Origin of the sequence: Cohnella zeiphila, assembly GCF_014212055.1 — a bacterium.
In the GTDB taxonomy this organism is placed as follows: Bacteria; Bacillota; Bacilli; order Paenibacillales; family Paenibacillaceae; genus Cohnella; species Cohnella zeiphila.
This window is the reverse complement of record NZ_JACJVO010000038.1, coordinates 1-57,454: the sequence shown is the minus strand read 5'-3', so window position 1 is coordinate 57,454 and position 57,454 is coordinate 1. Positions and strand designations below refer to the sequence as shown.

Genomic DNA, 57,454 nt, shown 5'->3' with positions numbered 1-57,454 from the left:
CCTCGATCGCGGGACCTAGATGGTCGCGGATGAACGTCAACTGCTCTTCCGCCGTCATGATCATGCCCGGATATTCTTTCGGCTCGTAGCCCGGCTCGTTCTGGACGGTGATCCGCGGAATCCGGAAGCCTTCCGCCTCGTAAGCTTTCAGAAACGCTACGAAATAGTTCGCGTAAGCCGGATAGCACTCCGGACGCAGCGTTCCCGCGATCATTCGCCCCGACGTCTTCATCCAGCCCGGCGGGCTCCACGGCGACGCCATCAGCTGCAGATCCGGACGCAGCGCCTTCGCTTCCCGAAGCAGAGGGAGAATGTAAGCCCGGTCGTGATCGATCGAGAACCGCCGCAGCTCGAAATCTTCCTCATCCTCCGGAGCGTCGTCGTAGCTGTATTCCTTGGTCGTATAGTCGGAGGAGCCGATCGGCTGGCGAAGCAGCGTCAGCCCGATGCCTTCCTCCCGGTCGAACAGCTTCTTCATGACCGTCTCGCGCGAAGGTTCGTCCAGAAGCGCTCCGACCAGCCACGCCGACGCATCGGTGAACGACGCCCCGAAGCCTTCCATCCGCTGGCGGCGCGCTTCCTCGTCGATCCGAATCCGCCTTCCGCCGAACGCCGGATCGTCTCCGGAAGCCGCCGATGCGCCCTGATCTTGCGGATCCAGCAACTTCCGTCCGTCGACCGTCGTCAGCCAAGTTTCGATAGTACCCATATGCACTTCGCTCCTTTCACTGGATAGAAAAAAGCGAGAGACGATGGAACCTTGGCGGGACGATCCGCTGCTCGCGTTCGTCCCGCCGGCCGTTCCGCATCTCTCGCGTCGGCTAATCGATTACCGTTACTTAATGCCCTTTTCGTCGAAATAAGCGTTGGCTTGTTCTTTGACGTAATCCAGAATCTTGTCGACGCCGGCCGCTTTCAGTTTGCTGCGGTACGTTTCCAGCGCTTTCTCCGGATCGGGGACGAGGCCCATCATCAGCGGCTGCCCGTATTGCTTGAACACTTGGTTGACGGCCGCCACTTGCGATTTGACCGGCTCGTAGTCCATCGTGATCGGATCGAAGATGTTCGGCTTGCTCTCGGCGGCGAACTCTTTGTTCAGAGCGTCCATGCCGTCCCAGCCGCCCTTCGTCTGCAGCATGTTCGGCTGGTAACGCCAGCCCCAGCTCGTAATATCGTAAGGCTTCCAGTCCTTGCTCACCGTCATGCCGGCCGGAGGCGTATCCATCGTCTTGCCGTCCGCTTCGAGCGAATAGTGCGTGCCCTCGATGCCGTACGTCATCAAACGGAAGTAGGTCGGGTCGTTGCGCAGCTTGTCGAGCACCATGAGCGACCGCTCCGGATTCTGCGAGCTCTTCGGGATCGCCATCGCGTTCGCCATCGGCAGCGTCGGAATCGCGTAGTTATGGAACCGCGTGAACGGGAAGTAGGCGAGCTTGTAGTCCGGATTCGTCTTCGAGACGTCGGTGATGAATCCGCCCGCGCCCGGAGCGTTCCGCCAGTAGATCGCGCCCGTTCCGGCCTTGATCAGATCGCCGGCTTCCGTCTGCTGCGACAGCGTGTTGGACGCCCAGAAGCCTTTGTCCGCCCACGTCTTCATCCGCTTCACGAATTCTTCGAATTGCGGCGTGAACGGATATTCGACGATGTCGCGCGGGTTGTCGTAGGAAGAGGATGCGATGACGCTGCCTTCTCCGCCGTAGACCTTGAAGTCGTAATAATCCGTAAAGAGCGTATAGACTTCGTTCCAGGCTTTGCCGCCGATCGGAGTGACGCCCTTCTTGTTCTTCTTGACGCCGTCCATGTAGGCTTCCAGGGAATCCAGGTCCTTGATCTCGGGCAGGTTCAGCTCCTCGCGCCAGTCTTCGCGATAAACGAGACCGTTCGGCGTATACTCCGGATTCGTGTTCGGCACGGCGTAGATCTTGCCGCCGACGGTAGCCGTATCCCAGTCTTCCTGCGGAACTTCCTTCCACGTCTGCGGCGCGTAGGTCGGCAGCAGGCCGGTCAGGTCCATGAACGCGCCTTGTTTCGCATATTTATAGTAGTTGGCCCAGCTGGACGCGAACACCATATCGATCTTCTCGCCGGATGCGAGCAGCAGGTTGTATTTGCTCTGCCAGTCGTTCCACGAAGTGAAGTTCAATTTGACCGTCGCGTTCAGGTCTTTCTCCAGCATCTTGTTCCATTCGTCCATTACTTTCGGGGTGTCCGCATGCGCGTCTCCGAGCACGTACCAGTTCAACTGTACTTTCTTCGACGTATCCGGCTTCGCCGCCGTATCGGCAGCCGAAGCGCCGGCCGAAGCTCCGCTGGCCGCCGGCGAGCCCGCTGCCGGCGTACTGGCCGAAGCGCTTGCCGAAGCGCTCGCCCCGCCGTTATTCGAATTGCCTCCGCACGCAGCCAGCAGAGCGGCCGACAACGTCAGCGGAACGGCGGCCGAAGTCCACTTCAAACGTTTGTGTAACATGTGCATCCCCCTAAGAATGAGAATAAATATATGTTAGCCGGAGGTCCGGTTCTAACCTTTGACCGCGCCGATCGTCAACCCTTTGACGAAATAGCGCTGCAAGAACGGATAGAGCAGAATGATCGGGCCGGTGACGACGACCGCCGCCGCCATCTTGAGCGTTTCCGTCGGCGGCTGGAAGTTCGGCGACAGGTTGCCCGCGATGCTCGTTTTGAGAACCGAGGCGCTCGCAAGAATTTTATAGAGCAGGAATTGCAGCGGCACCTTGCTGTCGGTCGTGATGAACAGGTTGGCGGTAAACCAATCGTTCCAATAGCCGAGCGCCATGAACAGGCCGATCGTCGCCAGTCCCGGCGTGGAGAGCGGCAGGATGAGCCGGAAGTAAATCCGGAAATCGCCGGCGCCGTCGATCTTGGCGGATTCGACAATCGAATCTGGAATCGATTTCATGAAGTTTTTCATCAGAATGATGTTCCAGGCGCTGAGCAAGCCCGGCACGACGAGCGACGTGTACGTGTCCTTCATGTCCAGGTAGTTGACGATCAGGATATACCACGGAATGAGGCCGCCGCTGAACAAAGTGGTGAAGTAAATGTAGAACGCGAGCCCGTTGCGGTATTTGAACTCCTTACGGGACAGAACGTAGCCCGCCATCGAGGTCAGGAACAAGCCGACCGCCGTGCCGGCCACCGTCACCAGGATCGAAACCTTGTACGCCTGGTAGATTTGAGCCGGATTCGTGAACATCGCGCGGTAGGCATCCAGCGAGAAATGCTTGGGAATCAGCTGGAAGCCCGAGGCGATAATGTCCGTCTCCGAGCTGAGCGAGCCCGTGATGATAACCAGGAACGGAACCAGGCACAGGATCGACAGAATCGACAGGAATACGTAGCCGATCGCATTGAACGCGATCGTGGATTTTTCCATCTTCATCTTGGCCGGTCCCCCTAGAATAAAGCGTAATCTTCGCGCGTCTTGCGAATGATGTAGTTGACGCAGAGCACAAGCAGCATCCCGAACAGCGACTGGTACAATCCGGCCGCCGTGCCCATGCCGATGTCGAAGTTGACGGCGAGAGAGCGGTAGACGTAAGTATCGATGATGTCCGTGGAGTTGAACAGCGAACCGTTCTGGCCGACGATCTGGTAGAACAGGTCGAACTGTCCTTTGAGAATGCCGCCCAGGCTGAGCAGAATGAGCAGGATGAACGTCGGCACCAGCATCGGGATCGTAATGCTCCGCACCCGCTGGAAGATGTTCGCGCCGTCGATCTTCGCGGCCTCGTAATATTCCTCGCTGAAGCCCATGATCGCCGCCAGATAAATGACCGTCCCGTAGCCGAGCCCCTTCCAGACGTGGAAGAACACGATGATGTACTTCCAAGGCGCGGTATGCATGTAGAAGTCGTAATGGGGAAGGCCGAGCTGCGCCATCAGCGACGGAACGAGACCGTTCTGCGAGCTGAACAGATTGAGCACGAAAGCGCCCACAAGAACGAACGAGATGAAGAACGGCAGGAACATGACCGACTGCGACGTCTTCTTGAACCATCGGCCCGGCAATTCCGCCAGGAAGATCGCGCAGACCAGCTGCAAGAAATTGCTGAGAAGGATGAACACGATGTTATAGAGAATCGTGTTGCGGGTCAGCGTGACCAGCTCGCCGGAGCTGACCAGGAATTTGAAGTTGTCGAAGCCGACGAACGGACTGCCGAACAGCCCTCCGTCGAAGCTGTAGTTCGTAAAAGCGTAATAGACGCCGACCATCGGAATGTAGCTGAACAAAGCGAAAAACAGCAGTGCGGGAGCGATCATCAAGAACAGAACCCGGTTTCTCGCCACTTCTCTGAAAAAACCGATCATGGCTGCACCTCCGTACCCCATACAGGAAAATAAAGAACAAGTCGATTCGTTCTTTGGCTGTGAAACGCATCACTCCCGGCACAATAATGAAATCGATTTCCAAAAGAAAAGAATTTCACATTTCATTTCCGAATCGACAATCCCTTTCAAACATTGCAATCTCGTGCACATGTCCGAATCGAATCGCTGAAACTTTATTGAAATCGATTTCAGTTTGAATTATAATGGGCTCAACAAGTTCCTGTCAAACAAAAATTTGAATGCAGAGTTGAGGATGACCATGGATATTAAGATCGTCGATGTTGCAAGCAAAGCGAACGTCTCTCCGGCGACCGTATCCCGCGTTCTGAACGGCCACTCCTACGTCAAATCGTCGACAAGAGAAAAGGTGATGCGGGCCATCGAAAGCCTAGGCTACCATCCGAACGCGGTCGCCAAAAATTTGCGTTCCCAACGTTCGATGACGATCGGCGTCATCGTGCCGGATATTAACGCCTCCTACTTCGCGGAGATCATCAAAGGCATCGAGAACATGGCCTATTCCCGCAAATACCGGGTGATCATCTGCGACGCGGAGAATCAACAGGACAAGGAGATGGAGTATCTCGGCTTGCTGATGAGCCGGACGGTGGACGGGATGATTCTCGTCACGCCTTCCACGGCGGATGAGGAGATCGTCCGATTGACCGACAAAGGCTACGAGGTCGCCGTCATCGGCCGAGCTGTCGAACATCCGAAGGTGCCGTGCATTTTCACGGACAACGTGAAGTTCTCGAAGGAAGTCGTGGATTATCTCGTCTCCCTTGGCCACCGGGATATCGTCTTCCTGAGCGGCTACGCCAACGCGGTCGACAGCTTCGAACGGTTGGAAGGTTATTTGAAAGGGTTGAAGGAGCACCACATTCCGTTCCGTCCCGAACTGGTCGAGAACGGCAACTTCAACGAACGCGGCGGATACGAGGCGATGAAGCGGCTGCTGGACAAGGGACTCGGGTTCACGGCGGTCTATGCCGCGAACGACGAGATGGCGCTCGGGGTTTACAAGGCGTGCGACGAGGCCGGCCTTCGCATCCCGGAGCAGCTCTCCGTCGTCGGCGTCGACAACAACCGGATCAGCAAATATATCACGCCGGCCCTGACGACCGTCAATCAGCCCAAATACGCGATGGGCGCCGTCATCGCCGAGAAGCTCATCGACCAGATGAACGCCGACGAATTCAGCGAGAAACGGGTGTTCAAAGTCGATTCCGAACTCATCGTCCGGCAATCCTCCGGTTCCTTGTAAAACAACCCCGCAAAGTGGCGCTGGGCTCCGAAGCTTACTCAGGTACTTTGCGGGGGCCCCGGGAACTTATAAATTCTTATATGTTGTAAGAATAACGTCTTACGGCGTCCTTGTACGAGGAGCTAAGCTTATAGATGCTCTATCGTTGAAATTTCAAGGGGAAAATCTCCTTCTAATTTCCTCAAATATCATAAATTTGCACAATGAAAGGGAAAACCTCCCGTTCATCATGCTCATTGGCTCCTTTTGAGGAGTTGCGGCATGAAATAACGGGAGGTTTTCCTGTTCATCCGCTTCTTGCCGAGGTTTCCACTTCTATTTAGGGGGAGAAATTCCTGCTCGTTCTCTCGATTGAACTCCATCCATCCGATCCGATTCTCACACATCGGCGGAAGGAGAAAGGCGAATCCGAATCCGCCGTTCGAACGGCGTCACCAGATTGATCAGCAGCGTCCGGCAGTTCGCCGGATAGTTCGCTTCCCGCACCGTCTTCGCCGTGTGCTCCAGGGCGCCTCCTTCGATCTCCATCCAGTCGCCGTCCGCTTCCAGACGCACCGTTCCGCCCTTCCAGAGCCACGTTCCGGCCTCGGCCGGATCGAGATCCCCTCCGCTCAGGACGCCGTCCGCGGCCAGCACGAGCGAGAGTTGCGTTACCGTCTCTTCCGGCTCCGAGGCGCGAATCGCCACTTCCCACCCGTCCTCCGTTTCCCGGACCTCCGCTTCTACGCGATGACGCTGCAAGTGCGTCTGCGGCCGGCGATGGTGGGGCAGCAAGTACCAGGGACTGACCGGTTCGCCGGCCGTCGGCGGGAGATGAGAGGACGGCACCGGGCCGAAATATCCTTTTTGCTGTTCCCCGGCGAGAAGATAACCGTTCTCCGTCGGAGTCAGGCGGTTCATCGGCACGAAGCCGGGCTCGAAGTAAGAAGCGGCTTGAACGCCAAGCAGCCGCACGGCGCCATGCCGGAGAGCGAAGAAGGACGGCGTCTCGGCGCTGACGGTCGCGCTGGTCCTTCCGTGGCGGATTCTCGCAACGGGCGCCCCGAAGTCGGGATGCAGCCGGCTGTAGACGATGCGGCCCTGATGGCCCGCGCCGCCCATCTCCGCCAGATAGCGCTCGCGCGGGAAATCGCCGTTGATCAGCACCCGGTACTCCGTCGGCAGCGCCGCAGGTTCAACTGCCCGATGCTGCAGGCGCTCGTCCAGCAGCAGCCGGACGGCGGCGTTCGCCGGCGCGCTGCCGGGATGCTTCATGAACCCGAGCGCCAGCTCCGCCGCCGCCTGGAACTGAGGGTCGGCATCCTCATGGGCCAGCATGGCGTAAGGCAAATAGTAGGAGGATAGATCGTGCCTTTGCCCGAAATCCTGCCGTCCGGAATAATCCGTCACGACGTCCCCGTCGGGATGGATCAGGTAGGTCATCATGCGCAGATTGGCGCGCACCGGCTCCAGCAGCTCCGGCCGCCCCAGCAGCCGGGCCGCATGAGCGAGCATCATGTCGCTGACCGCGTTATAGATGCCGTTGCTGCGTTCAGTCCATTCGCCGTCCGGCGTGATGTCCATGCCTTCCGCCAGCCATTGCTCCGCCCGCTCCGCCGCTTCGCGCGCTCCGAACAGCTGACGGAGAAAACCGAGGGCGGCGCACAGCACCCAGCGATGGTTCGGCGTATGACAGCCTCCGGACACGAGCGCCGGAATCGTCCGTCTCAGGAACAGCCGAACGTCCCGGGCCGCTTGCGCCGTCTCTTCCCCGCCATCCCGTTCTAGCAGCTGGCAGACCTGGGCGTAGCCCACGACGACGAACGCGGTGTCCGGCGGCGAATGGAAGTTCGTAAACCCGGGCGAGATCGTCCCGTCCGGGTGCTGCGCCCGCAGCATGTAGCCTGCCGCCAGCTCCAGCCGGCCGATCAGTTCGCGGTCGCGGTAATACCGCGAGGCCGGATTGCACAGCGCCGCCGCCCAGACCGCCATCGTCACCGGCGTGCCGGTGGAATGGTTCGGCGAGGCGAGCCCGTTGTCCGGGCTGATCACGCCGCCGTAATAGCGGCTTTCGCGGTCCAGAACCTGCCGTTCCAGCCCCTTCTGAACCCATTCGTCGTTTATTGCAAAAACCGGATGCATGTTCACGTCGTCTCCTCCCGATTCGTAAGTGTTGCCCGATTCATCCCTTCACCGCGCCGAGCATGACTCCGTTGACGAAATAACGCTGCAGCCACGGATAGACCAGCAAAATCGGAACGGTAGCGAACATGACGCTGGCCGCCTTCAAGCTTTCCGGAGCCGCACGGGTGACGCCCGGCCCTTCGTTCGCGGTCAAGTCCGTAATCATGTTGTTCTGCACCAGCTGATACAGCTTGAGCTGCAGCGGATACAATTCCGACTTCGTAATGTAAAGCAGCGTGTCCTGGAACCCGTTCCATCGTCCCACCGCATAGAACAGACTGAGCGTCGTCAGCACCGGAAGAGAAAGCGGCAGCACGACGCGGACCAGGATGCCAAGCGGGGTCGCTCCGTCGATCTCGGCCGCTTCCTCCAGGCTTGCCGGAATGCCGCCCATGAAAGAGATCAGAATGATCAAATAGAAAGGACTGATCAGTCCCGGCAGCACCAGCGACCAGATCGTGTTGAGCAGATGAAGGTCCTTCACCAGAATGTACTCCGGGATAATGCCGCCGCTGAAAAACATCGTGATCAGAATGATGACCATGATCAACTTCTTGCCCTTGAGCCCGCGCTTGGTCAGCGGATAGCCCGCCGCAATGGTCATGGCCATGCACAGCACCGTCGACAGCACCGTCAGCAAGACGGTGAAGCCCAGCGAATGAATCATCGTCATGTCGGAGAATACGCTCCGATATGCATGAAGATCGAATTCGACCGGCAGCAGCGTCACTTCCCCGGACGTCACGGCCCGGTTGGAGCTGAACGAGATCGCCAGGATATGAATGAAGGGCGCCAGGCAGATCAGAACGGAGACCGTCAGCAGAATCAGATTGATGCCGTCGAACAGCCGGTTTGACATACGATTGTTCAACTCGTTCGCGCTCCTTTCCGCAAAATTCTCATAGAATGCCTTCGTCGGTAAGCTTCTTCGAAGCGAAGTTGGCGCTGAGCACGAAGATCAGCCCCACGACCGCCTGGAACAGTCCGACGACGGTGGCAAGGGTGTATTGCCCCGATTCCAAGCCCGTCCGGTACACGAAAGTGCTCAGAACGTCGGAGTAATCCAGCACCGCTTTGTTGCCGATGACGAACGGGCGATCGAAGCCGATCGTCATCATGTTGCCGAGGTTGATGATCAGCAGCGTGACGATCGTCGTCTTCACCCCCGGAAGCGTAATGTGCCAGATCCGCTTGAACCGTCCGGCACCGTCCACTTCGGCCGCCTCGAACAGCTCGCGGTTGATGCCCGTCATCGCCGCCAGGTACAGAATCGTGCCCCACCCCGCGCTCTGCCACACGCCGGTCAGCAGGTAAATGACAAGCCACCAAGTCTTATCCGTCAGGAACGGGACGGCATCCAGGCCGAGCCGGTCGAGCAGGTTGTTGATCATGCCCGATTGCGTCCCGAACAGCTGGTATACGATGCCGCCTATAATAACCCACGAGATGAAGTGGGGAATATACAGAATCGTCTGCGACAGCCGCTTGAACCACATCGGCCTTGCTTCGAACAGCATGACGGCCAGCAGCAGCGGAGCCGGAAAAGATACGATCAAGTCCAGCAGGTTCAACATCAGCGTATTACGAAGAGTCCGGTAGAAATCCTGCATGTGGAACACCTCTCGGAAGGCGTCCATGCCGATCCACTTGCTGCCCGTAATGCCCTGAAAAAAGTTGAAGTCTTTAAACGCGATCTGAACGCCCCACATCGGGCTGTAGCGAAAAATAAAGAAATAGGCAAGAGGCAGAACCAGCAGCGCGTACAATTGCCAGTAACGCCGCAAGTAAACGATTCCTCTCATCGCGATCCTCCTCTTAGGGAAGGCGGCCCGCAAGCCGCCTTCCTCCCGTTCATTCGCCGCTTATTTAGACTGCATGGCTTGGTAGGCTTTGGTCCGCTCGTCCAGAATCGCCTGGCCGCCGCTTTGCATATAGTCTTTCAATGCAGCCTCGTAGGCTTTCTCGAAATCGGCCGGTTTGGCCATCGCCGACTTGACGATGATCTGATCGTACTTGTCCTGCAGAGCCGTTCCGTACTTCGATTCCGCATCGATCGGGTGCCCGAAGCTGATCGGCTTGAACGTGTCGGTGTCGGAGATGTCGAGCGCCTTGCGCACGTCCGCCTGGAATTGCGACGGGAAGCCCGCCACGAACGCCTGCTTGTTCTTCTCGTCGTCGCCGGCGAACTTGCCGTTGGCCAGGATGGCGATGTCGCCGAAGTTGTAGACGCGATTGGTTACGTCCGTCGGAGCGTCTTCCTTGACGACCGGAATGCCGTCCTGCATCGTATAGTTCTCGCCTTCCACGCCGTTCTGCAGCGCGACCATGTTGTCGGTTTGAGACATCCAATCGAGATATTTGACCGCTTCGGCCGCATGCTTGCTCGTTTTCGGAATCATGATGTACATGCCGTTCGAATCGTACGCCGGCTTCGCGTGCGTGCCTTCGGAGTTCGTGAACGGATCGATCGCATCGATCTTGGCCGTCGAGACGTTCTTGAGCAAGTTCGCGTAGCTGCCGTCCGCATAGTACGGATTCGGATAATCTTCCGTAAAGAAGCCGACGAGGCCGTTCTGCACGTCCTGCCCCAGCTGCTTCTTGTCCTCGTCCAGTCCGAAGTCCTTGCTGATCAGCCCTTCATTGTACAGTTTATTGAAAAATTGCATCGCGTCCTTGAAGCCCGGAAGCAGCGTCGGATAATCGTTGGAGCCCAGCTTCTGCGTCAAGGTATACTTCTGCTCGTCGGTCGTCGGCTGAATGAACGACCAGATGAGCGGATCGACTTCCGCAGGCGCGATCGTCATGCCGAACGGAATGACCTTGCCGCCCGTTCCGCCGGGATCCTTCTCTTTAAACGCCTTCAAGGCGTCGTAAAGTTCGTCCGTCGTCGTCGGCTCTTTCATTCCGAGCTTATCGAGCCAGTCCTTGCGGATAAACGACGCGTACTTGCCGGTAATGGAGCGCTTGCCCGGAATCGCGTATTGCTTGCCGTCCAATTGGCCGTAAGCCAGCGTGTCGTCGCCTAGAAACGCTTTCAAATTCGAGCCGTATTGGTTGACGAGATCCGTCACATCGGTCAGACCGCCTTGTTGGGCGTAGCGATAAAACGTGCCGGAATCGTACGTAAACACGATATCGGGAACGTCGCCGCCGCTGGCCATCAGCACATTGAGCTTGTTCAGCTCTTCGGACCGCGGAACCGGCACGAATTCCATCTTTATGTTGTTGGGCGTGCCGAAATGATCCTGGATGTATTTCGTTAAATAGCTGTCCGTAATGGTGTAAGGCTGCGGCGAGTTCCCGCGGTCGAACAATTCCACCTTCAAAGTCGCTTGCTTGCCGGACGGCGCCGCCGAACTCCCGCTTGCCGAGGCGCTGCTGCCGGAAGCCGCCGAGCCGCCGTTCGCCGAGCTGCCGTTCGAATCGGACGAACAGCCCGCCAAGGCGACCGAGGCCGCGATCAGCGCCGCGAGCGAGAAGCTTGCCGGCTTGGCCAGTTTGAACTTGCTTGCTGCCATGTTCCCATCCCCTTTTTTGAACAGATATTGATTTTCGTTGCGATTTGCCGGAGCGGCCGGTAGCCGTCCGGGTGCTCCCAGTATGCCACCCGCCATCTGACGGCGGCAATAAACCAGTTTCGACCCGCTAAACCGTTCGGCATACCGCTTCAAGCCAAGCCGTATGAACCGATTTCGCACGATAAACCATTCTCCCGATCCGCTCTTCGAGCCTCTTTCCTCTTGCCCAAAAAAAAGAAACGGCGGATCTCCCTGACGGAGGAAGATCGCGTCCGTTTCGCGTTCCGTTTTTTCGCCATAAACCATTTTCCTGCAACAAACCGTTTTCTTAGGTGGCCTCGTCCACGGGGGTTGAAGGCCGTGACTTGAGCCTGCGGTAATCTCCCGGCGTTACTCCGACCGTCCGCTTGAACACCCGGCCGAACGAGATCGAGTTGGCATAGCCGACCGCGATGGCGATATCCTGAATCGGCTGATCCGTCTCCGCCAGAAGCTCCTCGGCTCTGCGCATCCGCAATTGGACGAGAAAATCGACGAACTTCATGCCGAATTCCGTCTTGAACAAGTAGCTTGCATATTTGCCGGAGACTTGAAAGCGATCGCTCAAATGTTTTAACGACAGATCCGGATCGTCAAAGTGTTCTTCAATATAGCTTCTCATCTCGCTGATCATGGCCCGGTAGCTCTTCGTCTCGCTGACCGCAACGAAGGTCCGGTAAATGTCCGTCATAAACTCGCCGAATCGGGCTTGCATCTCGTCGAGCGAAGCGGCCTCGTTCAACATTTTCCACGCCGCTTCCGCCTTCTCGCCCGACATTTGGGCGTTGAGCTCCTCCGACACGACGCCCACTTCGCGGCTGAGCATCTGCAGCAGCGTCTGAAGCAGGGAGCGAATCGCTTCGTCTCGGAGCGGTTCCTTGCGGAACGATTCGAACAATTCCTGCAGACGGTTTCTCCAGCCGTCGTTGCTTAAACGGAAGTCCTTCACCAGCTCGGACACCATCGACAAATACGGCAGAACGTGGCTCAGATCGCCTTTGGGCAGCTCATCCCCGACCAGCACGGTCTCTTGGCCGAGCGACAGCCGGTGCTGAAGCGCTTCGGATGCCGAACGGAACGATGCTTCGACGTCCTCCAGCCTTCCCACGGCGGAGCCGATCCCGAACCCTACCGACAGATGAAGCTTCTCTTCCACCCATTTCCGGCAGCTGGCGGCGACGTCCCGAAGCGCTTCGGCTTGTCCGCCTTCTTCGCCCGATAGCGCGACCAGAATGCCGGCGCGCCTTCCGCTAAGCCATTCCATCCAGCTGTGCATGTTCCCGCTCTGGGCCAATTCCTGAAAAACGTTCATCAACGCGAATTTCAACACGTTCTGATCTCGCGCGGAATAGGCTTCCTGGAACCGGTTGTACTCATTCATTTCCGCGAGTACGACCGCATAACCGCCCGAGCCGGCCGATTCCGGGAAGGGGCCGATCTTCCGCAGCCTTTCGGCCAAATCGCGATTCGGATCCTGGCCGCCGATCAGATCGGCGAACAATTGGCTGCGCTGAAGCAGCAGATTCTCGTGATGCTGCTTCTCGTAATCCCTCGACTGGGTGATCAGGCTTTCCAGGGCGCTGTCGATCAGGGCCAGCTCGTCTTTACCCGAAGGCAGCGCGTCGCCGCGAAGCTGAAGGGACTGAAGCCGGCTCATGATGCCCTGAATCGGCCGATAGTTGCGCCGGCTGATATAAATGATGTACACGATGGCCAGCAGCACGGTCAGCACGGCGATCACGATCCAGATGTAAGAGATGACCGAGACCCAGGAATAGAGCTGTCCGGCCTTCAACCCGCTCTCGAACGTCCAGCCGAGCCGGTCCGAATGAATCGTCGTCAGCACCTTGCCTCCGGACTCGGTGCTGCCGTCGGCTTCCCCGTTGTGCGCTTCGAAGATCAGGCTTCCTCCCTCGTCCCGAAGCACAAGGAAGGATACCGAGCCGTTCGTCATGGAATCGATGATGCGTTCGATCTGGTACATATTGATGTTGATAACCATGATTCCCTGGCTGCCGAACGGGAGAGGCAGCCGCTTGTACATCGAGATGACCCGCGTCGCCGTCTCGTCGGTCGAGCCCAAGTCCTTGAAATCGCGAACCTGCGACCATCCTCGTTCGTCCGGATGAAGCAGCGCTTGCTGCAAGAAGTCCCGGTCCGGGAACGCCGCCAGATCCGTTTCCCCCCGATGCGTGAGAACCGTTTGATCGGATGCGCGGTACAAGTAGACCGAGTCGATCAAGTCGCTGCTGTCCATCAGCTTCCGAATGCGGTCGACCGTGTCGTAGAGCAAGCTCTGCCCGGTCGGTGAGCCGTTCAAATAGGAAGGGTAGGTCGAACTCGCTTGCAAATCCTTGAGCACGTTCATTTCGATGTCGGTGACGGAGCGCTCCACGTTCTCCATAATGAAGCGAGTCGAGATCGCATCCGCCTTGGACGTCTCTTTGCGGGAGATTTCATTGACGACCAGGAACGAAAGAAAAACGAGGATCGTAACCGTTACCAAAAAAATCGGGAAATACGATAAAAGGAGCCTGCGATACCAGTTACGCCGCAAGGAGAATTCATCCCTTTCCGCTTGAATGTCCCGCTCCGCGAATGGTGCCGGGCTTGCCGTCCAACGCCGAATGGCGAATAAAGAAAACCGCTTAGGTTAAGCGGTTAACTTTCGTCTTTTCCTTATTGTATCATGTTCCCCCGCTCCTGTCATGAATCCGTTTTCCAAGCTCCGGACTGCCCTTGGGTCAAAGGGAAAGCGCAGTCTCGAAGGAGACTGCGCCTGCAGGCGAATGCATCGGAAAGGCGGGACATGCGCGTCAGGGAGCCGTCTCCAGAAATTTCACGTCCGGCATCCGTTCCATGGCGGTGCGCATCGCGTATTCGTTCTCGAACAGCGCGACGTCGTAATCGTTCTTGTCCTTGACGAGCGTCGAGTTGATGCGGAACTTGGCCGGGTCCAGCTTGTCGGCTACGATCCAGCGGGCGAACTGGAACGGCGTGCGGGCCAGTTGAATGTCGACGCCGTATTCGTTCTTCATCCGGTATTCGAACACGTCGAACTGCAGCTGGCCGACGACGCCGAGATACGTGTCCTCGAACGGGCCGACGGAGCGGAACACCTGAACCATCCCTTCCTCGGTCAGCTGATCCAGCCCTTTGAGATATTGCTTCTGCTTGAGCGCGTTCTTGACGGATACTTTGGCGAAGATCTCCGGCGAGAACGTCGGCAGCTCGTCGAACGTGACGCTGCTCCCTTCGCTGAGCGAATCGCCGATCCGGAAGATGCCGGGATCGAACAAGCCGATGATGTCGCCGGGGTAGGCGGTATCGACGATCTCGCGGTCCTGCGCGAGGAATTGCTGCGGCTGCGCCAGTTTGATATCCTTGCCGACACGGACGTGGCGGACGCTCATGCCGCGCTGGAATTTGCCCGAGCAGATGCGCAGGAACGCCAGCCGGTCGCGGTGCGCCGGGTTCATGTTCGCCTGAATCTTGAAAATATAGCCGGAGAATTTCTCCTGCTCCGGCTCCACCGGTCCGTCGGTGCTGCGGCGCGAAGTCGGCTGGGGAGCCAACTGAAGGAAGTTCTCCAGGAACGTCTGCACGCCGAAGTTGTTGACGGCGCTGCCGAAGAAAACCGGCGTCAGTTGACCCTGCAGAACTTTCTCGTAATCGAACGGATCGCCGGCGACGTCCAGAAGCTCCAAGTCCTGCGCCAGCTGGTCGGCCAGATAGTCGCCGGCCATCTCGCGGATGCGCGGATCGTTGTAGTCCGCGACGGGGCGCACTTCGATCGTGGAGTGATCGTTGCCTTGGAACAGCTCGACCTGGTTTTTCATCCGGTCGTAAACCCCGCTCAATTCGCGGCCCATGCCGATCGGCCAGTTCATCGGCACCGATCGGATGCCGAGCACGCGCTCGATCTCCTCCAGCAGCTCGAACGGATTTTGCCCTTCCCGGTCCAGCTTGTTGATGAACGTGAAGATCGGAATGCCGCGCTTGGCGCAGACTTGGAACAGCTTGATCGTCTGCGCTTCGACGCCTTTGGCCACGTCGATCAGCATGACCGCGCTGTCCGCGGCCGTCAGCGTGCGGTAGGTGTCCTCGCTGAAGTCCTGGTGACCGGGCGTATCCAGAATATTGACGTGCTTGCCGGCGTATTCGAACTGCATGACCGAGGAAGTGACGGAAATCCCGCGCTGCTTCTCGATCTCCATCCAGTCGCTGGTCGCGTGGCGGGCCGCCTTGCGCGCCTTGACCGATCCGGCGATATGAATCGCGCCGCCGTACAGCAGCAGCTTCTCGGTCAGCGTCGTTTTCCCGGCGTCGGGGTGGGAGATGATCGCGAAAGTGCGGCGCTTCTCGATCTCCTGCCGCAGCTCGTCGCGTGTCGATGTGCTCATTGGACGATAATCCCTCTCTGTGCGAAATGATGTCATTCATTATATCACATTCCCCCGCCTGCGCGTGAACGTGCAGGCTGACCGGGAACGGGAGAAATTCGTTGGCGGAAATCCCAACCGCGCAAGCCATTAGATAACCCCAGGAACTTTAAATAACCCCACGAAGTGGGGCTTAACTTCGAAGCATACTCAGGTACTTTGCGGGGACCCCGGGAAACTTATACTTTCTTTATAGATAAGAAAGCTCCCGCCTTCCTCGAAGGATGGCGGGAGCTCGAAAGGCGGTGCGGCGTTTACATGTTCGCGGCGGGAAGCGCTTCTTCCTTCGGCTCCTCCCTCTTCTTGAGCACTTCGTTCTTCAGAAACCAGACGATGACGAATGCCGCGATCGAGAAAGCCAAGCCGATGGTGAAGATGTTCTGGAACGCATGCGAGAATGCGACTTGAACCTTGTCGGCGACGCTCGGATCCAGCCCTTTCGGAATGCCGCCCTTGGCGATCGTAGCCGCCGTCCCCTCCGGAAGCTGATCGCTCAGCTTCATGACGCCGCTCTTGATGTGGTTCGCGAGCAAGCTGCCGAAGACGCTCATGCCGATCGTCATCCCGATCGATTGGAACAGTTGAACGGTCGACAGCGCGATGCCGCTATGCTCCTTGTCGACGGATTCCTGCACGATCAGATTGTCTCCGCCGAACAGCGCGCCCATTCCGACGCCCATGATGACGAACGTTACGATAATGTAGACCACGGACGTGTCGACGTTGACCTGGGTCAGCAGGTACATGCCGATAATCGGCAGAATGAACGAAAGAATGAACAGCGTGCGGTAAGCGACCTTGGTGATCAGGAAGCCGATCAGGATGCTGACGGGAATCGCGCCGGCCATGAACGCCAGGTTCAGATAGCCGGAGCCCGTAGGCGTGAGGCCCATGACATTCTGGGCGAAGAACGGGAACGACGCGATGCCGCCCATCAGCCCCAGCATGAGCACGAACACGAACAGCGACAGCACGACGACGGTGCGATTTTTGAACAAATGCAGCGGAATCAGCGGCTCCTTCGCCCGCATCTCGATGCGCACGAGCAGAGCGAACAGCAGCACGGACAACGCGAGCAATCCGATCACCCAAGGAGACGACCAGCTAAGTCCCCGGTTGTCGATCAGAACGGGAGCGAGCAGCAGCGAGAGCAGGCCGAGCATCAGCGTGAAGGCGCCGGCCCAGTCGATGGACCGCTTCTCTTCGCCTCTTGTCTCCCGCATGCCGATGCCGAGAATCGTGGCCGCGAGCAGTCCGACCGGAATATTGATGAGGAACACCCAGTGCCAGTTGACGTGATCGACGAGGTAACCGCCGACCGTCGGACCCAGCAGCTGCGGCAGGAACATGACCGGCCCGATCATCGCTTGAATCTTGGCGCGCTGTTCCAGCGGATACGTGTCGCCGAGGATGACCATGGCGAGCGGCATCAGTCCGCCGGCGCCGATGCCTTGAATTCCCCGGCCGACCAGCAGCATCGGCATCGACTGCGCGAGGCCGCCGACGATCGAGCCGGCGATGAACAGCCCGACGCAAGTCAGATAGACGCGTTTGCGACCGAACAAATCCGCCAGCTTGCCGAGAATCGGCATAAACATCGTCATCGCCAGCATATAGATGCCGGCTACCCATCCGTATAGCGACAATCCGTGAAGATCGCGGATGATCGTCGGCATTGCCGTCGAGACGACCGTCTCGTCGAGCTCCGCGAAGATCAGTCCGATGAGCAGACCGATCAGCACGAGTACCTTGTTATTTTCTTTAGCTAAAACCATTCTTCCACCTCTAACTCTGTTTCGTTAAGGAAGATCCCTCGAACGGCGGTCAACCGAGTCCGTTGCCGTTCGACGGAGTCCGAAGAGACGGTCGTACGCCCGGCGCCTCCGGGGCCGACCTCTCCTTACGCAACCTAGCTTAAAAATAAAGTATGAACTGAATATGAACTTGTAGGGACGCGGGATCGCGAAGTTTCGGTGTTATGACTACTCGGCCGACGATTTGAAGCGCGGTTGAAACATGCGGCGAGTAAGCCAGTTTAGCTTCTTGATGCGGCAATTGTGGAAGGCGGCGATTTTCCACGCCCCGTCTTGTTTAACGAGCACATTGGTGTTGATGGAATTGCGGCTCGCTTGCGCTTTTTTCTGCCATCTCAGAATGACCGCGCCGGTGACATGGGCAATGGCCAACTCTGAAGTAATAAACCGCAGTTGAATGTCGTTCGGCCCGGCAGAGAGTCTGGAGCCGCGAAGCGGACCGTCCCATAAAGCCTGATGGGATTCGGCAATTTCCTTGCGCCCCTTGAGATGCTGTCCGAAAAAGGTGACGTAATCCGCATCGGGGGTGAAAATTTCGCTGTACGCTTTGCCGTTGCCTTGCGCCCAAGCAAGGGACATGGCCGTAAACAGTTCCCGAATCGCCTGAACGTCATCCTTTTTGTCGATCATCGATTTCCCCCCTTTCCGACTTCGTCGTTGCGATCGTTCCGTCGGGATCGTTGAGCGCCGGCTCTTCCTCTCGGGCGTGTATCGGTTTATGGGTTCAGTGGCCGCCGCCGTAATCCGTTTGGGCTTGGGCTCCGCCCTTTGCCCCCTTGCCGCCCTTGCCTCCTTTGGCCGGCAGCTGAAGCCGATCGCGTCCCATGAAGAGCACGGCAATCAGCGCGAGAACCGCCGCGGCAACGGCCCACATGAACATGTGCGTGATGGAGGAGGAGAGCGCATCGATAATTTTAGTCAGCACGTCTTTCGGAATGGCCGCCCGCTTCTCGGACGAGAGCGACTCCCGAACGCTGCCCAGCGAGTTGCCGCCCGGCGCGCCTCCGCCGCCTCCGGCCACGTCCGCCAGCTTCGACGTCATCGCGTTGCGCTGCAGAATGCCGAATACGGTAAGACCGACCGTCATGCCGAGCGACCGGACGAACGACATCGTCGAGCTGGCCGAGCCCCGCTGCCTGGCGTCAAAGCCATGCATGCTGGCCATGCCCAGCACCGAGAAGCTGAAGCCGACGCCGACGCCGGCGACGATCATGTAGAGCGTCAGCAGCAATTGGGAAGTATCGGGGGTCAGCGTGCTTAGTAGAACCGTACCGAGAATGAAGATCAGCCCGGAGGCGATCATGACGTTGCGGTAGGAGGTTTTGGTCGTGAAGAAAGCGCCGATCTGCGAGGAGAATACCGAGCCTAGCGTCATCGGAAGCAGGATGAGCCCCGAGTTCGTGGCCGAGCCTCCGTTTACCCCCTGCACGAATATCGGGATATACATGGCGAACGTAACGAAGCCCGCGCCATAGAACAAGCCGGTCAGCGTGCTGGCCGCGAACAGGCGGCGGCGGAACATGGCGTACGAGATGATCGGCTCCTCCGCCTTCGCCTCGGCGAACAGGAACACGATGAGCAGGACCGCGGCCCCCGCGAACAGCGACAGGATCTGGGCCGAACCCCAGGCATACTGCTGACCGCCCAGCTCCAGCGCGAACATCAGGCAGACGACCGAGCCCACCAGCGTCGCCGCTCCCCACCAATCGATCCGCTGCTTGGCGTGCTCGACCGATTCCTTGTAGAAGAACAGGATCAAAGCGAGCGCCGCAAGGCCGATCGGCAGATTGATATAGAAGATCCAGCGCCAGTCGATATGGTCTACGATATAGGCGCCGAGAAGAGGACCGAACAAGCTCGACGTGCCGAACACCGCGCCGAAGATGCCGGACATGCTGCCCCTCTTCTCCATCGGGACGACGTCGAACAGAACCGTGAACGCGATCGGCATAAGCGCGCCGCCGCCGATTCCCTGAATGGCCCGATAAATGCTGAGCTCCACGATATTGTGCGCCGTCCCGCACAGCACCGAGCCGAGCAGGAACAGGAAGATGCCCAGCACGAAAAACCGCTTGCGTCCGTACATGTCGGACAACTTGCCGAAGATCGGCATGCCGGCCATCTCCGTTACGAGGTACGCCGACGTGACCCAGACGAATTTGTCCAGACCGCCGAGATCGGACACGATCGTCCCCATCGCCGTCGCCACGATCGTATTGTCGATCGCCGCGACGAAGATGCCGAGCATAAGGCCCGCCAGGATCAGCCCCAGCCTGTTTTTTTGCACCGCCATGGTACGATTTTCCTCCCATCGCCATTAGAAATTTGAAATTGGCCTACTCGATCTTGGCTTCCGTTCCGACTTTCGCGCCGCCCGATTTGCTCAGCTTCTGCCGGTATTCGACGCGTTCGATCTCGCAGCCCGGACCGAGCCGCACCTGATTGCCTCTGACCACCTTGGCGAACGTGTACTCCAGGTCGAGGATATCCCCCTCGATCAGGTCCGCCGCCATCGAGATCGGTCCGGCGGAGACGAACAGCTTCTTGATCGACGCCATCCGGCTGCGCTTGATCTGAATCCGGCCGCCGCCGACCTCCCTCGCCCGCGAAGGCCCGTGCAGCCTCAGCTCCAACGTCTCCGCGCCGAGCAATCCGTCCACCTGCACCGCCCCCGTCGCTTGCAGCGACTCATACTCGCAGTCGCCTTCCACGCTGAGCTGCCCGGTCACCTTCAGCCGGTCGCCCCGGCTTCCGCCGCGCACCCGCACTTCTCCGGTCGTCGCGCCCCGCTCCACGGCGAAGCTGCCGTTCACCGTCAGCTCGCCGGTCAGCTTGATCAATCCCGCTTTGAAATCGCCCATGACTTCGGAAGTTCCCGTGCAGGTAAAGCTGCCGCATTCGACTTTGCCGTTCAGCCGGCATTCGCCGACGATCTTCACTTGTCCGAAGTGCCCCCCGATCGATTCCGTCGTGCCGACCAGTCTCAAATCTCCGACTTGCATCTTCTTCTCATCTCCTCGCCGATTTCATAGCTTATCTGTTACGGGGGCTATCCCGCCCGCTACCGCATCTTGCCGCTTACAGTTGAGTTTGTTCGCTTACTTTGGCCTGGGGATGGACCTGAAGGTCGGAACGGTACTCCACACGGCCGATCTTGCAGCCTTTCCCGATCCGCACCAGGTTCCCCCGCACGATATCCGCCGTCGTGTCCTCCAGCACGATCTCGTCGCCTTCGATGACATCCGCTTCCAGACGGGTGATCAGCTTCGGCATCGCCCATTGCCAGAGGCGCTTCCAGACGGAGCTCGAGCCCCGCTCGACACGGATCGTCTCGCCGCCGATCTCCCGGGCTTCGCATTTCCCGTACAGCATGATATCGACGTTCCCCGCGTTCAGCAGTCCCTTGATCGTAAACCAGCCCCGAAACTCGGCCTTCTCAGCCTCGCAATCGCCATCCGCGGTGAGCACCCCGTTTACCTCGATTCGCTCTCCCGCCACCGGGCCGTTTACCCGCACAATGCCGTCGATCCTGAGCTCCTTCGCATCCAGTGCGCCGTCGACGTTCATTTTCCCGTTGCATTGGAACCGGTCGGCCTTCACATTCCCCCGGGCCTTGCCGATGCCGTGAATATCCATCGTCTCGCACTCGACATCCGTCGCGATCGTGCATACCCCGTCGATTCGGACGCTGCGGTAGAGACCGCCGGCCGCTTGCCCGACGCCGCTCATATTCAGATCGGGCCGTTGATCCTTCGCCTTCTCCATGTTTCCTTCCCCTCTCTAGGTCAGTTGCGATTGCAGTTGCTCGATCATCTCCGACAAGCTGAGCCGGGCAACCAGCTTGGCGCCGGTCTCGACGTGAATTTCGGTGGGCGCGGACGCCAGCAGGAACACCGAAACCCCCATCTTGCGAATAAAATACAGCTCGCACGGCTTTCCTTCGAACTTGCCGAAATGCTCCTTCATCGTGTCCAGCAGCTGCTGCGCTTCGTCGAGGCTCATTTCCCCGTTGCGCAGCAGCCGGTCGGCCACATAAAAGACGAGAGCCTGCTCGAACGAATAAATCGTATCGCCGGCGTCACGGGGGCCGAAACGTTCCATCAGCACCCCTGAAACAATGTTTCGTTTCACCAGTTCGTCTTTCCGGAGCTGAATATGATCCGGCAGCGGGGAGAGCTTGCCCGCCAATTCGTCCAGCGACAGATCTTCCTTCATATTCAAAATCCGGTCGATCCGGGCCATAATCAAATCCTTCGGAAAAAACGTCTCTTGCCCGGTAAACGTTGATTTGCGAATGAACCACTCTTCCGGAATGAGCTGTTTTCTCTTCCAGCGGTAGAGCTGTCCGTAAGAAATCCCCGTCGTCTCGAGCAGATCCTTCTTGGAGATCAATTCGCGATCCGACATCGTCTATCACCTTCCTTGATGACAATGTAACATAACATTGTTACGTTGTAAAGCCAAAAACATAAAAAAAGCGTAACAACCCCCAGGGTTGTTACGCACCTTGTTACGCTAGGCTCGTATTTAATCTCCGATCAGGAACGCCCGGGCCGGCGCGGCGTCGATGCCGGTCAGCTTGAGCGGGGCGACGACAAGCCAGTAGTTGCCCGGCGGAACGTCCTTCAGCCGGAGACCCTCGACGATGACGACGCCGGCTCGCATCAGCGTCCGGTGTGTCGGGTAGCCGTCTTGATCGCGTTCGATGCCGAGCGCGTCGGTCGCCGCGACCCGAACGCCGATCTCGGCCAAGTATTGGGCTCCGTCTTCCCGAAGAAAAACGAAGTCGTCCAGATATCGCTCGCTGAACGAGCTCTTCGTCTTGAACAGTACCCGCTCGCCCCGCTGAAGGGCGAACGGCTCCAAGTCCGACCGGGTGATGGAGCCGACGACATGCATCAGATCCAGAACGCGGCAAGGACCGACCAGCTGCTCCAGCGGAATCGTCTCGATCGTCTCTCCCCCGGCAATCATGTGCAGGGGCGCGTCCACATGCGTTCCCGTATGGACGTTCATGCTGAGCACGCTCTCGTGCGGCTTGCCCTGCCCATGATTCGACGCGTTCACTATCGATGGCTGCTTGTCCCGGATGTTTTCCCAGACTTGCATGCCTTCTTCAACCGTAATCGAAATGTCGTAGATTTTCCCCATACGTCCGTTCTTCTCCTTCTCCCCGCCCGGCCGCATCCGGCGAATCCTGCCGCCGGCCGACGGCCGGCCCGTTATTCCGGCTTCGAATTCGTGACCCAGATGACGTTGTCTTCCTCTTGCCCGTTGACCGGCCACCAGTGGAAACCGTCCTCCGCCAGCAGTTCGTCCGCCCGGTCCGGTCCCCATGTTCCGCCCGGGTAGAACGCCAGATCGTCCGCATTCTCGCGCCAGGCAGCCGCGATCGGATCGACCAGCTGCCAAGCGGCGGCGAGCTCGTCCCACCGCGTGAAATACGTGGAATCGCCGCGGCCGGCATCGTGAATCAGCCGCTCGTACGCTTCCGGCGTATTGATGCCGACCTGGCAGCTCTGGCAGAATTCCATGGCCACCGGCTGAATCGTCATATCGTTGCCCGGCTTCTTGGCGTTGATCTTGATGTAGATGCCTTCCATCGGATTGACGCGAATGACGAGCAGGTTCGGCTGCAGCTCCTGCCGGCGCGAGAACAGCACGTTGTTCGGCACGTTCTTGAACTCGACGACGATCTCGGTCGACTTCACCGGCAATCGCTTGCCCGTCCGAACGTAGAACGGCACGCCGGCCCAGCGGAAATTATCGACGAACAGGCGAGCCGCGAAGAACGTCTCGGTCGCCGAATCGCCGGGCACCGATTCTTCCTGGCGGTAGCCGGGAATCGGCTTGCCTCTTGCCGATCCTTCCGCGTACTGCCCGCGGACGACGCGGCGGCGCACCTCGTCCGGCGCCTGGAAGCCGCGGATGGAACGCAGCACCTTCACCTTCTCGTCCCGAATGTCCTCCGGATCGAGGCGGCTCGGCGGCTCCATCGCGATCATCGTCAGCATTTGCAGCATATGGTTCTGCACCATGTCGCGGAGCGCGCCGGACTTGTTATAATACGCGCCGCGTTCCTCCACGCCGACGGTCTCGGCGAGCGTGATCTGGACGTTGGCGATGTGTCTTCCGTTCCACAGCGGCTCGAAGAACGCGTTCGCGAACCGGATGACCTCGATGTTCTGGACCATCTCCTTGCCCAGGTAGTGGTCGATGCGGAATACCTCGTCCTCGCGGAACACGTGCCGAATCTCCTCGTTCAGACGCTCGGCCGACGGATAATCGTAGCCGAACGGCTTCTCGATGACGAGCCGGTGCCACCCGTCGCTGTCCAGCATGCCGCCGTCCCGCAAGTTGCGCGAGACGGTGCCGAACAAATCGGGAGCCAGTGCCAGATAAAACAGCCGGTTGCCCGGAATTTCGAAGCGCTTCTCCAGCTCCAGCGTCGTCTGTTGAAGCTGCTTCATTCCTTCTACGTTGCCGATGTCCAGCGAATGGTAGCTGAAGCGGTCCGCGAACGTCCGCCACGCCTCGCCTTCCTCCGGCTTGTACCGGCAAAACTCGCGAATCGACTCCAGCACGTCCGAGCGGAACTGCTCGTCCGTCCGCGGCCGTCGCGCCAGCCCTACGATGGCGAATCTCTGGCCGAGCTTTCCTTCGCGATACAGGCTGTACAGAGCCGGGAACAGCTTGCGCCGGGCCAGGTCCCCGGTCGCTCCGAAAATGAAATAGACCGCGCCCTCTGCGGATCGAATGTTATGGTTTTGGTCGCTCATGATCCTCCACTTTCTTTATTCAAAGGATGGGATTCACGCTATGTAGTTTACCATACCCCGAGGGCTATTGCTATTTTTTGCAAACCGTCCGCGGCATTCCGAAGAACGCGGAATATGGGTTGGCGTCCATACGCATTCGCCCGCTGGTGAATATACTGGTCTCGACCAGAAACGGGAGGTTATAGCCTATGTGGAATGACAGCGTACCTGTCGACAAGGAGCGCCTGCTTCAGCTTCGGGGTCTCCCCGTCTGCATCGTCATGAAGGACGGCGAGCGTCATTACGGAGTGCTGACCGGCTGCTCGCGCGGGAAAATCGTGCTGAACGGCTCGCCGGACGACGAAGTCGGTAAACGAACCGGCCGAACGGGAAAAGGAGTCCGCAAAGGCGGCGGAACGAAGGAAAAAAAGGGAAGAAAGCCGCATGCGGGGATCGCGGCGTCTTCCGCCAAAGCGGTCCCGCCGGCTGCCGCCGCTTCTTCGGGCGGCTGGGGGTTTCTGCAACTGGATGGCCCGACCTTCTCATCCGAACGAATTGTCCTGCCGCTTAAACCAGTCGAGGCCGTGCTGCTTCTCTAGCAACCGCGCCGCCGAACGGCCGCAAGCCGCCGTCCCGTTCCGGGGGCCGGCGGCTTGAACTTTTTCCGCGGGTGTATGTACGATTCATGGAAGGTAAAAGGAGGTAATAATATAGAAAAAACGGTTAGCGAACGAGGAGGGACGGCCGCCATGCAAAAAATCCAGCGTATCGAGAATCCTCCGCTGGGAAGAATCAGACCCTGGCCTTTGGCTCAAGAGGAAATCTTGCTTACCGGCGATTTGACGGGCTATTCCCGTCCCGGACGCGGCCGGTCTGCCTCCGAACCCGCTCTCTCCGCCGGATCGCTACCGGCTTCGGTCGATCCGTCCGACGATCCGCGGAAATACGCTACGTATAACACGACCGGCCGCGCGATTCTGCCTTCTCCGCCAATCGGACTTTTGCTGGACGCCAGGAGCTAAGACCTGCTCCGTCGGCATGCGCCCTTCTATTCGGCCAAGCCGTTCCGGTGCGCGTAGATCGCCGCTTGCGTGCGATCCTCGACGCCCAGTTTGCCAAATAGATTCGTCATATGGTACTTGACCGTCTTGATTCCGATGAAAAGCTCGTCGGCGATCTCTTGGTTGGACTTGCCCTGCGCGAGCAGCTGCAGCACTTCCATCTCCCGCTCCGTCAGTTCCTCGTGCGGCTGGGAAGCCGTCTGCGCCGGCTTGCGGAACCGGTTCATCATCTTCGACGCCACCTGGGACTCGAGCACGGACTGGCCGCGCGCCGCCGCCCGGATCGCGTCGGCGATCTCGGACGCCCGCGACGTCTTGAGCAAGTAGCTGAACGCACCCGCTTCGATGACCGGGTACATCTTCTCGTCGTCCAGGAAGCTGGTCAGCACGATGACGCGGCATTCCGGCTGCTCCTCCAGCAGCTTCCGCGTCGTCTCGATGCCGTCCATCCCTTCCATGACCAGATCCATGAGCACCACGTCCGGCCGATAGGCTTTGGCAAGCCGCAGCCCTTCCAATCCGTTGCCGGCTTCGCCGACGATCTCGATGCCGTCCTCCGTGTCCAGAACGGCGGCAAGGCCGATTCTGACCATTTCGTGATCGTCAACCAGCAGAACCCGTATCGGCTGCTGCTCCATCTTCTTCCCATCCCCTCTCGTCCGTCATGATCGGCACGCGAATCTCGATCCGCGTCCCTTTGCCCGGCGCGCTTGCCACATTGAGCGAACCGCCTATCTCGGTAACCCGTTCCTCCATGCTGACCAGCCCGTAGGAGGTTTGTTTCTTCGCGAGCACGTCGAAGCCGACTCCGTTGTCGCGGATCGCGAGGCGCACCGTCTCGCCCCGCCGCTGCAGCGCAATGTCCATCTTCGTCGCCTTGGCATGGCGAAGCGTGTTGGACATCGCTTCCTGCACCATCCGGAACAGATGGTTCTCCACGCCTTTGCTGAGCGCGATATCGTCGTCCATCTCCAGCGAGATGCTCATCGGAACTTTGGCCTTCATCTCTTCGACCAGCTCCGGAATCGCTTGCGACAGCTTCTTGCCTTCGAGGTGCACCGGCCTCAGATGCAGCAATAGCGCCCGCATCTCCGACTGGGCGACGGACGCCATCTCCTCGATCAGCGAGATCTGCCGTTTCGCTTTGTTGAAGTCGTTGTCCAGCGTGCGGCCGACCGCCGTCGCCGTCATCGAGATGGCGAACAGCTGCTGGCTGACCGCGTCGTGAAGCTCCCGGGCCAGCCGCTGCCGCTCCTCGACGACGGCGCTCATCCGCGCCTTGGCGGCCAGCTCGGTGTTGTTGGTGGACAACCGCTGCAGCGACGTCACCTGTTCTTCCCACTTTCGGCTTATCCGCGACAACTGTTCCGCCAGCTCGCCGATCTCGTCCTTGCCCATCGGCGGCAGGGCCGGGACCGGGTTGCCTTTCTCCAGCATGAGCATTGCGTCCCTAAGCAAGTCTACCCGGTTGCGGATCGGATAACTGCGATAGAAACCGTATGCAGCACCGGCCACCAGCAGCATGCCGACGGCGGACAAGCCGAACACGACGATGCTCGACCACGATTCGAACGGCGCGGCCAGCCCCTGGCTCTGGAGCAAGTAGACGACCAGAATGCCGATCACGAGCGAGAACAGGACGGATTCGCCGATATGACGCCATACCACTTGCCTATCCCCTCCTTAGATCGGCCTTATTCTGATATTGCCTACGAGATAGAACAGCTGGAGTTTCACCTTCTGCTCCTTGCTCTCATAATCGGGGGAGCGCCAGCGGACCCGGTGGAGGAAGCCTCCCTCGGTCTGCTTGCCCAATCCGACTTGTCCGAGCAGCGTGGACGCTTCCACGTCCAATCCGTAATCCTCCGGCACGATCAGATCGATGTTGCCTACGATTCCCTGGAGCACGATGACCGTCTCCTTCTCCTCGGGAATCGCCAGCGACAAGTCCAGCCGAATCTCGCCGAACGCGTGCCAGAAGCTCATCGAATGAAGCACCCACGATTGCCGGTCCTGCCTCATGTTCAGAACGAGCCGATGCCGGCTCTCGCCGTTCCCCGCGCCTTGGGGTCTGGCCCTCAAATAATAAATGCCGAGCGAAATCAGGACGATGACGATGACGAAACCGATCTGTTGGACGACGAGCACCAACGCGCAGACCGCGATCAGGATCATCGCCAGCCGGTTGCGGTCCTGCCGGAACCGGTCGATCGCCAGCCACAGGAGAAGGATGGCGTTAATCGTTACGAAGCCCGCAATTCCCCCGAGGGCCAAATAAAGCCCGGCGCCGATGAACAGCAAAGCATGGTTGGACATTCTCTTCACGACGGGCTTCCCCCCCTTGCATCACTTCGCCCGCTTCGCGGCGAAAGCCATAACGGAACGGCTCCGTTATGGCTCCAGACGCATCCTTGTTAGCATACCATATCTTCCCGGTCCCGGAAACGTCCGCTTTTCGCCGGCTTAAGGCCCGGCAGAGCTTGCGTTATTCCGCCGCCGCCGGCGGCTGCAGGCGGTTCTTCAGCGCGGCGAGCTCCTGCTCGACGCGGAACGACTTCTCCGGATCGACGCCGGTACGGACCGGAGCGAACGGCGAGCTCGGCAGCCGGGCGACGTCCGCCTCCGCTTCCATCTGCATGATCTTCTCCTCCATGCGATGGAAGCCGCGCGACGCATTGCCGCTCTCGATCGTGTGCAGCGCGCTTACCTGCGCCATCTGCTTGCGGGCTTTGGCCATCTGGGCCCGGGCCGACAGTTCGTTGCGCTTGTTGCGCAGCTTGTAGTACTCTTCCTTCATCTCATGGAGCTGCGTCGTCAGCTCGGATACTTGGGCGCTGGCTTGCGTGTGCAGGCCGAGCAGGTCGGCGGATTGCTGATCGTAGTACACCTTCTCTTCGAGCAGCTTGCGGGCCAGCGCTTCGTTGCCGCCGACCAACGCTTGCTCGGCTTGCGCTTCGCGTTCGACGCCGATCCGCACCGCTTCGTCCAGGCGCTGCTTCAGGCGGCGCTCCGCGGCCATCTGCCGGGCGACCGTCACTTCCGCTTCGTGAATCTCGGTCTCCATATCGCGCAGATATTGGTTCAACATCACAACCGGATCTTCCAGTTTGTCCAGCAGCTCATGCACCGATGCCTTCGTCATGTCTTTTACGCGTTGAAATACTCCCATTTTGATTATTCCCCTTTCGATTGTTGTTCGAATTTGGCGATTCTGGCTTTCAATTCTTCAAGTTCGCGCTTCAGCGCCTTTTTCTCGATATCGTCCATCATGGCGTCCAGCTCCGGCGCAGCCGCGGAGGACGTCGGCGTCGGTTGCGGCTGCGGCTTCGGTGCCTGGGCCGACGGACCCGGACCCGGCCACGGCGTCGGTCCGGGCGTCCAGCCCGAGGACGTTCCGCCCGAATGCGGCGGCGGCGTCCAGCCGTTGTAGCCGCCTCCCCACTTGCCGCCGGTGCCCGGCGCTCCGCCGAACGGGCCTGCCCCGAACGACGGTCCGCCTCCGTACTGAGGCTCGCGGGGGATGATGAATCCGGCGAGGATATAGACGACAATGACCGATCCCGCCGAGAAGACCGCGACGACGATCAACAAAATTCTGAGCAGCGTCGCATCGATGTTCAGGTACTCCGCCAGCCCGCCGCAAACCCCGAATATTTTCCGGTCGCGGGACGAAGTGTACAATCTGCGCATGGCTTATCCTCCTTGTTGCAGTTTGCGCTTCAATTGCTGCAATTCGCGCTCGATCGTTTCGTGCACGACCGTACCGGCTTGGTAGACCATCTCTTGGCCCATCCGCCGCAGATCGCGCAGGCTCTTGGTTTCCAGCTCCAGGTCGGAAAGCCGATCGTCCAGCTTGCGGAACATGCCGGCCGGGCCGGGATCCGCGCCCGTTCCGAACCGGGCGTTCAGCCTTTGCTGCAGCCGCAGCGATTCCATCCGGGCCACGTAGAACTGCCTCCGGTCGTATACCGCGCGGTATTCGTTGCGAAGCTCCTGCAGCAGCAGGTCCAGCTCGTCTAGCTCCCCTTTGCTTTGTTCGTAAAGCTCCTTGTAGCGCTGCGCTTTTTCCTCATGTGCCACTTTGTCTTGGAGCGCCAGCTTGGCGGCTGCCTCTTCCCCGGCTTTAAGCGCCGTCAGGGCTTGCTCTTCGCGTCTCTCTCTCCACTTCTCGGCATCCTGCCACTGCCGGAACAAGTGGTCGGTATGAGCGGCGTACTGCCTCTGAAGCTGCTCGCTCTGGATGATCTCCTGGTGAGTGGACCAGAGAAACTGGTCGATCAGGCGAACCGGATCTTCCGTCTTCTCCAATCGGTCGTTCAATGTGGCTACGGTCATATCCCGCATCCGTTTGATAACGCTCATTCGCGAATCCTCCTTATTCCGGCGTTACAGCCGACCGGCCCGATTGTTGCGGCCTATCATCGAAAGTCCGAACACGATCAATCCGATCACGGCGATCCAGAAGATCACCACGGACAGCTTGCCTAGCAGCATCAGCGCCCCGATCACGGCGAGAACGCCGCCGACGATCCGTTTCCCTCTCTGCCACGCCATGACGCCGAGCCCGATGATCAGAATGGGGATCACAAGCGAGATGAGATAACCGAACAGGTGACCGAGCTTGCCGAACAGCAGCAGAATACCGACGACGATAAGGATGACGGCGAGTCCGTTTCCTTTTTTCATGGAGTTCCCTCCCCTCCTCTTGAATGTCCGGCGCCGATCGCTTCGCTCTCGCCTTCCGGATCTCTTGACCTCACATTTACATTGTAAACGCGACGGCGTTTGCGCATAACGGACTCGCGGACGTTTTTGGCCCTGGACCCGGGTCGAGGTCCCCTACCGTCTCGCGTCTCCCCCCGGCCAAGTCCCCGGAATGTCAATGGCAACAATTGAGGGGTTACCCGCGGCGAATTTCCTATGTTAGCGTTATATCAGAAGCCAATGGGAGGTGCACTTGATGAGGAAAAAACTCGGATGGCTGGCTCTTGCTTGCGGCGTCGCGGCAGCTTCGTGCGGAAGCCCGGCCGCATTCGCGGCTACTGCCGCCAAAACGTCTCCAACGGTCCGCGCCGGAATGGCCGGCGCTTCGGTCGAGAACAATAACAAAGACATAGAGAAAGTGATCGCGGACGGCATGCGCTATCTTGGCACGCCTTACGAATTCGACTCCAACCGCTCCACCGACAAGACGTTCGATTGCTCGGACTTCGTGAAGTGGATCTACGGGGAGACGCTCGGTATCGACCTGCCCTACAACTCCCGGGAACAGGGAGCTTACATCAAACAGAAGGGCGACGTCGTCACCGATTGGCATAAGCTCAAACGCGGCGACTTGATGTTCTTCATGTCTTACCACGGCTCCAGCGCTTCCGATTATAAAGGAATCGACAAATCGACCGCCCGCATTACCCATGTGGCCTTGTATCTCGGCGACGGCAAAGTGCTGCAGACATACTCGGTCAACAGCGGCGGCGTCCGCGTCGATTCGATCGAAGGCACTCATTTCGATTACCGCTTTCTGTTCGGCGGGAGCGTGGTTTAGCGGCGTCGGCGAGAACGAAAAAGACCGAAGTCCCGTACAAGGGGCTTCGGTTTTTTTCGCGAAGGCAAATAACTGTGAAAGTGCAGTTTTTGGTATGTGGAAATGGAAAATGGACAGAAAAACATGCAAGAGTGCAGGCTTTGGAGGCCAGAAGAGCCAGATCGAGGGTGCGAAGCGGAAAAAGATGCATAATCGCAGGCTTTTGATCCCGAAAGCCGCTCACATCACAAAAACCTGCACAAATGCAGGTTTTGAGAAACCTAATCCCGAATCGGAAGCTCCTCAAGCGCTCGCATCACTTCACCCATGCGGAATGACGCGCAGGCGATTCGCGGAGACCGGACTTTCTCGTCGCCGACGAAGATGTCCGCCAGGGAATAACGGTCCTCCGTCTCTTCCAGCTCGTACCGCTCGAGCGACCCGCCGGCCGGGTCGACGATCCAATATTCCGGAATGCGACACCGGACGTACGTCCGCATCTTCCCGATTTTGTCTCGGCACAGCGTCCCGGGCGACAAGATTTCCACGACGAGATCGGGATTGCCGTCGCCTCCCCTGAAGCTTTTCCAACATTATAGCACGGGCGGCTTCGGTTATCGTTTATAATGAACGGAGTAAATTTCATTCGCGAAAAAGCGAGGTGGACAGCGCATGTCGCCGCCAAGTCAGCGATTTCTTTTTTCTCCGCTATCCGAACAGATGCTTTCCGAACCCGGCGCGAATCTCGTCATAGCCGAGTGGACCGCCGAAGGATGCGAGCCCGGCGCCGAGCCCGTCAAAATCGCGCCGCTGCATATCCACCGCCAAGACGACGAAGCCTGGTATGTCCTGGAAGGGACGCTTGGATTTCAAATCGGCGATACGACGCTCGAGGCCCATCCCAACGACGCCGTGCTCGTTCCGCGGGGGATGCCCCATACGTATTGGAATCCGAGACCGGAACCGGCGCGCTACCTCATCGTGATGACGAGCCGGATCAGCGCCTTGATCGACGCCATTCATGCCGCTTCCGAGAGAAATCCGGAGACGATGAAACAACTGTTTGCCCGATATGAATCCGAGCTGCCGGATTAAACAAGATGGAAGATCGCCGGATCCTCAGCGCAAATAAAGCGACAAAGGCTGACGCTGCAGCCTCTTCAACTCCTCGTACACCAGCCGCGCGATCTCGATTCCGCCCTGCTGCCGGAAGTGCGTATTGTCTTTGGCCCCGTCGGGGAAGTTCACCGCGAAGGACGTGTCCAGCGGAATGCAGAAATCGGGGCGAAGCGGCCCCGGTTCCCTCCGGTCCTTGGCGGCGATCCTCTCCGTTCGGGTAAAGCCGAAGCCAACCTCCGCGCCGTAGCGGCTTTGCGCCGTGATTTTCGTATAGCCGGTCTGAGGTTCGCCCGTTCCGAAATCGAATCTCCAGCTCGTTGCCGCCATACTCGTCCCCCTACCTATAAGCCTGTCTCTATCGAAGCGGAATTTCTCCGCCCGGGTACAGCGTCGAATGGGACAGCCGCTTCGGCTGCGTCAAAGGATGGCTTGCACGCGAAGCCGCCAAGTCGAGCGGGCGGCCGGCATAGACCGCCGCTTCCTCGTTCGTATAGACGATCACCTGCTCCGTCCCGCTTCCGCACAGATCGGCATGAACGGCATAGCCGTCCAGCGGAAAACGGACGACTTCCTCCATATGGCCGTCGTACAGCGTCGGGAACACGCCGCCTCCCCGGCGAAAAGCGAGAATGTAGTCCGGCGCTCCCTTCTCCCAGCGGTGCAGCGTCTCGATAATCGTCAGCCAGCCGGCGGTCGTCCGGTTTTCTTTCCACAGCTCGCGCCCTTCGCTGTCGAGCAGGAACAGCGCGTCCTTGCCCTTCAGCCCTTTGCCGTCGTCTTCCCGGACGAGCCGGTCCAAGCCGGCGATCTGCAGCCCCGGCAGCTCGGGCCGGAACCGGCCGAGCGCGATATGCTGCGATTCGACCGATCCTTCGTAGCGCCACAGCTCGTTCCCTGACGGATCGTACATGACCGTGACGCTGCCGCCGATGACCAGCTCCGGCTTGCCGTCCCCGTTCACGTCGCCGACCCAAATGCAGTCCGCATGGTCGTCCAGGTCCCGGCAGCTCCAGAGCAGGCGCCCGTCGTGATCGAGCAGATCGTAGCCGGCCATCACCTCGTCCCGCCCGTCTCCGTCGAAATCGTAGACCCACGGAAAATGGCCCGGATTGCCCTCGTGCTTCCACAGCAACCGGCCTTCGCGGTCCAGCGCCCACAGCGTCCGGTACCGATCCTTCAGGATCAAGTCGCCGGCATCGTCCGCCCCCGTCAAGTTCGCGACGACGATGCAATCGTGCGCCTGCGGATCCGGAAGCTCGCGGGTCCATTTGGCCTGCCCGGTCCGTCCGTCCAACGCGAGCAGACGGCCGTCCATGACGCACAGCACCTCCAGCCGCCCGTCGCCGTCGACGTCGGCAATCTGGGCCGGATAATCCGAGCCCGGCCCGCCGGCGCCGGAGCCCGGCCTGCCGAGCTGCCAGAGCAGACGGCCTTCCAGGTCGAAGGCCGTCAGGCATTGCGTCTGATGGGGAATGTAACGGACATCCTGGCGGTTGTCCGGCTGCACCATGACGATCTCCATGCGGCCGTCGCCGTTCAGGTCTCCGAGCAGCATTTTGCAGCGCGGACCGGCGGCCCGCAGGTCGATCCTGCCTGCCAGATAAGGTTCCTTCTCCGATTGGCGCATCGATATGACCTCCTTCTATGCAGATGGCGGAACGTTAACCTTCCGCCTGACCGAGCCGTTTTTGTTCTCCGCCCTTCACTTCGACGATTTGCCCGTTCACGTCCAGCCAGACGCTTGCCGCCGTCGGATTGAACACGAAGTCCAGCGAAGCCGAAAATTTCAGCCGCTCGTAGGCGCCCGCGTATTCGACGATCTCGAGATTCGTCGCGTACCAGACGTCGTCGCGCCCGCCGGCGAAAGCGCAGAATTGCTCCATTCGCTCCCAGTTGCCGTCGTTGTCGAATTCGTAGCTGTGCCCCCAGACGTACATGAGGTACAAATATTGCTTTTTGTGCAGGCCGACGAACGTCTCCGCCAGCTCCGTCAGGTTATGGTTGTGGTGGCACGTCGGCTGCCACTGCAGCCAGTCCTCGGGCAGCCCGAATTGCCCCGTGCTCGGCACGACCCGGGCGTATTCGATGCCGAGCCCCGGCAGCAGATCCCGGATGCGCCGGCTGTGGGAGCCGTTTGGGTAGGACATGCCGCGCACGGGATACCCGACGAGCTTCTCCAGGAGACGGCGATCCTCCATCACTTCGTGTACGATCTGTTCGTTCGGGCAGCGGGCGATCGTCGGATGCGTCAGCGTATGCGCCGATACCTCGTGTCCCGCATACAGCGCCTGAACTTCCTCCGCCGCGATGCGGTCTCCCTCTCCGAGGAGGCCCGCATTCAAGTGAAACGTCCCCTTGAGTCCGTTCCTGTTGAACATCTCGACGAGCCGCCTGTCGGCGCTCCGCCCGTCGTCATAGCTGAGCGTGAGCGCTTTGTGACGCCCGCCGGGGTAACACATCAAGATTCGGTTCATGTCGATTCTCCCTCTCCCAAGCTTATTGTAGAAGCACGGAAAAGTTCGCGCAATCGTACTTTCTTGTCGGAGGCCTGTCAGCCGCTTTGCACTTTTCCTCGCGCTTTGGACATTGTTGCCCGCGGATCGCCGCGGCTCCTAAGAACGCCTGCTCAGCTCGCGGTAGCGGGTCGGGGTCATGCCCTCCATTTTCTTGAAAATGCGATTGAAATAGCTGTGCTGGTACCCGACGCTCTCGGCGACGTCGTTGATTCGCAGCTCCGTCTCCCGCAGCAGCTCCTTTGCTTTATCCGTCCGCAGCTCCGTCAAGTAATCGATGAAGTTCTTGCCGGTTACCTGCTTAAACGATTTGCTTAAGTAGAACGGATTCGTGCCCACATGCTCGGCACAGTTGTCGAGCGAGATGTCCTTCGCATAGTGGTCCTGCAAAAAAATCATCGCTTGCTCGATCATTCGCTTGATCTGGGCGTCCGAGCGGTTCGACAGCTCCGCCTGGAACGGAAGCAGCACCTTGCGCCGGAACCAGGCCAGCATCCGCTTCGGTTCGTGGATCTGGGACAATTGCTCGTACAGATTCTCCCCTTTGAACAAGCGGCCCGGGTTGATGCCGGACACCATCATCGCGTACTGCACGTTGCCGAGCAGATGCAGCATCCCTTGCTGCACGTCGAACACCGTCGCTCCGGCGCAGGTCAGCGACGCCAGGAACGAATCCAGCAGCTGCTGCACCTCGTCTTCGCGCCCCGTCCGCAGCGCCTGAACGAGTTCCCGCTCCAGCGTGAACGGATACGGCACTTCCGCATCCGCCCCTTTCCCGGCCCGTTCGTCCGACAGGTCGATGATTTGGTTGTCGCTCGCGAAATCCCGATAGCCGACCGCCTGCTTCGTCCTCTCGAAAACGAGGGGCACGTCGGAGATGCGCGGAACGGGCCGGCTGAACGCCATCGCCACCCGCATGTTCAGAATCCGGTTGATCGACTGGGTCAGCTCGTTGCCGAATTCATGCAGCGTCCGTGCGTAATCCTCTCCGTTCGGGATGAAGACGAGCAGCCCCGCCGTCAAATCGTGGAAGTTGATCGTGTCGCTCTGCTCGAAGCGGTGGCTGCCCAATTCACTGATCATGTTGACGGCCGCGAACGTGACGAGCCCTTCGTCTCCTTCCCGGAACCGCGCTTCGCCGCCGTTCATGCCGATCAGCTGCACATAGATCACGATAAGCCGACGGTCTCCCAGCTCCCACTTGAACTGCTCCATGCGCCGAACCAGGTCCGATTCCGAATAGGCGTACAAATAACCTTGGAGCAGCTGGTGCAGGAAACTCTCCTTAATATGCGGCAGCTGTTCGTCCAGCTTCGTGTTCAGCTCGAGGCTCATCTGATGGAGACTCTTCCATTGCCGTTCGATGAGCGCGAACTCGTCCTCCCGGCCGCCGCCCGAATGTCCCGCGAGCAGCGTAACAAGGCGCCGGACCGGCGAGTAGATGCGGCGAGAGGCCAGCCAGGCCAGCAAGGCGGCCAGCAGCAGCGCGGCGAGACTGACGGCGATGATCGCCTTCGAGATGGACACGACCGGGGACGTAATGTTCGAGATGGGAGAAGCCGAGACGTAGACCCAATCGTCCGCAATGCGCGTCAGACGGCCGAACGACACCGTATACGTCCCTCCCTTCCAATCGAGAAAGAAAGAGCCTTTCGCCGCGCCGAAGTCGGCCACTTTGTCCCTTAACGCCGCGATAAACGGAGTATCGTAAGCGCTTCCGTCTCCGGAGACGAACAACTCCCCTTTGTCCTGCTGCACGAACGTCTCCCCGTCGTTGTAAGGAGACATCGTGCGAAGAAGGTTGGCGACCTTGTCGCGGCTGAAACGGAAGATGAGAGCGCCGATCGGATGCGTGCTTCCGCCGGGAATCCGGTGCACGAGCGCCAGGTCTTTCGTTCCGGGATGTCGGGAATCGAACGCCCACTGCGTCCAATACATCTCGCTGCGCCCCTCGACCAGCGGCTCGTATACGTCCGCCGCCGTCTCCGAATCCAGCGCGTCGTATTCCGGGCCGAGCAGCACCGGTTTCTCCCCGCCGACGTACAGCTCCGCCTCCTTGACCATCGCGTTGGAGCCCTGCATGGCGATCAGCGTCTTGGTCAAGTCCTGCGTCGTCTCGAAATCCTTGACGAAATCGAGCCCTTCCAAGGAACTGCCGAACTTGCTGTCGAACGCCCAATGGGATAACAGCAGCTCCAGGTTGCCGAGCTGGTCGTCGATGTTCTGGGACCGCTGCTCGATCTGCCGATAATGAAGCTGTAGCAGTTCATTCTCCACACGCTTGCCTGCAATCTCGTAAACGAGCGCTCCCGTGATGAGCCCCGGAATGCCGGAGACGATAAAGATCATGATGAGGCTCTTCTTGTAGAAGCTCCCCAGGCGGGCGGAGGAACGCTCCAACCTGCTCGCCGCTCTCGCTCTTAACGTTGCCAGCATGCTCTCTCACCGCCGATATGGGATAGGTTGCCGAAGCGATCCGCTTCTCTATCTCAGCATATACCAGATTCGCCCGTTCGGAAAAGCGGCGTGCGCGCGAAAAACGCAGCAAAGACCGCCCGGATTGTAGGCCGGACGGCCCTGCTCCCTGCGTTACTTGCTCTGGGTGGCGGCGTACAGCTCGTTCATTTCCTTCACGAGATCGTCTCCGCCCGATTTTTTCCACGTCTCGAACGCGGCTTGCAGCCCGGCTTCGTCGATCTGCCCGACGATATACTTGATGCGGGCGTCGTTGATGATATCGTCGAGCTGCTGCCCCTTCTGCGTATAAACCGTAGAGATGAACGGCTCGGCCGGGTTAGGCACGACGTACTGCTCGGCTTCCGTCTGGATCTGCGTCGTCTTGGCGCGAAGCGGCGTCTGCTTCACGTTTCGGCTGGCTACGGCCCCGATATAAGGAATCATTTGATTCAATCCCTCAACCTCGGACTCCAGCAGTGCCGCATCTTTGCTGGGCACGACGTCTTCCCCGTCCAACGTGTAATGCTTGCCTTCAATGCCATAGCCGGCCAGCGTCTGGATGTCCGGATCGTTTAATTGATCGATAAACGAGAGAACCCGCTTCATTTCTTCTTCGGTCTTCACGGTCGACTTCGGAATGGACAGCATGCCCGAGAAGCCGGATGTTGGAAGCGCGTGCAGCTTGCCGTCGTCCCCGGTGACGCCGATCATGTTGTCCATGTATTGCGCGTTCGGATCGTCCTTGCCTTCCTGGGCCATCGCCGCATGAATCTTATCGTCGATGCGCGCGGCGGTATCGGTGACGTCGACGATGACGCCCGCCTGGCCGTTTATGACCGGATCGTTCCACTTCGCGCTGTCGAACACCGCGAAGTCCTGGTTGATCAGCTTCTCGTCGTACAGCTTTTTCATGAATTGGAGAGCTTCCAGATACTCCAGCGTCTGATGCTCCGGCACGAGCTTGCCGTCCGCGACGCCCCATTTGTTCGGCGCGCCGAACCACAGCTTGATCGTATCGAAGCCGCTCGCCCATCCTCCGGTCCATTTGACGAGCACCATGCCGTACGTGTCGTCCTTGCCGTTGCCGTCCGGATCCTTCTCCTTAAACGCTTTCAACATGTTGTAGAAGTCGTCGATCGTCTTCGGCGGCTGCAAGCCGACCTTCTCCAACCAGTCCTTGCGATAGTTGATGCCGTTGCGCCCCAGGGGACGCGAGCGGTAGACGCCGTAGTTGCGTCCGTCGATCGAAGAGTTGTTCAGGATGACTTCATTCGATTGGCTTAAATATTTATAGTCCTTAAAGTAGTCGGTCAGATCCCAGAACGCACCGGACCGGGCCGCGTTGACAAAGCTCGGTTCCTTGGGGCTGCCCACCATCATGATCGTCGGCAGCTTGCCGGAGGCGAGCGTAATGTTGAACTTGTCCGTGTACGAGGCATTCGGCACCCATTGAAGATGAATGTTCGTATTCGTCAGCCGGTCGATCTCCTTGGTGACGGGGCCGTCGTCCTTCGGATAGTTCGTCTTGAAGATCGGAAGCATGATCGACAGGTCGAGCGGCTTCTCGTTCGAAGCGGACGACGGCGACGATGACGACGATGACGGAGCGGACCCGCTGGCCGGTGCCGGGCTGCCGGACGAAGGGGAAGCGTTGTTGCCCCCGTTATTGCCGCCGCAGCCGGCGATCGACGCGAGAGCCAGCACGCCCGTCGCGCCCAGTACTGTCCATTTCGCTTTCGTTTGTTTCATTCGTGTTCCTCCCTTTTTTTGAAGGCGACGCTATGATCGCAATCCGTTATCCCTTGACCGAGCCGATCAAGACCCCTTTGGCGAAATGCTTCTGAAGGAACGGATAGACGAGCAGAATGGGGATCGTGCCGACGACGATGACGGCCATCTTGATCGATTGCTCCGCTTCTTTGACGTAGTTGTAGTCGACGCTGTCCGCGCTGCCCGCGGCCATCTGCGACAGCAGCACGATCTGCCGGAGCATGACCTGGAGGGGCCAACGAACCGGATCGTTGATATAAAGCAGCGCCGAGAAGAAGTTGTTCCAGTGGCCGACCGCGTAAAAAAGCGTGAACGTGGCGAGCACCGGCATCGACAGCGGCAGCACGATTTTCCAGAGCAGACTGATCTCCGCGCATCCGTCGATGCGAGCCGCCTCCTCCAATTCCTGCGGAATCTCCTGAAAAAAGTTTTTGACGATGATCAAGTTGAATGCGCTGATGGCGCCGGGCAGCATGAGCGCCCAATACGTGTCCAGCAGCTGAAGCTCCCGAACGACCAGGTACGTCGGAATCAGGCCGCCCCCGAACAGCATCGAGAAGACGACCAGGTTCAGCACCGCATTGCGCCCCGCGACCCCCCGCTTGGACAGCGCATACGCCATCGTGACGGTGAAGAACAAGTTGACCGCCGTGCCGACCACCGTAATGTAAAGCGAGTTCCAGATGCTGTGCGTGACGGTATCGGTGGAGAAAATATATTTGTAAGCGGACAACGAAAACGAGTGGGGGATGATGAAGAACGCCCGCTTCGTCAGCTCCGCGTCGCTGGCGAACGAGCCGGCGACGATGTAGAGGAAGGGCAGCACGGCGGCCACGCCGACGATGGCGAGGAAAACATAATTGGCCGTGTCGAACAGAGTGCTGCCGAAGCTTCGATACTTATGGTTCAATGGACTCTCCTCCTTTCTTCGCCGCGCCGCGGACTAATAGATGCCGGACTGGCCGAACCGCTTGGCCGTCCAGTTGGATCCGACCACCAGAATGACGCCGACCACCGCTTTGAACAAGCCTACCGCCGTGCTGTAGCTGAACGCCCCCTGCGTGATGCCCATCGTGTAGACGTACGTATCGAACACTTCCGCGACTTGGCGGTTGAGCGGGTTGAGCAGCAGATAGATTTGCTCGAAGCCGTTGTCCAGCACGTCCCCCATCCGGAGAATAAGCAGAATGATGATCGTGTTGCGGATCGACGGCAGCGTAATGTGCCACATCTGGCGCCACCTGTTGGCTCCGTCCATGATCGCCGCTTCGTACTGCTCCACGTCGACGCCGGCCAGCGCCGCGAGGAAGATGATCGTCCCGAATCCCGTCTCCTTCCAGATCGTCTGCAGGATGATCATCGGGCGGAACCACGCGGGACTGCCGAGGAAATCGACCGTATGCCCGGTATACCGTTCGATCAGGGCGTTGACGATTCCTCCTTGCGTCGTCAGGAAGACGTAAGTCAGGCTGGCGACGATGACCATCGAGATGAAGTGCGGCACGTAAATGAGTGTCTGGATCGTCCTCTTGAAGAACGCCCGCCTCACTTCGTTCAGCAAGAGGGCAAGGATGATCGGGGCCGGAAAAAAGAAAAGCAGGTTGTACAGCGACAGAACGAGCGTATTGCGCAGCAGCATCCAAAATTCGGGATTTTCGAAGAAGACGCGGAAGTTTTCGAACCCGATCCATTCGCTTTTCCAGAAGCCGAGGAACGGCTGGAAGTTCTGGAACGCGAGCAGAATGCCCCACATGGGCACGTACTTGAAAATGATGAAGTACAGCAAGCCGGGAGCGAGCAGCAGATAGACCCATCTATCCTTGCGCAATCGAGCCCATAGATTCGTTCGGCGCGCTCCGGGAATCCTGGAGGCGCGCGCCGCTTGGGCATGGCTCGAATTCGAATTCGACTCGGCCGTAAGCTTCATCCGGTCACCTCCCGTGCAGTTCGTTGCTTGCCGGCCTATCCGGCGTGCAGCTAAATTATGACTTGCGGCCCGTTTGCAGCCAATCGGATATTTTTGAAATGCGTACGACGCCTTGTCGTAAGGGCTTTTTGCGCTTCGAACAACAAAGTGCAAACCGGTCAAAATCGGAGAATACCACTTTCGATGCGTGGTCTGCTCGCCGGCTCGGCGAATTTCTCTTCATGAAAGACGAGGAATCGGCACCTTGGACCAATCGAGGTCGGACGCGAAGTAGAAGCTTGGATAACACGGCTGGTTGTACGCGACGTTCTGCCAGGCGACGCCGACGCGGTACTGCGGGTCGTGCATGAGCGTATACAGCTTCCGGTCGGTGAGCTCCGTGCCGAGATAGATGCGGATCGCCGAGCTGTCGGCCGTCCGGACCAGCAGCTCTTCCCGCCAATCGCCGAAAATGTCGGCCACCAGGCACGGATTCCCTTTGGTGCCGTTACTTTTCCTCGGAGAGAACGAGTGAACGCCCAAAAAAACCGGGGCGCTTCCGGTGCGCTCCGGTTCCTTTTCCAATCATGGGAACTGTTTCGTTAATCGCCGAACGGGGAATTGATAAGTAAGACGGGCGGTACCGCCGCCTAAGAGAGGTGATCATTCATGCCATGGACACATGACGACTATCCGCCGTCCCTCCAGAACTTCACCGCTCCGATTCGCGACAAAGCGGTCGAGATCGCCAACGCGCTGCTCGAGGAGGGCTACGACGAAGGCCGGGCCATTGCCATCGCCACCGCCAGAGCCAAGGAATGGGGCGAGGACCGCCACAAGCAGATCCGCAAAAAGGGGCATTGACTTCGGCGCGTCCGGGGGATTATCCGATCTGCAGCCTGGCCTCCGCCTCCAGCAGAAGCAGCTGCTCCCGCACCAGCACGACGTCTCCGATGACGATCAGCGCGGGATTGCCCAGCTTCATCGCTTCGGCCAGCTTATGGATATGATCCAGCGTGCCGGTGATGACCCGCTGCTCGGCGGTCGTACCCCGCTCGATCAGGGCGACCGGCGTCGCGGGACTCTTGCCGTGGCGAAGCAGCTCCGAACGGATCTCGCCGAGCCGGGAGACGCCCATGTAGACGACGAGCGTGTCGACGCCCTGCGCCAGAAGGTCCCAGCGAACGGGAGCCGTGTCCCCGTGGCAGCGATTGCCCGTCACGAGGGCGAAGGAGGCGCTTAAGCCCCGATGGGTGAGCGGAATGCGGGCGGAGGCGGCCGCGCCGATCGCGGAGGTTACCCCCGGAACGATCTCATACGGGATTCCCAGCTCCGCGAGCGCCAGCGCCTCCTCGCCTCCTCTGCCGAAGACGAACGGATCCCCGCCCTTCAACCGTACCACCGTTCGTCCGGCCAGCGCGTATTCGATCATCCGCTTCTCGATCTCGCGCTGCGGCATCGAATGCCGTCCCGGACTTTTCCCGCAATACACCCGTTCCGCTCCCGGCTTCGCGTATTCCAGCAGTTCCTCGCTCGCCAGGCGGTCGTACATCACGACGTCGGCTTCCCTCAGCCGCCGAATCGCCTTCAGCGTAATCAGCTCCGGATCTCCCGGACCGGCTCCGACCAGATAAACGGCGGCGGGCCTCATGCGCTTTGTTCCGCGGACACGGCCGAATCGAGCGTTCCGGGAACATTCCGTCCCGGCAGCAGCTTGATCCCTTTCTGCGATAGAGCCAGCATCACGCCCGTGAACAGCGCGCCTCCGATAAAATTGCCGACCAGAACAGGGATTTGGTTCCACAGCCACCAGTCCCCGACGCTCACCTTCGCGCCGAGCATCATGCCGGCCGGGATGACGAACATGTTGACGACCGCGTGCTCGAAGCCCTGCCCGAAGAAGGTCAGAATTGGCAGCCACATCGCGGCGATCTTGCCGATCGTCGAGGTCGACGACATCGCCATGACGACGCCGAGCGTCACCATCCAGTTGCACAGAATCGCTTTGACGATCACCAGCAGAAGCCCTTCGGCTCCCATGCTCTTATAGGCGATCGTCTTCGCCTCGGCCGTGGAGATGAGCGTCTGCGCCAACGGATTGGCCATGTCCGAGCCCATCTTCGTAACGGTCAGATCGTATAGCACGGCGTAGACGAGACAGCCGAGAATGTGGCCGACGATCGCCCAGCCGAAGCTGCCGAGCATGCGGCCGACCGACGCTCTCCGGGCCAGCACGGACAGCGGGATCAGCGCGAAGCTGCCGGTGACCAATTCCAGGCCGAGCAGCACGATCATCGCGAAGCCGACCGGGAAAATGATCGCGCCCGCCATGCCGATCTTGGTCTGCGACACGGCCGTGAACGCAAGCGTCGTCGCGAACGCCAGAATCGCCCCGCCCAGAAAACCGCGAACGAGCATTTGCCCCGCGCTCGCGCTCGCCTTGGCCGTACCGCCTTCGACCATCGATTTCAAAATCTCGTTCGGTTTTACGTAATCCATGCTTCTCGCCCCCCCGAATGAACTCAGATGGTAATGTAGATCGAACCGCTCGCGCCGTCCACTTCCGTCTCGAACGTCGCAACGCACCCGTCGTCCGGCTCGTAGACGTTGCCGCTTCTCAGGTCGATCTTCCAGTCGTGCAGCGGACAATGAACCGCGGTGCCGCAGACCATTCCTTCCGACAGCTTGCCGTTCTTATGCGGGCAGCGGTTCTCCAGCGCCTTGACCTGCCCGTCGGACAGCCGGAAGATCGCGATCTCCGTTCCTTCCAGCCGGATCGTGCGGGCTCCCTTGACGTCGATATCCGCGATATTTCCAACCAGCACTTTCGCCATGTCGCTTCTCCTCCCGTATCAGTTCCGCACGGCCGGTTCCGGCGTCAGCGTCTCGAAGTTTTTGCGCAGCTCGCGATCGGAGGCAATCTGCTTCCACGGATCGGTCGTGTGATCCAACGCGGTCCGAATGCGGCCGTAGAGCGCCTTCCGCTCCTCCTGCTGCTCCAGCGCGGCCTTGATCGAATCGAGACCGACGCGCTCCACCCAGACCGAAGTGCGTTCGTTCCACTGCGCGTTCTCCCGGTAATATTGCAGGAACGCGCCGCCCCACTCGACTACTTCGTCCTCCGTCTTCACGACGCACAGCAGGTCCGTCGCCCGGACATGAACGCCGCCGTTGCCGCCGACGTGGAGCTCCCATCCGCCGTCGATCGCGACGACGCCGAAATCCTTGATCGTCGCTTCCGCGCAGTTGCGGGGGCAGCCGGAGACGGCCAGCTTCACCTTCGCCGGCGTGTTCAGCCTCTCGAACTCCTTCTCCAGCCGAATGCCCATGCCGATCGAATCCTGGGTCCCGAATCGGCAGAACGTGTTGCCGACGCACGTCTTGACGGTCCGGAGCGCTTTGCCGTACGCATGACCGGAAGGCATGTCGAGCTCCTCCCACATCTTCGGCAGGTCTTCTTTCTTGACGCCGAGCAGGTCCAGCCGCTGGCCGCCGGTGAACTTCACCATCGGGACGTCGAACTTCTCCGCCACCTCGGCGATCTTCTTCAGCTCCGAAGGAGAGGTGACGCCGCCGTAGATGCGGGGAACGACCGAGTACGTGCCGTCCTTCTGGATGTTCGCGTGGTATCTCTCGTTCGTGAAGCGGGATTCCTTCTCGTCCTTGTATTCGGTCGGCCACAGCATGCCCAGGTAGTAGTTCAGGGAAGGACGGCACTTCGAGCATCCTTCCGGATTGTTCCATCCGAGAACGTTCATCACTTCCTTGACGTTCTTCAGCTCCATGCGCTTGATCTCGGCGACGATCTCGTCGCGGCTCAGCGTCGTGCAGCCGCAGATGCCCTCCTTGACCGGCTCGCCGACCGCGTCGCCTCCGTAGATCTTCAGCAGGCCTTCGACGAGCGGCTTGCAGCCGCCGCAGGAACCCGAAGCCTTCGTGCAAGCTTTGATCTCCCCGACCGTGGAGCATCCTTTCGATTGAATCGCTTCGGCGATCGTCGCCTTGGAGACGCCGTTGCAGCCGCAGATGATCTCGTCGTCCGCCATGGCTTCCAGCCGGCTCGTCGGAGAAGCGGGAGCGGCACCGGCAGAGAAGCCGAGCAGCAGCTCCTTCTCCCGTCCTTTGATCGACTCGCCTTTCTTCATGATGGAGAAAAGAGAAGCCCCGTCCGACGTATCTCCGAACAGCACCGCGCCGACCAGCTTATCGTCTCTGAGCACGATCTTCTTGTACACGCCGTCGATCTCGTCCTGATAGCGCAGCGTGCGCGTCCCCGGCGGTTCGTCGTACCGGCCGGCGGAGAAAACGTCGACGCCGGACACTTTCAGCTTCGTCGAAGTGACCGATCCTTCGTAGCCGCCCGTCTCCACGCCCGCCAGTCGTTTGGCCAGAACCGCGCCTTGCTCGTAAAGCGGAGCGACCAGACCGTAAGCGATGCCCCGATGCTCGGCGCACTCGCCGACGGCATAGATGCCCGGCTCGCTCGTCTCCAGGTAATCGTTCACGACGATGCCTCGGTTCACTTCCAGCCCGGCCGACCGGGCCAGCTCGACGTTCGGCCGGATTCCGACGGCCATGACGATCAGATCCGCTTCGACGTCCGTTCCGTCCGTGAACCGCAAGCCTTTGACCCGCTTTTTGCCGTAGATCGTCTCCGACTGCTTGCGCAGCAGGAACTTCATTCCTTGCCGCTCCAATTCCGCCTGCAGCATCTTCGAAGCCGCTTCGTCCAGCTGCCTTTCCATTAAATAGGCGTTGATATGGACGACCGAAACGTTCATGCCGAGGTGCAGAAGTCCGCGCGCCGCTTCCAGACCGAGCAGCCCTCCGCCGATGACGACCGCGTTCTTGTAAGTTTGGGACGTTTCCAACATGATCTCGCAATCGCGGATATCGCGGAACGCGATGACGCCTTCCTTGTCCGCCCCCGGCAGCGGCAGCATGAACGGCTGCGAGCCGGTCGCCAGCAGAAGCACGTCGTATTCCGCCTCGGCTCCCTCGCGCGAATACACTTTCCGTTTTTTCGTATCGATGCGGGTAACGGTATGGCCGGCATGCAGCTTGATCCGGTTCTCCTCGTACCAGTCCCAATCGTTAAGAACGATCTCCTTGAGATCCGCCCCGCCCACCAGCACGGACGACAGCATGATCCGATTATAGTTGGGATGAGGCTCCGCCCCGAAAATCGTGATCTCGTAAGCTTCCGGCGCCAGCTTCAGCAGATGCTCCAGCGCGCGCACTCCCGCCATTCCGTTGCCGACCATAACCAGCTTTTTTCTCGGCTCCGCCATGTTCATGTCCCCTCTCGCGAATCGTAGCGGAAACTCAAAAAGCCTGCCCAGCTCGCAGAGACGCACGCGTCTCCGCTAAGCTGAAGCAGGCTTCATTGCCGCTTGTTCCGAATACATCGTTGTATTCGGGATGTTATAAAAACTATAGTATGGAATTTTCTTTTTGTCAATATACATGACATTTAAATAAACGGAAATCAAAAGCTCTCGACACACCCTCCGCATTTATGTTATATATTTTAACATCTACATTGTTTTAGAACAGACGCGAGCGGGAGAGGAGAAGCGATATGCGCTCTTTGTTGGTTATTTATAACCCGGCGACGGCAAAGGAACGGAAGGCGGCCACCGCTTCAAAGACGCATCTCCCCGAGACGGTCATGCGGTCCTGCGGCTATGCCGTCACGACGGCCGATACGGAAGAGAGCGCGCGCAAGCTTGTCGCGGAGGCGGATGCCGCGATTCTTCATCTGCCCATTCCCGAGATTGGGGCTTGGAGCGCGAAGCTTTTGCAGTGGAAAACGATCCCTCTTCTATGGTGGTGCAGCGAAACGACCGCGACCTTGTCCGTGGAGGCCTGCGAGGACCGCATCATGACCGACGGCGTTATCAGCTCGTCGATGCAGCCCGCCGAGATTCACTGGTCGCTTCACTTCGGAGCGAAGATGTGCTTCGAGCGCCAGCAATGGCAATTGGAGCGCCAGCAGTTGCTCTCCAAGATCGAAGAACGCAAGTGGATCGACATCGCCAAAGGCATTCTATGCGAGATCAAGAATATTTCCGAGGCGGAAGCTTACGATATCCTGCGCAAGCAAGCGATGAACGAGCGCAAGCGCATGGTGGACGTCGCCGCCTCCATCGTGAACGTCTACAATCTGCTGCAAGAGCAAAAGCTGGGGAGGACGAAACGATGATACATTTGCTCAAAGAAGTGGCTCGCGGCAAGCGCGGCGCCCGCGACCTTGTATACGAGGAAGCCGCGGAAGCGGCGGAAGCGATTCTGACGCAGCGGGCGACGCCGGCCCAGATCGGCGCGTTCCTGATCGCCGAACGCGTGAAGCTGGAGAGCGTCGAGGAACTTGAAGCGTTCGTCCGCGTCGGCCGCCGGCACACGCTTCGTTCCGATGACTTGCCGCGGGGAATCGATTGCGCGGGACCGTACGACGGGCGCAAATCGTCTTTTTACGCGACGTTCGCCGTCGCCTTCGTGCTTGCTTCGGCCGGCTTGCCGGCCGTGCTGCACGGGGCGGCTTCCTTGCCGCCCAAGTGGGGAATGACGCTTCAGGACATCGTTCAGGCTGCCGGCATCGCGCCGGCCGATCTGACTCGCGAGCGCTCTATGCACGTCGCTCGTCATACGGGCGTCCTGTACGCCTCGACCGAGCGCTGGTGCCCCCCGTTGGGCGAGCTGCGCCCGATTCGCGAGCAGCTCGGCATGCGGACGGTGTTCAACAGCGCGGAGAAGCTGCTCGACGTGGCCTCTTCCCCTTTTATCGTGTTCGGCGTTTACCACAACACCGTATTCGACCGGCTGGCGCGCCTGCTGATTAAGCTGGGCTACGAGAAAGCGCTGATCGTCCAGGGCTCGGAAGGCTCGGAAGATCTGTTCATCGACCGTCCGACCCGAACTTATCTGGTGGAGAACGGAGAGTTCCGCCTGCAGATTTACGATCCGGAATCGTACGGTCTCGAAGCGACGCCGCCGGATACGCAGTGGACCCCCGGCGAGCAGCTGGCCGTTACCGAAGCCGTTCTCCGCGGAGAAGCCGATCTCGCTTACACCAACCAGGTTCTGCTGAACGGCGCCGCCAGGCTTCATCTGGCCGGTCGCGTAGATTCGCTCGAAGCGGGGCTGTACGCCTGCAAGGCGCTCATCGACGGCGGGGAAGCGTACACCGCCTACTTGAACTGGCGGGAAGCGATGCGGGAGCCGCTGCACGCTGCCTCGCCGTTCTAAGTCTTTTGCGATACAGCAATAGCCCGGGGTAGCCGCGCGCCGCCCCGGGCTTTCTTTTTTTGTTCGAACGTCTCTTTCCCGCCCGAACTTCAGTAAAGCGCGTAACTTGAATTTTTCATCTTGGCAAGAAGATCATCCGGAAAATTTTCAGTTAAAAACTTATATACATGGGGATTTGCCTTGGTGCCTGCTTCGAGATTCTCTCCGGCAAATTGCTTGACCGTCTCCTCCAGCAAGGCGGCAAAACCCGGATCCTTCCTCCCGTAAGATTGCTGTTCTTCCGAGAAATCGACAAGCACAAGTTCCCTTTGTTCATTATTCCTGAACCGAATATTGGCGGGACGGAAATCGGAGATCGGTTCTGTCCCCCCTCTAGCCCATAAACTCGTTACAATTTGGTTCAGATAAAACCGAATCTGTTCGATTTGTCTCTTTTCCGCTGAACCTAACTGATCTATTTCAACCTGGCCGGCCCAAACGGTCGGATCGCATTGGTCGGGAATCCGCTCAACAAGATACAAGTTGTCCAATCTCGGATTGTTATAAATCCTCGGAACAGAGATTGTTTTCTCATTTTCACGGTACATCTTCATTCCCATAGAGGTAGGAGATTCCGAGAGGTTAATCGGTACGCGAACCAACATTTTGGAATTGTTCTTTACATTATATCTGATGCGTTCCGTGCTTAAGATTTCATAAATGTCGTGATAGCTCCCTTCGGTGCTGACCAGCCTGCATCGCACATCATGATTGTTGATCCTCAGATCCTTCTCCGTTCCCGGACGATCTCGTTCCTTCGTTGGACTCGGATGCTCCGACCGATTCTTCGCGCTTATTCCCAATTCCAAATTCTTAAAGTCGAAATTGTTATGGTTGTAATCGTCCGGATAATGATAATTGTTCCGGTTCGGCTGACCGTAGCGTTCATTAGATCCGCTGTTGCGCGGCTGGCTAAAATAGGATCCGTATGCATGATTATAGTTCGGCTGGCTGTTATACAATCCATAAGCGTTATTGTTGTTCGACTGGTTATGACCCAAGCTGTAATCCATGCCATCCGTAGTCTGTTCGGGCCAGTAATAACCGCCTTGATAGTAATAAAACTGGCCCGAAGCATCCGCATAACGGTCCTGCCGATCCGTTTTGGAGAAGAGCGCCCGATAATAGGGGTCGAAGTACTTGCCTCCGGACGCCAAGTATTGCAGAGTCTGATCGTTATATCGATACCTCTCATTCGAGAGCGTTTCCTCATAAACGGAAAATGCCAATTCCTTGAACAAAAGAGGAGGAGCATGCAGCGTATCCCGGGTATCGATGAACTTTCCCTCTTCGTCTTTCTTCTTCACCAATTGCCTTTGAATAATTCCCTTCGCTGACGTTTGTTTCGCTGTCGACTCCCCGGGCTGCAGCGAATCCAGCATTCGGCTGACGGCCTGATTGCCGATCGTCCGCTGCATTTGCGCGACTTGCGCAGACGGGTCTAAATGTTCCGGCGCTCGCCTGAGCGTCCTGCCGATTCCTGGATTGCCGGATTTTAATACCGGACGACGCGGTTGGAACAGGTTGTCGACCCCCTTGCCGGCTTGCGGTCTTGCCGCAAGCCGGGGTTCATATTGCGCTCCCGGCAATCCCCGTAGGCTGCGGCAGCGCGATTGGATCAGTCGATGAACTTCGCATGCTGCAGGAAGCGTTTGAGCATGACGGTTGCCTGAGCCCTTGTGGCGAATGCCGACGGTCCGAACGAACCGTCGGGAAGGCCGGTGATGATGCCCGCAGCCGCTACTCGCTCAACGGAAGCTTCTGCCCAAGGGGAAACGGAGGCTTGGTCCGCGAATGCGCCAAAGTTTGGCTGTTCCATAGCCGCTTCGCTTGAAGATCCTTCGACGGCTGTCAGCGCTTTGGCCACCATGACCGCCAGCTGCTCCCTCGTGATTCGGTCATCCGGCGCGAAACGATCGGCCATAATTCCTTCAGCCAGCCCCGCTTTCACCGCCGCCTCAATCGCAGGCGCATACCAAGCGTCCGCCGCTACGTCCCTGAACGCCGTTTGTTCGCTGCCCGAATTCGTCGTCATTCCCATCGCACGGACAAGCAACGCCGTAAATTCCGCCCGGGTAATCTCCGCATCCGGCGCGAAACGGTCGGAAGTCACTCCGTTCACGACCAGCTTCGACGCAAGATAGCCGATGTCATTCTTCGCCCAATGGCCGTCCAGATCGGCGAACTTGACGCCGCCCGTCTCCAGGATGGCATAGATGCTGTTATGCGGCGCGCTCATCGACATCTCCGCCTTTCCGTCCGAACGGACAGCGAAAACCGCCGGGATAAACGAGAACGCCTGCGATGCCTCGTCGTAATAGGCAGCGGTCATGAGCTTCGCTTTGCCCGCATCCAGCGAGTCCACGACAATCGCCCGGGCCATGTAGGTTCCTCCGAATTCGCGGATTTCCGCTTCTTGACTGCTCGTTGTCGAGACGGTCACCTTGTAATCCACGGCGTCTCCGACGATTTTGGCGCCTTGGACGGAGGCTGCCTGGTTCAGCTCGGCTTTCTTCTGCCCGCCGACCCTCTCCGTGCTGACGTTTAAAGCAAGATCCTTCAGCTCGACGCCCAGCCGCTTCGCAACTTCATCCAGGCCAATCGCTTGAATGCTCAGCTGAAAGCTGGAGCCGTTCAATTCCATCTCCACGATGCCGTTCGGAACGGCGGCAGCGGCAGAGGCGATCCAGGCGGCGGGAAGCGTCACTTGTACGGCAGCCTCGGTATCGTTCACGACGATGGTGAGAATCGGAGTTTGGGCGTTTTTCCAGAGGTCAAGCGCCAGTTCCAGCGTTTTCTCGTCGAATTCGACCGTCTCGATAATGGTGCCGTCCTGCTGCGTTTCTTTCCGGATGCCGGACGAATCCACGGTAAGCGTCACGCCGCCGGAAGGATTGGCGGCGACTTGCGAGACCGGGGGGACGGGAACGATCGGAACCGTGCCGCTCGGGGCCGCTCGGGTTACCGCAATCGTATAGGTTTGTTTCGATCCGTTAAGAGCGGCAACGGTTAACTCGATATGATTCTCCCCCACGTTAAGCGCCAGCTGCCCGCTCTCCGCGTTGCTCGCCACGGGCAGCGGAGATCCTCCGTTCACGCTCACTGTCACCGTATCTCCGGAAGCCGCAGCCATCGGCTTGACGGTCAGCGCATCAGTGCCGTATCCCACAGAGGCCTCATAGCGGTAGATCCCGCTCGCGAACGCTGGCGTTAACGTCCCTTGGGACAAAGTCAATCCGCTTAGCGAGGCGATCGAAGAATCCAAGCGGAATCGCTGCGACACCGCGGTCGCCAAATTGCCAAAGCGGTCCGCCGCCTTCACATGCAAATACCAGTCTCCTTCCGCTCCGCTCTTCGTCAGCGTATCTCCGCTGGCGAACAAAGCCCAGTCCGCTCCCCCATCCGGCTCCGCGGCATCGTTCGTCCAAACGTACTGCAATGTCGAAGCGTCCACTCCGCTTCCCGCGTCATTCACCGTCACTTTCGTCGCAGCCGACGCAGACCAGCTTTCGCTTCCGTCCGTCTCGAATTCGACCGTAGGAGGATCGACGTCGGCGTTCACGCTGAACGTGAACGGAACCGCTTCAACGACCGGGTTATACGTGTCCTGCGCCGATACCGTCAACGTATATGTACCGTTATCGAGATCTGCCAAAGGAACCGTAAAGCTGAACGTTTGATCGCTGCCGTCCGCAATCAAATGAGACTCATCGTTCCCTACCGTAGCGCTTGAGGCGTCCTTCAAGTCGTACGCTGTTGCAACCTGCTCCCCGACGCTGCCGTCTCTCACCGTTCCCGTTATCGTGAACTCGTCATGGCCCGGGGTAAGATCGTAGACGGTCGCCGAGAGCGGTTTGACTTGAAGTACCGGCTTGGGAGCCAGCAAATACGGATACGATTCCCCTTCGCGAATTCCCCAAGTGGAGGCGAAATCATACCCGGGATAGGCAGCCTCCGACTTCATCTCGGCATTCGTTCTTCCCGACCCGGCCGCGCTGGCGGGTTGCCCGGAGGCATCCATATCCCAGAAGGAGTTGGTCACCGTCGGGGAAAAGGAGCCGATCCCTCCAACCAAGCCGCCGTAGTCGCTAGTAGTGCCCGTTACGGTCCCCGCCGAGTAGGAGCTATCGATTTGGGCGGCACTGCCGATGACTTGTCCGACCAAGCCGCCGACGTCTTGATCTCCCTTGACGCTGACGTCTGCATAACTATTTTGAATCGTTCCGTACTGCTCGCCTACCAAGCCGCCGATCCTCTTCTGACCCGTAGCGCTTCCGCTCGCGGCCGAATTTCGGATCGTTCCCGTGCTAAGCTCTCCTACCAAGCCGCCGATAGCTGCGCTGTTGACATCCCCCACTGCCTTGACGTTCGCAAAAGCGCCCTGAATCGTGCCTGTGTTAAAACCCGCCAAACCGCCAACATATGTATGTCCGTTGACATTGCCGGCGACATAAACGTCCTGGACGTTTCCTGCAATGGAGCCGGCCAGAATCCCGACGTATTGAAAACCGGTCACGTTCGCACCGATCATCCGAAGATTTTTTACCGTGCCGAATAAAATGCCAAAGAGGCCCTGCTTCAGCTCCCCCGGACGGTTGATCCGCAAATTCCGGATCGCGTGGCCATCCCCGTCCAACGTCCCCGTAAAATTAGGGGTATTCGGACCGATCGGCAGCCAGCCGCCATCGTCCCCGGTGTCATAATCTTTCAGTTCGATATCCGCCCCCAAACGGTAATAAGCCGACAGATTGTCGCGAATCGCGGACAAGTCATCGGGAGTCATAACGATGTACGGGTCGCTTTCCGTTCCGGAACCGCTCATCCCCGCCGCGTGGACCTCCCCTATTCGAACGGACATGGCAAGCGGCTGAACCGCAACAATAAGCAGAATGACAGATAATATCCATTTCCTCAACATACGACCTTCCATCCTCTCCATTGGTCGAACCAGGGTGCATGATACAGGCTCGCAAACCTAATCTTATCGCCGATGGAGGAGATCGGCCATCCCCCGCGAAGAGTGATTTTTCGCCGATCCTCCTCATGGTTTCCCGTGATATAATAGAAAAATATAACAGATTTAAAGTGGGGGAACCTGGAGAATGCGCAAGCCGCAAAAGCTTGAAAATCCGAATCATGCTCTGACTTATCGGTCCCGATGCATAGAGCTGTTGAAACGCGAGTCTCACCGGCCCTTGGTTTTGCTCATCGCTCCGACAGGGTACGGCAAAACCTCCTTGATGAAAATTCGGGCAAGCTCGTTAGCTTCCGATAACCGCACCGTTTGGCTTACACTGGAGGATGCGGACAACGACCCCCGTCATTTTCTCAACCGCTTGAACGCCGCTCTCCCTTCCCATGAAAGAAGACCGGACAAACCTCCTCTCGAATCAATCGCGGAACTTCTCAACAGCGGGAATGAAACTCATCTTTTTTTCGATCAGTATGAGGCGATTCTCAATCGGGACGTTCACGACACGTTGACGGATTTGCTCCTGCGTACGAACGCGAACGTTCGGTTCTACATCGCCGGCCGGGACAAAATGCCTTTCCAAACGGATGATCGTATTCCCCATTCGAAACTGCTTTCCCTTACGCAGGAGCATCTGAGGCTGGACCTATCCGAATTGGTGCAATTCGCGAAAGACCAAGCCGGAATCGTTCTGGACGATGAAATCGCCGAAAAGTTGGACCAATGCACCGAAGGGTGGTTACCGGCCGTGCAAAGCTATGTTTCCTGCGTTGACGGGAGCAAAGCGCGTCTCATGAGCCCATCCGCAGCTCTCCGTTCGCTTGAATCCGAGGTGCATGATTTGTTTTTGCACCGCGTCTTTTTGCGGCAGCCGCCGGAATTGCAGCAATTTATGCTCCAAACGTCGATACCCGAATGCTTTGATGATGATCTGGGGCATACCTTGACTCGCGACCCTCGTCATATCGAGAAAACGGAAAGGCTTCTGGAAGGCCAACTGTTTCTGACTCAAGACGCACATGGATGCTACCGGTACCACCCCCTGTTTTCCAAATTTTTGCGCAACCGTCTTCGACAAACCGATAAAGAGCAGTATCATGCGCTTAATGAAAGATATGGCGAGTGGCTGGAGCGAAAAGGTCATATCCTAGAAGCGGTCCAACTCTGGTTGAACTGTTCCGATTATGAACGTGCCGAGCAGGCCGTCCTGGTCGACATCCCGGCCCTCTTTTCCATTGCGAATCATAAGGTCCTTCGAACGTTGGATGCATTCCCGAGAAAGGAATTGATCCAGCGCCCTTCGATTGCCATCTTGTATGCATGGTTCCTCATTTCCGATCAGCGAATTTCCTCGGCCGAAACCGTTCTTCTTCAGATCGAATCGGAAATGCAGGACGAACAAAAGTACGTGTTTGCGCTAACCGGAGAAGATGTCCGAGGGTATATCGCCTCGTTCCATTCCATCATTTACTTTCTCCGCCATGACAAGGAGAAGGGAGCCGCGTTCATGCAGGAGACGGAATCCCGCTTGAACGGCCGCGGTCTCATTTATTGCCACACCAGTTCGATCAACAAGCCCGTGAGTTCTCTTTTCAAAAGCGCCTTTGGACATTGGGGCACGCTCGATCAATCGATCGCTATGTGCGAATATGCGGAGGAGAATTGGAGAGGAGACAATCGGGGATACGGCTATTTCCAGGCTTTGCTCGGCGAGTGCTATTATGAACGGAATCAGCTGGCCGTGGCCGAGAAATGCTTGGTCAAAGGCCGGAGAATCGGTCTCGACCTGTTGGATATCGGACTGCTGCTGCCGACGACGCTGACGATGGTTCAGATGAAGCAGCAGCAAGGAATGCATTCCACCGCACAGCTTCTTCTTGACGAGACGAAATCTCGGCTGGAAGACCGATTGGAACCGGTGGGAAGACAGCTGCTCGATTCTTGTCGAATCAGGCTGATCATGGGAAGCAACGAACCCGATCAAGTCAGCCGCTGGGTGACCGAGCATCGGCATCGCGCAAGCGAAGCTCTGGACCACAACCATATGTACGAGTATCTTACGCTGTTGAGGGCATTTCTGTATTTGAGACAGTACGAGAAAGGCATCTCGTTCGGCGAACGGTTGCTTCAGTACAGCCAGTCCTTATACCGGTTTTATTATAAAGCGGAAATCCACCTTCTTCTCGCCTTTCTTAACGACAGTTCAATGGAAACGCCCTCGGCTGTGAACCACCTGAGACAGGCGCTCGAGATCGGCCAACAGGAGGGATACTTCCGGCTGTTTCTGAATGAATGGGACCGGGTAAAGTCTCTGTTCACCAAATACGGTCAGCAGCTTCGGCAAACGACGGCATTCCACGATGAATTGTATCAACAAGGCGGAGACGCGGCAATCGATTACGGCGAACAAAATCGCGCGGTCGAACGACTTACCCCGTCGGAATCCAAAGTATTGAAGCTCCTGATCGAAGGCAGATCGAACGCCTTCATCGCCGATCGTTTAAGCAACTCCGTTGAAACCGTGAAGAGCCACTGCAAAAGTATTTATAAGAAGCTGGAGCTCAAAAATCGGGAGGAAGTCCGAACGTATTTTGAAAAGACTTTCTAACGGTCTTTCTGGATGTAACGCAGTCCAATCGGACTGCGTTATTTTCGTGCTGCTGCGTCCTAAAACACAAAAAAGCTCCTAGGACATGGTCCTTGGAGCTTCGTTTACAGAATTGGTGCTGGTGAAGGGACTTGAACCCCCACTCCGTCGCCGGAAGCGGATTTTGAGTCCGCCGCGTCTGCCATTCCGCCACACCAGCAAGTAAATGGCGCGCCCTAAGAGATTCGAACTCCTGGCCTTTAGATTCGTAGTCTAACGCTCTATCCAGCTGAGCTAAGGGCGCGCATATGCAATTTTGGAGGCGCCACCCAGACTCGAACTGGGGGTAAAGCTTTTGCAGAGCTCTGCCTTACCACTTGGCTATGGCGCCAGAAAGAAGATGGAGCGGAAAACGGGATTCGAACCCGCGACCTTCTCGTTGGCAACGAGATGCTCTACCACTGAGCTATTTCCGCGTACAAATGGCTGGGGATCTAGGATTCGAACCTAGGAATGACGGAGTCAAAGTCCGTTGCCTTACCGCTTGGCTAATCCCCAATATGCAGTTGTCATAAATGGGGCGATCGATGGGACTTGAACCCACGAATGCCGGAGCCACAATCCGGTGCGTTAACCCCTTCGCCACGACCGCCACGCTATTCAATTTGGCAGGGGCAGCAGGAATTGAACCCACACTAACGGTTTTGGAGACCGCTGTTCTACCTTTAAACTATGCCCCTACAAAGGTAAGTGGTGGAGGGTGATGGATTTGAACCACCGAACCCGAAGGAAGAGATTTACAGTCTCCCGCGTTTGGCCACTTCGCTAACCCTCCATGGGTATCCTGCATGGTGCCGGCGAGAGGACTTGAACCCCCAACCTACTGATTACAAGTCAGTTGCTCTACCAGTTGAGCTACACCGGCAAACTTCGATTATCCGTATCATGGTGGCTCGGGACGGAATCGAACCGCCGACACGAGGATTTTCAGTCCTCTGCTCTACCAACTGAGCTACCGAGCCGAAGGTGATCTTGAATGGCGGAGCCGACGGGATTCGAACCCGCGTTCTCCTGCGTGACAGGCAGGCATGTTAGGCCTCTACACCACGGCTCCACATTTGCATCCGGATCATAAGTCCGTTGGTAAAACAGTTGGTTGCGGGGGCAGGATTTGAACCTGCGGCCTTCGGGTTATGAGCCCGACGAGCTACCGGACTGCTCCACCCCGCGACATTGTACAAGCTTTCCTCAAGAGGCGACATTTAATATCATACCTTATCCGCCGCACTCTTTGCAAGTCCTAATTTCATTTTTTTCTCAAAAATTTCGGACCCGCAAGGCAAGAAAATGGTGACCCGTGGGGGAATCGAACCCCCGTTACCTCCGTGAAAGGGAGGTGTCTTAACCGCTTGACCAACGGGCCGCAGCTGGCGGAGAGAGAGGGATTCGAACCCTCGAGACGCTTGTGACGCCTACACGATTTCCAATCGTGCTCCTTCGACCAAACTCGGACATCTCTCCAAAATGGCTCCCCGAACAGGACTCGAACCTGTGACAACTCGATTAACAGTCGAGTGCTCTACCGACTGAGCTATCAGGGAACATTGCAAAAGGCGTTTGCCGGCCCGGCGGCGTTCGACTCTCACAGGACTCGGCCTGCGTCGGTCCAACATCGTCTTGCCTTGGGTATAGAACACCCGGCTTGGCAACGTCCTACTCTCCCAGGACCCTGCGGTCCAAGTACCATTGGCGCTAGAGGGCTTAACGGTCGTGTTCGGGATGGGTACGCGTGGAACCCCTCCGCCATCACTACCGGACCGACTTCTTTCTCAAAGCTTGCGCCTTGATAACCGGATACGAAACGTTAGCGATTGTAATCATCCGTGCCTTGATTGGATCTTTAGGATAAG

Annotated in this window: 48 protein-coding genes, 15 tRNA genes, 1 rRNA gene and 3 pseudogenes (1 of these 67 cut by a window edge); 10 read left to right on the top strand and 57 right to left on the bottom strand. The window is 58.6% G+C overall.

The features are described from left to right. The 4 genes from H7C18_RS28670 to H7C18_RS28655 form a co-directional block, all read right to left on the bottom strand. Positions 1–709: the 5' portion of a glycoside hydrolase family 30 protein gene (locus tag H7C18_RS28670; protein WP_185132552.1), read on the bottom strand. 638 nt of this gene lie to the left of the window's left edge; the window shows 709 of its 1,347 coding nt (coding positions 1–709); it begins with the start codon at positions 707–709; its stop codon lies off the left edge, out of view. A 126-nt stretch (positions 710–835) separates the two neighbouring features. Beyond that, on the bottom strand, positions 836–2,467 hold the full coding sequence (locus H7C18_RS28665; protein WP_185132551.1) for an extracellular solute-binding protein: 1,632 nt from the start codon (positions 2,465–2,467) through the stop codon (positions 836–838). Between the two features lie 51 nt (positions 2,468–2,518). Next, positions 2,519–3,400 (bottom strand): carbohydrate ABC transporter permease, encoded by an 882-nt coding sequence (locus H7C18_RS28660; protein WP_185132550.1) that lies wholly within the window; start codon positions 3,398–3,400, stop codon positions 2,519–2,521. Between the two features lie 14 nt (positions 3,401–3,414). Then, positions 3,415–4,329 (bottom strand): ABC transporter permease, encoded by a 915-nt coding sequence (locus tag H7C18_RS28655; protein ID WP_185132549.1) that lies wholly within the window; start codon positions 4,327–4,329, stop codon positions 3,415–3,417. 280 nt (positions 4,330–4,609) lie between these two features. On the opposite strand from H7C18_RS28655, the gene H7C18_RS28650 reads away from it, so the two are divergent. Next, positions 4,610–5,614 (top strand): LacI family DNA-binding transcriptional regulator, encoded by a 1,005-nt coding sequence (locus tag H7C18_RS28650; RefSeq protein ID WP_185132548.1) that lies wholly within the window; start codon positions 4,610–4,612, stop codon positions 5,612–5,614. A 378-nt stretch (positions 5,615–5,992) separates the two neighbouring features. Here H7C18_RS28650 and H7C18_RS28645 read toward each other — a convergent pair whose 3' ends face one another. The 14 genes from H7C18_RS28645 to zwf form a co-directional block, all read right to left on the bottom strand. After that, positions 5,993–7,735, bottom strand: coding sequence for a hypothetical protein (locus H7C18_RS28645; RefSeq protein ID WP_185132561.1), 1,743 nt, complete (start codon positions 7,733–7,735; stop codon positions 5,993–5,995). A gap of 40 nt (positions 7,736–7,775) precedes the next feature. Beyond that, positions 7,776–8,648: a carbohydrate ABC transporter permease gene (locus H7C18_RS28640; protein WP_185132547.1), complete on the bottom strand. Its 873-nt coding sequence runs from the start codon at positions 8,646–8,648 to the stop codon at positions 7,776–7,778. A gap of 28 nt (positions 8,649–8,676) precedes the next feature. Beyond that, entirely contained in the window at positions 8,677–9,579 is a 903-nt protein-coding gene (locus H7C18_RS28635; RefSeq protein ID WP_185132546.1) for an ABC transporter permease, read from the bottom strand. Between the two features lie 60 nt (positions 9,580–9,639). Continuing rightward, positions 9,640–11,295, bottom strand: a complete 1,656-nt coding sequence (locus tag H7C18_RS28630; protein WP_185132545.1) for an extracellular solute-binding protein — start codon at positions 11,293–11,295, stop codon at positions 9,640–9,642. 328 nt (positions 11,296–11,623) lie between these two features. Next, on the bottom strand, positions 11,624–13,891 hold the full coding sequence (locus tag H7C18_RS28625; protein ID WP_185132544.1) for a helix-turn-helix domain-containing protein: 2,268 nt from the start codon (positions 13,889–13,891) through the stop codon (positions 11,624–11,626). A gap of 259 nt (positions 13,892–14,150) precedes the next feature. Then, on the bottom strand, positions 14,151–15,737 hold the full coding sequence (locus H7C18_RS28620) for a peptide chain release factor 3 (protein ID WP_185132543.1): 1,587 nt from the start codon (positions 15,735–15,737) through the stop codon (positions 14,151–14,153). Positions 15,738–16,030: 293 nt separating this feature from the next. Next, complete coding sequence (locus tag H7C18_RS28615) at positions 16,031–17,551, bottom strand: MDR family MFS transporter (protein ID WP_185132542.1); 1,521 nt, start codon at positions 17,549–17,551, stop codon at positions 16,031–16,033. A gap of 207 nt (positions 17,552–17,758) precedes the next feature. Beyond that, a complete protein-coding gene (locus H7C18_RS28610; RefSeq protein ID WP_185132541.1) occupies positions 17,759–18,220 on the bottom strand; it encodes an SgcJ/EcaC family oxidoreductase in 462 nt (153 codons plus the stop codon). A gap of 94 nt (positions 18,221–18,314) precedes the next feature. Next, entirely contained in the window at positions 18,315–19,883 is a 1,569-nt protein-coding gene (locus H7C18_RS28605) for an MDR family MFS transporter (protein ID WP_185132540.1), read from the bottom strand. A gap of 43 nt (positions 19,884–19,926) precedes the next feature. Further along, a complete protein-coding gene (locus tag H7C18_RS28600; protein WP_185132539.1) occupies positions 19,927–20,592 on the bottom strand; it encodes a hypothetical protein in 666 nt (221 codons plus the stop codon). Between the two features lie 76 nt (positions 20,593–20,668). Continuing rightward, positions 20,669–21,355, bottom strand: coding sequence for a polymer-forming cytoskeletal protein (locus tag H7C18_RS28595; RefSeq protein WP_185132538.1), 687 nt, complete (start codon positions 21,353–21,355; stop codon positions 20,669–20,671). Positions 21,356–21,370: 15 nt separating this feature from the next. Beyond that, entirely contained in the window at positions 21,371–21,997 is a 627-nt protein-coding gene (locus H7C18_RS28590; RefSeq protein WP_185132537.1) for a YhbD family protein, read from the bottom strand. 120 nt (positions 21,998–22,117) lie between these two features. Next, positions 22,118–22,741: a cyclase family protein gene (locus tag H7C18_RS28585; protein WP_185132536.1), complete on the bottom strand. Its 624-nt coding sequence runs from the start codon at positions 22,739–22,741 to the stop codon at positions 22,118–22,120. A 71-nt stretch (positions 22,742–22,812) separates the two neighbouring features. Beyond that, positions 22,813–24,369 carry a glucose-6-phosphate dehydrogenase gene (zwf, locus tag H7C18_RS28580; protein WP_185132535.1) on the bottom strand — a complete coding sequence of 519 codons (1,557 nt, stop codon included), beginning with the start codon at positions 24,367–24,369 and terminating at the stop codon, positions 22,813–22,815. Positions 24,370–24,557: 188 nt separating this feature from the next. Between zwf and H7C18_RS28575 the strand changes: the two genes are divergently transcribed. Together H7C18_RS28575 and H7C18_RS28570 are read left to right on the top strand one after the other, a co-directional pair. After that, entirely contained in the window at positions 24,558–24,947 is a 390-nt protein-coding gene (locus tag H7C18_RS28575; RefSeq protein ID WP_185132534.1) for a hypothetical protein, read from the top strand. 150 nt (positions 24,948–25,097) lie between these two features. Beyond that, the gene (locus H7C18_RS28570; RefSeq protein WP_185132533.1) at positions 25,098–25,370 is read left to right on the top strand and encodes a hypothetical protein; all 273 of its coding nucleotides are present in this window, start codon (positions 25,098–25,100) and stop codon (positions 25,368–25,370) included. A gap of 26 nt (positions 25,371–25,396) precedes the next feature. On the opposite strand, the gene H7C18_RS28565 is transcribed toward H7C18_RS28570, so the two are convergent. From H7C18_RS28565 to H7C18_RS28535, 7 genes are all read right to left on the bottom strand, one after another. Then, positions 25,397–26,047, bottom strand: a complete 651-nt coding sequence (locus H7C18_RS28565; RefSeq protein ID WP_185132532.1) for a response regulator — start codon at positions 26,045–26,047, stop codon at positions 25,397–25,399. Further along, positions 26,013–27,077: a histidine kinase gene (locus H7C18_RS28560; RefSeq protein ID WP_185132531.1), complete on the bottom strand. Its 1,065-nt coding sequence runs from the start codon at positions 27,075–27,077 to the stop codon at positions 26,013–26,015. The genes H7C18_RS28565 and H7C18_RS28560 overlap by 35 nt, the downstream gene beginning before the upstream one ends. A 15-nt stretch (positions 27,078–27,092) precedes the next feature. After that, positions 27,093–27,725, bottom strand: a complete 633-nt coding sequence (gene liaF / locus H7C18_RS28555; protein WP_238358038.1) for a cell wall-active antibiotics response protein LiaF — start codon at positions 27,723–27,725, stop codon at positions 27,093–27,095. Between the two features lie 169 nt (positions 27,726–27,894). Continuing rightward, positions 27,895–28,578, bottom strand: a complete 684-nt coding sequence (locus H7C18_RS28550) for a PspA/IM30 family protein (RefSeq protein WP_185132529.1) — start codon at positions 28,576–28,578, stop codon at positions 27,895–27,897. 5 nt (positions 28,579–28,583) lie between these two features. Continuing rightward, positions 28,584–29,099, bottom strand: a complete 516-nt coding sequence (locus tag H7C18_RS28545) for a PspC domain-containing protein (protein ID WP_185132528.1) — start codon at positions 29,097–29,099, stop codon at positions 28,584–28,586. 3 nt (positions 29,100–29,102) lie between these two features. Further along, positions 29,103–29,771, bottom strand: a complete 669-nt coding sequence (locus H7C18_RS28540) for a PspA/IM30 family protein (RefSeq protein ID WP_185132527.1) — start codon at positions 29,769–29,771, stop codon at positions 29,103–29,105. Positions 29,772–29,795: 24 nt separating this feature from the next. Beyond that, positions 29,796–30,095, bottom strand: a complete 300-nt coding sequence (locus H7C18_RS28535) for a LiaF transmembrane domain-containing protein (protein ID WP_185132526.1) — start codon at positions 30,093–30,095, stop codon at positions 29,796–29,798. A gap of 274 nt (positions 30,096–30,369) precedes the next feature. Between H7C18_RS28535 and H7C18_RS28530 the strand changes: the two genes are divergently transcribed. After that, the gene (locus tag H7C18_RS28530) at positions 30,370–30,954 is read left to right on the top strand and encodes an NlpC/P60 family protein (RefSeq protein WP_185132525.1); all 585 of its coding nucleotides are present in this window, start codon (positions 30,370–30,372) and stop codon (positions 30,952–30,954) included. 260 nt (positions 30,955–31,214) lie between these two features. Here the strand turns inward: H7C18_RS28530 and H7C18_RS28525 are convergent. Then, positions 31,215–31,490: pseudogene (locus H7C18_RS28525) on the bottom strand (Uma2 family endonuclease); the annotation flags it as partial. 115 nt (positions 31,491–31,605) lie between these two features. On the opposite strand from H7C18_RS28525, the gene H7C18_RS28520 reads away from it, so the two are divergent. After that, positions 31,606–32,028 (top strand): cupin domain-containing protein, encoded by a 423-nt coding sequence (locus H7C18_RS28520; protein WP_238358035.1) that lies wholly within the window; start codon positions 31,606–31,608, stop codon positions 32,026–32,028. 24 nt (positions 32,029–32,052) lie between these two features. Here the strand turns inward: H7C18_RS28520 and H7C18_RS28515 are convergent, their stop codons facing one another. The 8 genes and pseudogenes from H7C18_RS28515 to H7C18_RS28480 form a co-directional block, all read right to left on the bottom strand. Further along, positions 32,053–32,379, bottom strand: coding sequence for a hypothetical protein (locus tag H7C18_RS28515; protein WP_185132523.1), 327 nt, complete (start codon positions 32,377–32,379; stop codon positions 32,053–32,055). A 28-nt stretch (positions 32,380–32,407) separates the two neighbouring features. Beyond that, the gene (locus H7C18_RS28510) at positions 32,408–33,679 is read right to left on the bottom strand and encodes an FG-GAP-like repeat-containing protein (protein ID WP_238358034.1); all 1,272 of its coding nucleotides are present in this window, start codon (positions 33,677–33,679) and stop codon (positions 32,408–32,410) included. Between the two features lie 34 nt (positions 33,680–33,713). Beyond that, entirely contained in the window at positions 33,714–34,526 is an 813-nt protein-coding gene (locus H7C18_RS28505) for a polysaccharide deacetylase family protein (RefSeq protein WP_185132522.1), read from the bottom strand. Positions 34,527–34,664: 138 nt separating this feature from the next. After that, on the bottom strand, positions 34,665–37,001 hold the full coding sequence (locus H7C18_RS28500) for a helix-turn-helix transcriptional regulator (RefSeq protein WP_185132521.1): 2,337 nt from the start codon (positions 36,999–37,001) through the stop codon (positions 34,665–34,667). A gap of 153 nt (positions 37,002–37,154) precedes the next feature. Further along, entirely contained in the window at positions 37,155–38,771 is a 1,617-nt protein-coding gene (locus H7C18_RS28495; RefSeq protein WP_185132520.1) for an extracellular solute-binding protein, read from the bottom strand. 46 nt (positions 38,772–38,817) lie between these two features. Then, positions 38,818–39,702, bottom strand: coding sequence for a carbohydrate ABC transporter permease (locus H7C18_RS28490; protein ID WP_185132519.1), 885 nt, complete (start codon positions 39,700–39,702; stop codon positions 38,818–38,820). Positions 39,703–39,735: 33 nt separating this feature from the next. Further along, entirely contained in the window at positions 39,736–40,719 is a 984-nt protein-coding gene (locus H7C18_RS28485; protein ID WP_185132518.1) for an ABC transporter permease, read from the bottom strand. A gap of 219 nt (positions 40,720–40,938) precedes the next feature. Continuing rightward, positions 40,939–41,217, bottom strand: a pseudogene (locus H7C18_RS28480) (rhamnogalacturonan lyase family protein); the annotation flags it as partial. Between the two features lie 150 nt (positions 41,218–41,367). On the opposite strand from H7C18_RS28480, the gene H7C18_RS28475 reads away from it, so the two are divergent. Further along, positions 41,368–41,562 (top strand): DUF2188 domain-containing protein, encoded by a 195-nt coding sequence (locus H7C18_RS28475; protein WP_185132517.1) that lies wholly within the window; start codon positions 41,368–41,370, stop codon positions 41,560–41,562. Between the two features lie 19 nt (positions 41,563–41,581). On the opposite strand, the gene cobA is transcribed toward H7C18_RS28475, so the two are convergent. The 4 genes from cobA to nirB are packed head-to-tail and all read right to left on the bottom strand — an operon-like array spanning position 41,582 to position 45,989. Beyond that, positions 41,582–42,349 (bottom strand): uroporphyrinogen-III C-methyltransferase, encoded by a 768-nt coding sequence (gene cobA / locus H7C18_RS28470; RefSeq protein ID WP_185132516.1) that lies wholly within the window; start codon positions 42,347–42,349, stop codon positions 41,582–41,584. Beyond that, the gene (locus tag H7C18_RS28465; RefSeq protein ID WP_185132515.1) at positions 42,346–43,197 is read right to left on the bottom strand and encodes a formate/nitrite transporter family protein; all 852 of its coding nucleotides are present in this window, start codon (positions 43,195–43,197) and stop codon (positions 42,346–42,348) included. Before H7C18_RS28465 ends, cobA begins: the two co-directional genes overlap by 4 nt. A 23-nt stretch (positions 43,198–43,220) precedes the next feature. After that, positions 43,221–43,532 (bottom strand): nitrite reductase small subunit NirD, encoded by a 312-nt coding sequence (gene nirD / locus H7C18_RS28460; RefSeq protein ID WP_185132514.1) that lies wholly within the window; start codon positions 43,530–43,532, stop codon positions 43,221–43,223. A gap of 18 nt (positions 43,533–43,550) precedes the next feature. Next, positions 43,551–45,989, bottom strand: coding sequence for a nitrite reductase large subunit NirB (gene nirB / locus H7C18_RS28455; protein ID WP_185132513.1), 2,439 nt, complete (start codon positions 45,987–45,989; stop codon positions 43,551–43,553). 290 nt (positions 45,990–46,279) lie between these two features. On the opposite strand from nirB, the gene H7C18_RS28450 reads away from it, so the two are divergent. Continuing rightward, positions 46,280–46,903, top strand: coding sequence for an ANTAR domain-containing response regulator (locus tag H7C18_RS28450; RefSeq protein ID WP_185132512.1), 624 nt, complete (start codon positions 46,280–46,282; stop codon positions 46,901–46,903). Beyond that, positions 46,900–47,946, top strand: a complete 1,047-nt coding sequence (locus tag H7C18_RS28445) for an anthranilate phosphoribosyltransferase (RefSeq protein WP_185132511.1) — start codon at positions 46,900–46,902, stop codon at positions 47,944–47,946. The genes H7C18_RS28450 and H7C18_RS28445 overlap by 4 nt, the downstream gene beginning before the upstream one ends. 89 nt (positions 47,947–48,035) lie before the next feature. Here the strand turns inward: H7C18_RS28445 and H7C18_RS28440 are convergent, their stop codons facing one another. From H7C18_RS28440 to H7C18_RS28430, 3 genes are all read right to left on the bottom strand, one after another. After that, a complete protein-coding gene (locus H7C18_RS28440) occupies positions 48,036–49,574 on the bottom strand; it encodes a hypothetical protein (protein WP_185132510.1) in 1,539 nt (512 codons plus the stop codon). A gap of 29 nt (positions 49,575–49,603) precedes the next feature. Further along, complete coding sequence (locus H7C18_RS28435) at positions 49,604–52,807, bottom strand: S-layer homology domain-containing protein (protein ID WP_185132509.1); 3,204 nt, start codon at positions 52,805–52,807, stop codon at positions 49,604–49,606. A gap of 568 nt (positions 52,808–53,375) precedes the next feature. Beyond that, entirely contained in the window at positions 53,376–53,561 is a 186-nt protein-coding gene (locus H7C18_RS28430) for a hypothetical protein (RefSeq protein WP_185132508.1), read from the bottom strand. Between H7C18_RS28430 and H7C18_RS36215 the strand changes: the two are divergent. Further along, positions 53,529–53,990 (top strand): annotated as a pseudogene (locus tag H7C18_RS36215) (winged helix-turn-helix domain-containing protein); the annotation flags it as partial. The gene H7C18_RS28430 and the pseudogene H7C18_RS36215 overlap by 33 nt on opposite strands. A 375-nt stretch (positions 53,991–54,365) precedes the next feature. Beyond that, on the top strand, positions 54,366–55,565 hold the full coding sequence (locus H7C18_RS28420; protein WP_185132506.1) for a LuxR C-terminal-related transcriptional regulator: 1,200 nt from the start codon (positions 54,366–54,368) through the stop codon (positions 55,563–55,565). A 113-nt stretch (positions 55,566–55,678) separates the two neighbouring features. Here H7C18_RS28420 and H7C18_RS28415 read toward each other — a convergent pair. The 16 genes from H7C18_RS28415 to rrf form a co-directional block, all read right to left on the bottom strand. Next, positions 55,679–55,764, bottom strand: a tRNA-Leu gene (locus tag H7C18_RS28415). A 7-nt stretch (positions 55,765–55,771) separates the two neighbouring features. Then, positions 55,772–55,848: transfer RNA gene (locus tag H7C18_RS28410), tRNA-Arg, on the bottom strand. Positions 55,849–55,861: 13 nt separating this feature from the next. Further along, a tRNA-Cys gene (locus tag H7C18_RS28405) sits at positions 55,862–55,935 on the bottom strand. A 10-nt stretch (positions 55,936–55,945) separates the two neighbouring features. After that, positions 55,946–56,020, bottom strand: a tRNA-Gly gene (locus H7C18_RS28400). Positions 56,021–56,027: 7 nt separating this feature from the next. Next, positions 56,028–56,102, bottom strand: a tRNA-Gln gene (locus H7C18_RS28395). Between the two features lie 18 nt (positions 56,103–56,120). Next, positions 56,121–56,196, bottom strand: a tRNA-His gene (locus H7C18_RS28390). A 14-nt stretch (positions 56,197–56,210) separates the two neighbouring features. Next, positions 56,211–56,284 (bottom strand) — tRNA-Trp (locus H7C18_RS28385). An 11-nt stretch (positions 56,285–56,295) separates the two neighbouring features. Beyond that, positions 56,296–56,379, bottom strand: a tRNA-Tyr gene (locus H7C18_RS28380). 14 nt (positions 56,380–56,393) lie between these two features. Continuing rightward, positions 56,394–56,469: transfer RNA gene (locus H7C18_RS28375), tRNA-Thr, on the bottom strand. 21 nt (positions 56,470–56,490) lie between these two features. Next, positions 56,491–56,566 (bottom strand) — tRNA-Phe (locus tag H7C18_RS28370). A gap of 15 nt (positions 56,567–56,581) precedes the next feature. Further along, positions 56,582–56,658 (bottom strand) — tRNA-Asp (locus H7C18_RS28365). Positions 56,659–56,697: 39 nt separating this feature from the next. Beyond that, positions 56,698–56,774: transfer RNA gene (locus H7C18_RS28360), tRNA-Met, on the bottom strand. Positions 56,775–56,892: 118 nt separating this feature from the next. Further along, positions 56,893–56,967 (bottom strand) — tRNA-Glu (locus H7C18_RS28355). 5 nt (positions 56,968–56,972) lie between these two features. After that, positions 56,973–57,065: transfer RNA gene (locus tag H7C18_RS28350), tRNA-Ser, on the bottom strand. 4 nt (positions 57,066–57,069) lie between these two features. Continuing rightward, positions 57,070–57,145, bottom strand: a tRNA-Asn gene (locus tag H7C18_RS28345). Positions 57,146–57,244: 99 nt separating this feature from the next. Beyond that, positions 57,245–57,361: ribosomal RNA gene (gene rrf, locus H7C18_RS28340) — 5S ribosomal RNA — on the bottom strand. Between the last annotated feature and the right edge of the window lie 93 nt (positions 57,362–57,454).

Coding starts and splice junctions, on each gene's coding strand:
- zwf (WP_185132535.1), bottom strand. CDS start 24,369: ATGAGCGACCAAAACCATAACATTCGATCCGCAGAGGGCGCGGTCTAT.
- H7C18_RS28620 (WP_185132543.1), bottom strand. CDS start 15,737: ATGAGCACATCGACACGCGACGAGCTGCGGCAGGAGATCGAGAAGCGC.
- H7C18_RS28615 (WP_185132542.1), bottom strand. CDS start 17,551: ATGGTTTTAGCTAAAGAAAATAACAAGGTACTCGTGCTGATCGGTCTG.
- H7C18_RS28600 (WP_185132539.1), bottom strand. CDS start 20,592: ATGCAAGTCGGAGATTTGAGACTGGTCGGCACGACGGAATCGATCGGG.
- H7C18_RS28515 (WP_185132523.1), bottom strand. CDS start 32,379: ATGGCGGCAACGAGCTGGAGATTCGATTTCGGAACGGGCGAACCTCAG.
- H7C18_RS28485 (WP_185132518.1), bottom strand. CDS start 40,719: ATGAAGCTTACGGCCGAGTCGAATTCGAATTCGAGCCATGCCCAAGCG.
- H7C18_RS28605 (WP_185132540.1), bottom strand. CDS start 19,883: ATGGCGGTGCAAAAAAACAGGCTGGGGCTGATCCTGGCGGGCCTTATG.
- H7C18_RS28610 (WP_185132541.1), bottom strand. CDS start 18,220: ATGATCGACAAAAAGGATGACGTTCAGGCGATTCGGGAACTGTTTACG.
- H7C18_RS28500 (WP_185132521.1), bottom strand. CDS start 37,001: ATGCTGGCAACGTTAAGAGCGAGAGCGGCGAGCAGGTTGGAGCGTTCC.
- H7C18_RS28645 (WP_185132561.1), bottom strand. CDS start 7,735: ATGCATCCGGTTTTTGCAATAAACGACGAATGGGTTCAGAAGGGGCTG.
- H7C18_RS28495 (WP_185132520.1), bottom strand. CDS start 38,771: ATGAAACAAACGAAAGCGAAATGGACAGTACTGGGCGCGACGGGCGTG.
- H7C18_RS28650 (WP_185132548.1), top strand. CDS start 4,610: ATGGATATTAAGATCGTCGATGTTGCAAGCAAAGCGAACGTCTCTCCG.
- liaF (WP_238358038.1), bottom strand. CDS start 27,725: ATGTCCAACCATGCTTTGCTGTTCATCGGCGCCGGGCTTTATTTGGCC.
- H7C18_RS28435 (WP_185132509.1), bottom strand. CDS start 52,807: ATGAGCGGTTCCGGAACGGAAAGCGACCCGTACATCGTTATGACTCCC.
- nirB (WP_185132513.1), bottom strand. CDS start 45,989: ATGGCGGAGCCGAGAAAAAAGCTGGTTATGGTCGGCAACGGAATGGCG.
- H7C18_RS28510 (WP_238358034.1), bottom strand. CDS start 33,679: ATGCGCCAATCGGAGAAGGAACCTTATCTGGCAGGCAGGATCGACCTG.
- H7C18_RS28660 (WP_185132550.1), bottom strand. CDS start 3,400: ATGAAGATGGAAAAATCCACGATCGCGTTCAATGCGATCGGCTACGTA.
- H7C18_RS28465 (WP_185132515.1), bottom strand. CDS start 43,197: ATGGATTACGTAAAACCGAACGAGATTTTGAAATCGATGGTCGAAGGC.
- H7C18_RS28630 (WP_185132545.1), bottom strand. CDS start 11,295: ATGGCAGCAAGCAAGTTCAAACTGGCCAAGCCGGCAAGCTTCTCGCTC.
- H7C18_RS28595 (WP_185132538.1), bottom strand. CDS start 21,355: ATGGAGAAGGCGAAGGATCAACGGCCCGATCTGAATATGAGCGGCGTC.
- nirD (WP_185132514.1), bottom strand. CDS start 43,532: ATGGCGAAAGTGCTGGTTGGAAATATCGCGGATATCGACGTCAAGGGA.
- H7C18_RS28545 (WP_185132528.1), bottom strand. CDS start 29,099: ATGCGCAGATTGTACACTTCGTCCCGCGACCGGAAAATATTCGGGGTT.
- H7C18_RS28445 (WP_185132511.1), top strand. CDS start 46,900: ATGATACATTTGCTCAAAGAAGTGGCTCGCGGCAAGCGCGGCGCCCGC.
- H7C18_RS28530 (WP_185132525.1), top strand. CDS start 30,370: ATGAGGAAAAAACTCGGATGGCTGGCTCTTGCTTGCGGCGTCGCGGCA.
- H7C18_RS28565 (WP_185132532.1), bottom strand. CDS start 26,047: ATGGAGCAGCAGCCGATACGGGTTCTGCTGGTTGACGATCACGAAATG.
- H7C18_RS28585 (WP_185132536.1), bottom strand. CDS start 22,741: ATGGGGAAAATCTACGACATTTCGATTACGGTTGAAGAAGGCATGCAA.
- H7C18_RS28540 (WP_185132527.1), bottom strand. CDS start 29,771: ATGAGCGTTATCAAACGGATGCGGGATATGACCGTAGCCACATTGAAC.
- H7C18_RS28575 (WP_185132534.1), top strand. CDS start 24,558: ATGTGGAATGACAGCGTACCTGTCGACAAGGAGCGCCTGCTTCAGCTT.
- H7C18_RS28665 (WP_185132551.1), bottom strand. CDS start 2,467: ATGTTACACAAACGTTTGAAGTGGACTTCGGCCGCCGTTCCGCTGACG.
- H7C18_RS28450 (WP_185132512.1), top strand. CDS start 46,280: ATGCGCTCTTTGTTGGTTATTTATAACCCGGCGACGGCAAAGGAACGG.
- H7C18_RS28570 (WP_185132533.1), top strand. CDS start 25,098: ATGCAAAAAATCCAGCGTATCGAGAATCCTCCGCTGGGAAGAATCAGA.
- H7C18_RS28550 (WP_185132529.1), bottom strand. CDS start 28,578: ATGGGAGTATTTCAACGCGTAAAAGACATGACGAAGGCATCGGTGCAT.
- H7C18_RS28535 (WP_185132526.1), bottom strand. CDS start 30,095: ATGAAAAAAGGAAACGGACTCGCCGTCATCCTTATCGTCGTCGGTATT.
- H7C18_RS28430 (WP_185132508.1), bottom strand. CDS start 53,561: ATGGGGAATACGATCATCCGTTTGGAAAGGCATTTTGTCCCGGCCGGC.
- H7C18_RS28590 (WP_185132537.1), bottom strand. CDS start 21,997: ATGTCGGATCGCGAATTGATCTCCAAGAAGGATCTGCTCGAGACGACG.
- H7C18_RS28635 (WP_185132546.1), bottom strand. CDS start 9,579: ATGAGAGGAATCGTTTACTTGCGGCGTTACTGGCAATTGTACGCGCTG.
- H7C18_RS28655 (WP_185132549.1), bottom strand. CDS start 4,329: ATGATCGGTTTTTTCAGAGAAGTGGCGAGAAACCGGGTTCTGTTCTTG.
- cobA (WP_185132516.1), bottom strand. CDS start 42,349: ATGAGGCCCGCCGCCGTTTATCTGGTCGGAGCCGGTCCGGGAGATCCG.
- H7C18_RS28520 (WP_238358035.1), top strand. CDS start 31,606: ATGTCGCCGCCAAGTCAGCGATTTCTTTTTTCTCCGCTATCCGAACAG.
- H7C18_RS28505 (WP_185132522.1), bottom strand. CDS start 34,526: ATGAACCGAATCTTGATGTGTTACCCCGGCGGGCGTCACAAAGCGCTC.
- H7C18_RS28475 (WP_185132517.1), top strand. CDS start 41,368: ATGCCATGGACACATGACGACTATCCGCCGTCCCTCCAGAACTTCACC.